This window comes from Sporomusa malonica (assembly GCF_900176355.1).
Lineage (GTDB): Bacteria > Bacillota > Negativicutes > Sporomusales > Sporomusaceae > Sporomusa > Sporomusa malonica.
Window position 1 is genome coordinate 115344 of record NZ_FWXI01000009.1, and the last position, 57671, is coordinate 173014.

At 44.4% G+C, this 57671-nt stretch carries 57 protein-coding genes (2 of these 57 cut by a window edge); 19 read left to right on the forward strand and 38 right to left on the reverse strand.

All coding sequences use genetic code 11. From position 1 onward, the window contains the following. Window positions 1-65 carry the final stretch of a metal-dependent transcriptional regulator gene (locus B9A22_RS12210; protein WP_084576009.1) on the forward strand. It extends 361 nt beyond the left edge of the window, so the window shows 65 of its 426 coding nt (coding positions 362-426); its start codon lies beyond the left edge, outside the window; it ends in the stop codon at window positions 63-65. A 38-nt stretch (window positions 66-103) separates the two neighbouring features. On the opposite strand, the gene B9A22_RS12215 is transcribed toward B9A22_RS12210, so the two are convergent. The 6 genes from B9A22_RS12215 to B9A22_RS12240 all read right to left on the reverse strand — a co-directional run bounded on the left by B9A22_RS12215 (window position 104) and on the right by B9A22_RS12240 (window position 9658). Beyond that, the gene (locus B9A22_RS12215) at window positions 104-1510 is read right to left on the reverse strand and encodes a nucleoside recognition domain-containing protein (protein ID WP_084576010.1); all 1407 of its coding nucleotides are present in this window, start codon (window positions 1508-1510) and stop codon (window positions 104-106) included. Further along, window positions 1507-2283 carry a FeoB small GTPase domain-containing protein gene (locus tag B9A22_RS12220; RefSeq protein WP_245823968.1) on the reverse strand — a complete coding sequence of 259 codons (777 nt, stop codon included), beginning with the start codon at window positions 2281-2283 and terminating at the stop codon, window positions 1507-1509. The genes B9A22_RS12215 and B9A22_RS12220 overlap by 4 nt, the downstream gene beginning before the upstream one ends. Next, on the reverse strand, window positions 2271-2561 hold the full coding sequence (locus tag B9A22_RS12225) for a FeoA family protein (RefSeq protein WP_245823969.1): 291 nt from the start codon (window positions 2559-2561) through the stop codon (window positions 2271-2273). The genes B9A22_RS12220 and B9A22_RS12225 overlap by 13 nt, the downstream gene beginning before the upstream one ends. Before the next feature lie 229 nt (window positions 2562-2790). Next, a complete protein-coding gene (budA, locus tag B9A22_RS12230) occupies window positions 2791-3549 on the reverse strand; it encodes an acetolactate decarboxylase (protein ID WP_084576011.1) in 759 nt (252 codons plus the stop codon). A 43-nt stretch (window positions 3550-3592) separates the two neighbouring features. Then, window positions 3593-5305 (reverse strand): uracil-xanthine permease family protein, encoded by a 1713-nt coding sequence (locus tag B9A22_RS12235; RefSeq protein ID WP_176215497.1) that lies wholly within the window; start codon window positions 5303-5305, stop codon window positions 3593-3595. A 384-nt stretch (window positions 5306-5689) separates the two neighbouring features. Further along, window positions 5690-9658, reverse strand: coding sequence for a Pls/PosA family non-ribosomal peptide synthetase (locus B9A22_RS12240; protein ID WP_176215498.1), 3969 nt, complete (start codon window positions 9656-9658; stop codon window positions 5690-5692). A gap of 384 nt (window positions 9659-10042) precedes the next feature. On the opposite strand from B9A22_RS12240, the gene B9A22_RS12245 reads away from it, so the two are divergent. The 3 genes from B9A22_RS12245 to B9A22_RS12255 are packed head-to-tail and all read left to right on the forward strand — an operon-like array spanning window position 10043 to window position 12776. Next, the gene (locus B9A22_RS12245) at window positions 10043-10738 is read left to right on the forward strand and encodes a response regulator transcription factor (RefSeq protein ID WP_084576014.1); all 696 of its coding nucleotides are present in this window, start codon (window positions 10043-10045) and stop codon (window positions 10736-10738) included. Between the two features lie 28 nt (window positions 10739-10766). Continuing rightward, entirely contained in the window at window positions 10767-11648 is an 882-nt protein-coding gene (locus B9A22_RS12250) for a patatin-like phospholipase family protein (protein ID WP_176215499.1), read from the forward strand. 27 nt (window positions 11649-11675) lie between these two features. Further along, complete coding sequence (locus tag B9A22_RS12255; protein ID WP_084576016.1) at window positions 11676-12776, forward strand: sensor histidine kinase; 1101 nt, start codon at window positions 11676-11678, stop codon at window positions 12774-12776. Between the two features lie 268 nt (window positions 12777-13044). On the opposite strand, the gene mutY is transcribed toward B9A22_RS12255, so the two are convergent. The 3 genes from mutY to B9A22_RS12270 all read right to left on the reverse strand — a co-directional run bounded on the left by mutY (window position 13045) and on the right by B9A22_RS12270 (window position 16170). Further along, window positions 13045-14100 carry an A/G-specific adenine glycosylase gene (gene mutY / locus B9A22_RS12260; protein WP_084576017.1) on the reverse strand — a complete coding sequence of 352 codons (1056 nt, stop codon included), beginning with the start codon at window positions 14098-14100 and terminating at the stop codon, window positions 13045-13047. Window positions 14101-14209: 109 nt separating this feature from the next. Continuing rightward, on the reverse strand, window positions 14210-15430 hold the full coding sequence (locus B9A22_RS12265) for a 6-phosphofructokinase (protein ID WP_084576018.1): 1221 nt from the start codon (window positions 15428-15430) through the stop codon (window positions 14210-14212). Between the two features lie 77 nt (window positions 15431-15507). Beyond that, window positions 15508-16170, reverse strand: a complete 663-nt coding sequence (locus B9A22_RS12270; RefSeq protein ID WP_084576019.1) for a hypothetical protein — start codon at window positions 16168-16170, stop codon at window positions 15508-15510. A gap of 236 nt (window positions 16171-16406) precedes the next feature. Here B9A22_RS12270 and B9A22_RS12275 point away from each other — a divergent pair, with 236 nt between their 5' ends. Then, window positions 16407-17300: an RluA family pseudouridine synthase gene (locus B9A22_RS12275; protein ID WP_084576020.1), complete on the forward strand. Its 894-nt coding sequence runs from the start codon at window positions 16407-16409 to the stop codon at window positions 17298-17300. A gap of 192 nt (window positions 17301-17492) precedes the next feature. Beyond that, window positions 17493-18593: a glycerol dehydrogenase gene (locus tag B9A22_RS12280; RefSeq protein WP_084576021.1), complete on the forward strand. Its 1101-nt coding sequence runs from the start codon at window positions 17493-17495 to the stop codon at window positions 18591-18593. Window positions 18594-18674: 81 nt separating this feature from the next. Here B9A22_RS12280 and B9A22_RS12285 read toward each other — a convergent pair whose 3' ends face one another. Continuing rightward, window positions 18675-19400 (reverse strand): nuclease-related domain-containing protein, encoded by a 726-nt coding sequence (locus B9A22_RS12285; protein ID WP_084576022.1) that lies wholly within the window; start codon window positions 19398-19400, stop codon window positions 18675-18677. 256 nt (window positions 19401-19656) lie between these two features. On the opposite strand from B9A22_RS12285, the gene B9A22_RS12290 reads away from it, so the two are divergent. Next, window positions 19657-20295, forward strand: coding sequence for a YigZ family protein (locus B9A22_RS12290; RefSeq protein ID WP_084576023.1), 639 nt, complete (start codon window positions 19657-19659; stop codon window positions 20293-20295). 49 nt (window positions 20296-20344) lie between these two features. On the opposite strand, the gene uraA is transcribed toward B9A22_RS12290, so the two are convergent. From uraA to bioB, 7 genes are all read right to left on the reverse strand, one after another. Next, window positions 20345-21655 (reverse strand): uracil permease, encoded by a 1311-nt coding sequence (gene uraA / locus B9A22_RS12295; protein WP_084576024.1) that lies wholly within the window; start codon window positions 21653-21655, stop codon window positions 20345-20347. Between the two features lie 199 nt (window positions 21656-21854). Further along, complete coding sequence (gene bioA / locus B9A22_RS12300) at window positions 21855-23237, reverse strand: adenosylmethionine--8-amino-7-oxononanoate transaminase (RefSeq protein ID WP_084576025.1); 1383 nt, start codon at window positions 23235-23237, stop codon at window positions 21855-21857. Beyond that, window positions 23230-23976, reverse strand: a complete 747-nt coding sequence (gene bioD, locus B9A22_RS12305) for a dethiobiotin synthase (protein WP_084576026.1) — start codon at window positions 23974-23976, stop codon at window positions 23230-23232. Before bioD ends, bioA begins: the two co-directional genes overlap by 8 nt. 4 nt (window positions 23977-23980) lie before the next feature. Beyond that, window positions 23981-25153 carry an 8-amino-7-oxononanoate synthase gene (gene bioF, locus B9A22_RS12310; RefSeq protein WP_084576027.1) on the reverse strand — a complete coding sequence of 391 codons (1173 nt, stop codon included), beginning with the start codon at window positions 25151-25153 and terminating at the stop codon, window positions 23981-23983. Further along, window positions 25137-25922, reverse strand: coding sequence for a 6-carboxyhexanoate--CoA ligase (locus B9A22_RS12315; protein WP_084576028.1), 786 nt, complete (start codon window positions 25920-25922; stop codon window positions 25137-25139). Before B9A22_RS12315 ends, bioF begins: the two co-directional genes overlap by 17 nt. 4 nt (window positions 25923-25926) lie before the next feature. Next, window positions 25927-26403, reverse strand: coding sequence for a hypothetical protein (locus B9A22_RS12320; protein ID WP_084576029.1), 477 nt, complete (start codon window positions 26401-26403; stop codon window positions 25927-25929). Between the two features lie 4 nt (window positions 26404-26407). Continuing rightward, entirely contained in the window at window positions 26408-27415 is a 1008-nt protein-coding gene (gene bioB, locus B9A22_RS12325; protein WP_084576030.1) for a biotin synthase BioB, read from the reverse strand. A 310-nt stretch (window positions 27416-27725) separates the two neighbouring features. Between bioB and B9A22_RS12330 the strand changes: the two genes are divergently transcribed. The 6 genes from B9A22_RS12330 to B9A22_RS12355 all read left to right on the forward strand — a co-directional run bounded on the left by B9A22_RS12330 (window position 27726) and on the right by B9A22_RS12355 (window position 32968). Beyond that, the gene (locus B9A22_RS12330; protein ID WP_176215500.1) at window positions 27726-28739 is read left to right on the forward strand and encodes a sensor histidine kinase; all 1014 of its coding nucleotides are present in this window, start codon (window positions 27726-27728) and stop codon (window positions 28737-28739) included. Continuing rightward, complete coding sequence (locus B9A22_RS12335; protein ID WP_084576032.1) at window positions 28733-29926, forward strand: sensor histidine kinase; 1194 nt, start codon at window positions 28733-28735, stop codon at window positions 29924-29926. The genes B9A22_RS12330 and B9A22_RS12335 overlap by 7 nt, the downstream gene beginning before the upstream one ends. Continuing rightward, entirely contained in the window at window positions 29904-31358 is a 1455-nt protein-coding gene (locus B9A22_RS12340; RefSeq protein WP_084576033.1) for a sigma-54-dependent transcriptional regulator, read from the forward strand. Before B9A22_RS12335 ends, B9A22_RS12340 begins: the two co-directional genes overlap by 23 nt. 222 nt (window positions 31359-31580) lie before the next feature. After that, complete coding sequence (locus tag B9A22_RS12345; protein WP_084576034.1) at window positions 31581-31976, forward strand: response regulator; 396 nt, start codon at window positions 31581-31583, stop codon at window positions 31974-31976. 47 nt (window positions 31977-32023) lie between these two features. Continuing rightward, window positions 32024-32206 carry a hypothetical protein gene (locus tag B9A22_RS12350; RefSeq protein ID WP_084576035.1) on the forward strand — a complete coding sequence of 61 codons (183 nt, stop codon included), beginning with the start codon at window positions 32024-32026 and terminating at the stop codon, window positions 32204-32206. A gap of 48 nt (window positions 32207-32254) precedes the next feature. After that, window positions 32255-32968, forward strand: a complete 714-nt coding sequence (locus B9A22_RS12355; protein WP_084576036.1) for an ATP-binding protein — start codon at window positions 32255-32257, stop codon at window positions 32966-32968. On the opposite strand, the gene B9A22_RS12360 is transcribed toward B9A22_RS12355, so the two are convergent. From B9A22_RS12360 to B9A22_RS12375, 4 genes are all read right to left on the reverse strand, one after another. After that, window positions 32965-34113 (reverse strand): HD-GYP domain-containing protein, encoded by a 1149-nt coding sequence (locus B9A22_RS12360; RefSeq protein WP_084576037.1) that lies wholly within the window; start codon window positions 34111-34113, stop codon window positions 32965-32967. The two genes, B9A22_RS12355 and B9A22_RS12360, sit on opposite strands and share 4 nt — an antisense overlap. A gap of 278 nt (window positions 34114-34391) precedes the next feature. Continuing rightward, window positions 34392-35051, reverse strand: coding sequence for a response regulator transcription factor (locus B9A22_RS12365; RefSeq protein WP_084576038.1), 660 nt, complete (start codon window positions 35049-35051; stop codon window positions 34392-34394). Window positions 35052-35055: 4 nt separating this feature from the next. Beyond that, window positions 35056-36507 carry a sensor histidine kinase gene (locus B9A22_RS12370; RefSeq protein ID WP_084576039.1) on the reverse strand — a complete coding sequence of 484 codons (1452 nt, stop codon included), beginning with the start codon at window positions 36505-36507 and terminating at the stop codon, window positions 35056-35058. Further along, window positions 36504-37439, reverse strand: coding sequence for a substrate-binding domain-containing protein (locus tag B9A22_RS12375; RefSeq protein ID WP_084576040.1), 936 nt, complete (start codon window positions 37437-37439; stop codon window positions 36504-36506). The genes B9A22_RS12370 and B9A22_RS12375 overlap by 4 nt, the downstream gene beginning before the upstream one ends. A 175-nt stretch (window positions 37440-37614) precedes the next feature. On the opposite strand from B9A22_RS12375, the gene B9A22_RS12380 reads away from it, so the two are divergent. Continuing rightward, window positions 37615-38196: a YueI family protein gene (locus B9A22_RS12380; protein ID WP_084576041.1), complete on the forward strand. Its 582-nt coding sequence runs from the start codon at window positions 37615-37617 to the stop codon at window positions 38194-38196. An 87-nt stretch (window positions 38197-38283) separates the two neighbouring features. Next, complete coding sequence (locus B9A22_RS12385; protein WP_084576080.1) at window positions 38284-39432, forward strand: glycerate kinase; 1149 nt, start codon at window positions 38284-38286, stop codon at window positions 39430-39432. Window positions 39433-39531: 99 nt separating this feature from the next. Here the strand turns inward: B9A22_RS12385 and B9A22_RS12390 are convergent, their stop codons facing one another. The 11 genes from B9A22_RS12390 to B9A22_RS12425 all read right to left on the reverse strand — a co-directional run bounded on the left by B9A22_RS12390 (window position 39532) and on the right by B9A22_RS12425 (window position 50179). After that, entirely contained in the window at window positions 39532-40122 is a 591-nt protein-coding gene (locus B9A22_RS12390; RefSeq protein WP_084576042.1) for a beta-class carbonic anhydrase, read from the reverse strand. Window positions 40123-40402: 280 nt separating this feature from the next. Further along, window positions 40403-40792 (reverse strand): hypothetical protein, encoded by a 390-nt coding sequence (locus B9A22_RS12395; RefSeq protein WP_084576043.1) that lies wholly within the window; start codon window positions 40790-40792, stop codon window positions 40403-40405. A gap of 74 nt (window positions 40793-40866) precedes the next feature. Next, complete coding sequence (locus B9A22_RS25420) at window positions 40867-41019, reverse strand: hypothetical protein (protein ID WP_176215501.1); 153 nt, start codon at window positions 41017-41019, stop codon at window positions 40867-40869. 1273 nt (window positions 41020-42292) lie between these two features. After that, entirely contained in the window at window positions 42293-42490 is a 198-nt protein-coding gene (locus B9A22_RS12400) for a hypothetical protein (protein ID WP_084576044.1), read from the reverse strand. A 153-nt stretch (window positions 42491-42643) separates the two neighbouring features. Next, the gene (locus B9A22_RS12405) at window positions 42644-44227 is read right to left on the reverse strand and encodes a bifunctional metallophosphatase/5'-nucleotidase (RefSeq protein WP_084576045.1); all 1584 of its coding nucleotides are present in this window, start codon (window positions 44225-44227) and stop codon (window positions 42644-42646) included. 50 nt (window positions 44228-44277) lie between these two features. Continuing rightward, window positions 44278-47259: an ABC transporter substrate binding protein gene (locus B9A22_RS12410; protein WP_084576046.1), complete on the reverse strand. Its 2982-nt coding sequence runs from the start codon at window positions 47257-47259 to the stop codon at window positions 44278-44280. A 166-nt stretch (window positions 47260-47425) separates the two neighbouring features. Then, window positions 47426-47554, reverse strand: coding sequence for a hypothetical protein (locus tag B9A22_RS26330; protein WP_281252393.1), 129 nt, complete (start codon window positions 47552-47554; stop codon window positions 47426-47428). 381 nt (window positions 47555-47935) lie between these two features. Next, window positions 47936-48094 carry a hypothetical protein gene (locus B9A22_RS25425; RefSeq protein ID WP_176215502.1) on the reverse strand — a complete coding sequence of 53 codons (159 nt, stop codon included), beginning with the start codon at window positions 48092-48094 and terminating at the stop codon, window positions 47936-47938. Between the two features lie 90 nt (window positions 48095-48184). After that, window positions 48185-48415, reverse strand: a complete 231-nt coding sequence (locus tag B9A22_RS12415) for a hypothetical protein (RefSeq protein WP_084576047.1) — start codon at window positions 48413-48415, stop codon at window positions 48185-48187. A gap of 11 nt (window positions 48416-48426) precedes the next feature. After that, window positions 48427-49665, reverse strand: coding sequence for a DNA polymerase Y family protein (locus B9A22_RS12420; protein WP_084576048.1), 1239 nt, complete (start codon window positions 49663-49665; stop codon window positions 48427-48429). A gap of 175 nt (window positions 49666-49840) precedes the next feature. Further along, window positions 49841-50179, reverse strand: a complete 339-nt coding sequence (locus B9A22_RS12425) for a hypothetical protein (protein ID WP_084576049.1) — start codon at window positions 50177-50179, stop codon at window positions 49841-49843. A gap of 202 nt (window positions 50180-50381) precedes the next feature. On the opposite strand from B9A22_RS12425, the gene B9A22_RS12430 reads away from it, so the two are divergent. Both B9A22_RS12430 and B9A22_RS12435 read left to right on the forward strand, forming a co-directional pair. Beyond that, on the forward strand, window positions 50382-51317 hold the full coding sequence (locus B9A22_RS12430; RefSeq protein ID WP_084576050.1) for a LysR family transcriptional regulator: 936 nt from the start codon (window positions 50382-50384) through the stop codon (window positions 51315-51317). Between the two features lie 116 nt (window positions 51318-51433). Then, a complete protein-coding gene (locus B9A22_RS12435) occupies window positions 51434-51700 on the forward strand; it encodes a hypothetical protein (RefSeq protein ID WP_084576051.1) in 267 nt (88 codons plus the stop codon). Between the two features lie 126 nt (window positions 51701-51826). On the opposite strand, the gene B9A22_RS12440 is transcribed toward B9A22_RS12435, so the two are convergent. Together B9A22_RS12440 and B9A22_RS12445 are read right to left on the reverse strand one after the other, a co-directional pair. After that, window positions 51827-53041 carry a sensor histidine kinase gene (locus B9A22_RS12440; RefSeq protein ID WP_084576052.1) on the reverse strand — a complete coding sequence of 405 codons (1215 nt, stop codon included), beginning with the start codon at window positions 53039-53041 and terminating at the stop codon, window positions 51827-51829. After that, window positions 53034-53729 (reverse strand): response regulator transcription factor, encoded by a 696-nt coding sequence (locus B9A22_RS12445; protein WP_084576053.1) that lies wholly within the window; start codon window positions 53727-53729, stop codon window positions 53034-53036. Before B9A22_RS12445 ends, B9A22_RS12440 begins: the two co-directional genes overlap by 8 nt. 519 nt (window positions 53730-54248) lie before the next feature. Between B9A22_RS12445 and B9A22_RS12450 the strand changes: the two genes are divergently transcribed. Continuing rightward, window positions 54249-54935: a DUF881 domain-containing protein gene (locus B9A22_RS12450; RefSeq protein ID WP_084576054.1), complete on the forward strand. Its 687-nt coding sequence runs from the start codon at window positions 54249-54251 to the stop codon at window positions 54933-54935. Beyond that, window positions 54935-55264: a small basic family protein gene (locus B9A22_RS12455; protein ID WP_084576055.1), complete on the forward strand. Its 330-nt coding sequence runs from the start codon at window positions 54935-54937 to the stop codon at window positions 55262-55264. Before B9A22_RS12450 ends, B9A22_RS12455 begins: the two co-directional genes overlap by 1 nt. A gap of 79 nt (window positions 55265-55343) precedes the next feature. Here B9A22_RS12455 and B9A22_RS12460 read toward each other — a convergent pair whose 3' ends face one another. The 4 genes from B9A22_RS12460 to B9A22_RS12475 form a co-directional block, all read right to left on the reverse strand. Next, window positions 55344-55970: a class I SAM-dependent methyltransferase gene (locus B9A22_RS12460; RefSeq protein ID WP_245823970.1), complete on the reverse strand. Its 627-nt coding sequence runs from the start codon at window positions 55968-55970 to the stop codon at window positions 55344-55346. 275 nt (window positions 55971-56245) lie between these two features. After that, window positions 56246-56425, reverse strand: a complete 180-nt coding sequence (locus B9A22_RS12465) for a hypothetical protein (RefSeq protein WP_084576056.1) — start codon at window positions 56423-56425, stop codon at window positions 56246-56248. Window positions 56426-56575: 150 nt separating this feature from the next. Next, window positions 56576-57667 (reverse strand): sensor histidine kinase, encoded by a 1092-nt coding sequence (locus B9A22_RS12470; protein ID WP_084576057.1) that lies wholly within the window; start codon window positions 57665-57667, stop codon window positions 56576-56578. Beyond that, window positions 57660-57671: the 3' end of a response regulator transcription factor gene (locus B9A22_RS12475; RefSeq protein WP_084576058.1), read on the reverse strand. 687 nt of this gene lie beyond the right edge of the window; the window shows 12 of its 699 coding nt (coding positions 688-699); its start codon lies beyond the right edge, outside the window; the stop codon is at window positions 57660-57662. The genes B9A22_RS12470 and B9A22_RS12475 overlap by 8 nt, the downstream gene beginning before the upstream one ends.

The following is a 57671-nucleotide window of genomic DNA, read 5'->3' on the forward strand; positions in this document are numbered from 1 at the left end:
AAAATCCTGATGTTTATCAGCAGTTATACACATTTCTTGAAAGCTGCCACATGACAGATTCATAGATATGGCAGGGGCTTTCTACCGCCCCTGCCAAGGAATATTATACTAATCCTAAAAGACGAGCCGACTGAGCAACCACAAAACATACAGCAAAACCAGCTACTGTCGGCAGCAAGAAGGCTAATAACGTCCACTTAGCGCTGCCTGATTCCTTATAAGTTGAAAGTAGCGCCGTTGTACACGGCCAGTGAAGCAGGCAGAATAACATGGTGTTTAGGGCCGTTAACCAAGTCCAGCCATGGCTGACAAAGACCCGATGCAACTCTGTCAATTCGTCAAGTTCAATCATATACCCGGTAGACAAATAACTCATAAGCAAAATCGGTACAACGATCTCATTTGCGGGTAGCCCTAAGATAAATGCCAGCAGGATGTATCCATCAAGGCCGATCGCGTAGGCAACCGGCTGCAGCCATCCTGCTAGGTGCTGCAGAATACTCCCATCGCCTATGTACACATTGGCGAGAATCCATGTTAGAACGCCTGCCGGAGCAGCCATAATAACCGCCCGTTTGAGGACAAAGAGGGTGCGGTCAATCATGGACCGGTAAATCACCGCGCCGATTTGCGGCCTCCGGTAAGGTGGCAGCTCCAATACCATAGAAGAAGCTTCTCCCTTAAGGACGGTGTGTGATAGCAGCCAAGATACCGCAAATGTAAAGGCAATCCCCAGCATTACCAGGCTGGTCATAAAAACTGTGACAGCAGCAGTTTCATACTGTGGTGCCAAAGCCCCGCCCACAAAAATGGTCGCTATCGCTATGAGAGTTGGAAACCGCCCATTACAGGGTACAAAATTATTGGTCAGAATGGCTATTAGCCGTTCCCGGGGCGAGTCAATAATTCGGCAGGAGACTACTCCTGCAGCGTTACAACCAAACCCCATACACATCGTAAGAATCTGCTTGCCACAAGCCTTACACTGTTTAAACATATTATCAAGATTAAAGGCAACCCTCGGCAGATAGCCCAAGTCCTCCAAAAGAGTAAACAATGGGAAAAATATCGCCATGGGCGGCAGCATTACCGAGATAACCCACGCGAGGGCACGATAGAGCCCAAGGACAAGTACGCCGTGCAGCCAGGCTGGTGCACCTGCTGCCTGAAACCATACGGTTAATTGCTCTTGGAAACTAAAAAGCGCCGTTGCAATCATTTCAGACGGGATGTTAGCGCCTTCAATTGTAATCCAAAACACCATTCCAAGCAGCATCAGCATAATGGGATAGCCAAAGATACGTGATGTCAAGATATCGTCTAGCCTGTTATCCCAGCGTGACTTATCTGCTGCCGGCGTTATAACCGCTTTTTGAGCAATCATCTCGGCGTTAGCGTAAATATCCGCAACTATTTTGTCGCCCATAGTGCTTCCCTGGCGGAGACGGATAAAATCAGCCTCCGCACATAACTGTGCCAGTGTATTCATGGGTTTAACATTGTCTTTCATCTGTTAGCTGCCTCCTTGGTCACGCTTATATCAGTCAAGTTTAAGTGCATGCCAATGCTTTCAATAAACGCTCTGTCTCCATCTAAAAGCCTGAGCGCCACCCACCGGGGATTAAGCTTGTTACCAATAAGGCGATCAACACTTGGCAAAAGCAGTTGCACTGCTTCTTCTACCGCAGATGAATACTTTAACTGGTTAGTCTTGGTCTTGCACTCACCTGTGGCTACAAGGTGCAAGGTATATATTAGGTGGGCAAGACCTTCATTTTGGCGTGCTGCTGTTGCGACCACCGGCACGCCAAGTTCTTTTTCCAGCACCTCAATATTAACCTGAATTCCTTTCTTTCTGGCTTCATCGATAAGATTGACACAAACAACGACATTCGGGGTCATTTCAATTACCTGAAGCGCAAGATTCAGGTTTCTTTCAAGGCATGTGGCATCTAATACAACCAAGGTTACATCAGGACGGCCAAAACAGATAAAATCCCGCGCTATCTGCTCTTCTGCCGTATGAGCCAAGATGGAATAAGTCCCTGGTAAATCCACCAGCAAAAATGATTTATCATTGTAAGTAAAGGTTCCCTGCGCATTATTGACTGTTTTGCCCGGCCAGTTGCCGGTATGTTGCCTTAGACCGGTTAACGCGTTAAAAACAGTACTTTTGCCAACGTTAGGATTACCTGCAAGTGCAATCACGAACTGACCCGGACTGGTATTAATCCCGAAATGTTCCCTCAATACTCTCATGGTAGAATCAATCACTTGTGCCACTCTTTATTCCCCCCATATGTGCGTGTGTCGTCTGGTAAATACGCTCGAATAAGGCGGGCATCGTCACTGCGCAGGGCAATGGTACTCCCCCTGACAGCATAAGCAATCGGATCACCGGCAGGACTTTTCCGCACACAGCGAATCGGTGTACCTGGCACCATTCCCAAATCTAATATCCGCCGTCTCAATAAACCCTCAAGCTCAACACTAGCCACAAAGCAGGACGCCCCTACCGCCAATTCTGAAAGAGCAATTGTTGACATCTGATGAGTGCTCACTGTACCAACCTCCCTAACTTAACCTTAGCTAACAGCTGGCTAAAAAATATAAGTTAGCTGTAGCTAACAGATATACCAAAAATTTTAGCCTCAGCTAACTACCAGGCTATCTGTTATATGGTATGAAACGATTTCGCCGCCGGTTACAAATCTGGCGTATTTTTTTCATAGCAATAGCACAAGCCTGCAAGTTTATGAAAACTTGCAGGCTTGTGCTATTGCTATTATATTATAATGCTTTATAGTTATCCGGCTTTTTCAACGGCTTGGTTGGGTAGGGAGAAAACTGGATATGCATCTTCGGTGTTTCATCAAGTCTTATCTCAGCATCTGTTAGCATCAAATCAAGCACATGCCCCCCCTTTTCAATGTCATCTGAAAGAAAGTGCAGATGATACCCGGCGGCGTTCGTGTTCCCCAGATAGTCAGGCAGCCAAAAGCCTACTAGCCTGCCGGATATATCGGAATATACGATCTCGTTCTGCTCTTTTAAAGCATCTGAGAGCAGCGGATACGGCTGTTGATACGGGCCAGTACTGCGCACTTTTATTACCTTGAACGTTCCCTTGATTATTATCGTATAAGGCAGATCATTGCGGACACGCAGTTTATCCAGTTCCAGCTTGAGTGAGTCAAGTTTTATCTCAGTACCTGCGATTTTTTTTGTTATATCGGCATCAAAATAGGTAACAGCATAAAACGGAGTTTGGACAGCATCACCTTCAACGGTAACTTTGCCGTTTTTCGCTACCTTGTAGACTTTCCCATCCACTACAATCATTTCACCGTCAAGACCGGCAAAGGTCCCCAGCCCGGTATCACCTTTGGTCTTAAGATTTTTCACGGTATCCACACCATCATAATTTCCTGCCAGAAGAGCCTCAATGGTAGACCCCTGATAGACAGTCTCTCTATCAAACGCAGGCGTAAATCCCAGCGAAACGAACATCAATATCATACAAGCTACTAAAATACTTTTTTTCATCATTCACACCACTTTCTCTTGCTTTTATTTACAACAGTATTTCTCTTTAATGATCAAAATGGAACCTGATATGACAATTATCGTTATTACTGTCTGCCTTAAGCCAGTCAACATGCTGTTTGATCAGATAACCTGACAGTTTGACAAATGCTGCTTCATCTGCCAAGAGTTCAGCTTCAGTTGGTCTTATGTCCGGAAACTGCATCAACGTTCCTTCATAATAAATGTCCACGTCCAGGTTAAATTCCTCAAAGCTAACATCCACCTTAACCGCCCCTTTGGCCAACCCCAGTTCTGCCGCCGATTCTATAAATTCATTGAGAACTGCCGAAGCGCGATTGATAATTTCTCTTCGCGCCCCCCAGGCTGCACCATTAGCTTCCATAAAATGAGCTATTTCTTCTGAAGAGATCGCCCCGGGGGCCATCTCGGTAACCTGATGCTTGGCAATACCAATACGAAACAGTAAATTGAGCAGAACAGCCGACAGCGCCGTAGCCGAAAGCGATGATTTGAACAAAGGCTGCAAATATACTGGCAAGGATGATTCAAAGCCGGGAAACATCTCTACGGCCAAACCAATAGTAAAAGCCAGACCTAAAACGAAAAATTTGCGCGAATCCAGCATACGCGAGGTACACATCTGCATTCCTGCCGGAATTATAAACACTATTTCCACCATTAAAATAGCTGCCATGACCGGCTCTGGCATAATGGCGAAAATTGTGCTAATCTTGGGCAAAAAGGCAAGTACGATAAACGCAGCGCCAACACAATACCCAATGTAACGGCTAACAGCCCCGGTCGCAATAGCAAGCCCGATGCTGCCCGAACTGGTAGTTTGCCCCATAGAACCCATAAAGCCCCCAAGCATTGTGCCTAGCCCTTCGGCAAACAGGCCGCCGCTGATCGATTTCATGTCCAGCTTTGTCCAATTTTCATCATTAACTTTCTGACAAGCAGAAACATTACCAAGCGTTTTTAGACTGGAGCAAAACGCCAGCAGCAAAAAAGGAACTAGCAAATCCAGATCAAATGACCAGCCAACATGGCTCATGTTGGGGAAAGCAATATTAGGAGCTGCCGCAATTTTTTGTAAATGCTCTTCGGTAAGGACTCTGGTGAAGTAGGAAGCCAGAAACCCGACTATAATCCCGGCTACTATGGAATATTGCCGCATCCATTCTTTTCCCCAGATGAACATAACCATAATAACAGCCAGCGTTACAAACGCGATCAACGCTTCCAGACTATCTGACCCTCTACCATCCCCCACAAAACTGAAAAAGCTGTATCTGATAAAGGAAATAGGCAGCATAGTAATGATCAGTCCCGTAATTTCAACAGGAAACAGCACCCTCAACTTGTGTATCACCTTGCTAAACAAAACCTGCGCCGCCCCCGCCACAACCGTCATCCCCAGCACCAGGTGAAGGCCACCGTTCTTTGCTGCCAACATGGAAACCGGTAAAAGTAAAGCATTAGTCTCATGGGCGCATAAATAACCTGACCCTACCCATCCTTTGTTACATGCTTGCATTATTGTCCCAATTCCCATAGTGATCATCATAAGACTAACAAAACTTCGTGCCAGTTCTGTTGTTCCGCCAATTGCGGCAACAATGAATACTGGAAACATGAGATCAACTGACAGAGTAGCAATTTGTTGCAATACCAATGGCACTAATGCTCCCAGCGGCAGCTTGTCATCAACGCCATAAATGATATTGGTCGGTTTTTTATGTTTCGTATCAGACACAATCATCCTCCTTTAGCAATACAAAGTTAAAGTTCTCTGCAAAGCTGAATCGAATCAATACAGAAAAAATCAACGCACTTCAAATCTTAAAGAAAACACGGCTTGCGTCGATCCTTGGCAAACCAGTCTCCTCACAAGTTACTCGAAAACTTCCATGATGAAAGAGATATTCGTCGCCCTGCTACTATATCCTTCCTTTTACAGCAATATATGGCAAATTATTAGGCTCCGCCCATGACCGTCCGATCAATTAGTTCTTTATCTTAAATAAAAATACACCCTTTGGTCGACTGACCACTGGGCGTATTTTTTCATTTGTTGCTCTACATGTATAAAGCAAACGTTAATCTCCATATCATCTTTAATTGTGAAGCAAAAATAACTTTACCGCATACGCTGACCTGGTACACCTTGCCAGTCTGTATGTGCCGGCATAGTCTCACCCTTCATAATTAGGGTAAGATCAGACACTCCGACGCCCGCTTCTAGTTGTACGTCATAGAGTATAGTGGCGGCTGCGCCCACTGTACACCTATCGCCTATTTGTATTTTCCCCAGCTTCATAATACGGTCTTCAAAAAGATGGGTTTGAAGATTGGCATCATCATTAAGGGCTACGTCATCGCCTATTTCAATAAGATCAAATTCAGTCATCCAACTAGTATCAATATAACAACGGTTGCCTATCTTAACGCCAAACAGGCGCAAAACCCTGGAAACATAAGGCGTACCCAGCAATGAATTATAAAAGAAGTTGACGATAAGACCCTCGTACACGCCAGTAATCAGCTCTGAAACCCATACAAAGGGGCTCCACAAAGGATGGACCCCTGGCTTATATCTTCCCACCAGCAGTCTCTTGAATCCTGCAAATACTAAAATACATACTATTCCTGACAGAATATAAATAAAGGGTGTAAGAGCAATTAAATACCATGTGCTGCTTTCTGCAGAATAGGTAAGGGTAAGATCAATTATAATGCAAGCCAAAATAATAAATATTGTTGTTGGCAATATGATCTTGAAAAAGTCGATGATACACCGCTGCAATACTAATGCCTTTTTCGGTTTAAAGGTTTGCTCCTCACCAAATTGTTCCAGTTTTTGCCGTTTTGGTAGAAAAATTGGCGGAGAGCCTAACCAAGCTGTGCCATCAGGTATTGGACTTTGTGAAGAAACTGTTGAAAGAACTCCGATGAGACAATGACTGCCAATCCTTGTGCCTGCAGGCACTACTGCACTATTACCAATAAAAGTATAATCACCAATACAAGTCTTCTTTAAGTACAAATACCCTCCATCTATTGTCGAGCCATTAATACTAGCATCGTCGGCAATAAAACAACCTTTGCCAACTTCCAACATTTCCGGAATAATATCACGCACATAAGAAACCTCAGTCCCTGGGCCAAGACGTACTCCCAGTGTAAGAAGCCATTGTCTGGTGTATATCGTACCGAAAAGACCACCAAGCACTGTCTCAACATATCGGAAGAGCTGACTAAACAGCCAATATCGGAAATAGAAAAAGCTGTTTAACGGATACCGGCTTTCTTTCATATCAAAACATAAGACTTTTTTGAGCAAGGTGGTGGTCACTAGTAGTAACAGAATAAATATTAGGGCAAGAAACGGCGCATAAATAAACCACCAGCCAAGTCCATCAGATAATATCAGCACTTCCTCTACAAAGATGAGTCCTGGGAAAAACAGTCCTTCTATAAGAGTAGGCAGTAAAACAGCCCCGATTGCAAAAAGTATAACATGATAAAATGACCATGTAATTTCTCGTTTTTCCGCTACGTGGATAAGCGTTGTAAACTGTGCAGGCGAGCCTGACCATAATTCGTTACCCGGAATGTTCACACCTTCAGGTAATAAGGATATATCACCTAAAGCCGCGCCATCCTCCATAATATTATTACCAGCCAATATTGCTCGGCTGCCGATTTTACAGTTTTCACCAATCTGAATGGGTGCCAGATGCAGCATGCCTCCCTCTACCCAAGATCCATTCACGCTGCTGTCTGTGCCGATGCTTGAACCATTTCCTACAGTAAGCAAGTCAAAGGCTGTAAGATCGTACGAACCAAAATACACTCCTTTGCCAATCTTGGCTCCCATCAGACGATAAAATATAGGTAAGACGGGACTTCCCGCCAAAAAATTTATAGGGATAGCCCTGATGAGTTGGCGTATAAACCAGTACCGAAAATAATACCAGCCCCATAGCGGATAACTACCTGGTCTTATCTTCCCAATAATTAGCCATTTCGCCAGAACGACAATCGCAAAAATCACAGGAATGGAACCAGCATAAACAAGCAGCCCAATAAATGCGGCCTGGATGGCGTCCATGCCATGGGCGGAGAAATGGGCAAATAACATAAAAGGCCCAAGCCATTGCCAGAAATTCAACAGAGAATGAATAAGGATAGCTGCACCTTGGGCAATCGCGCAGCAAAAGTAGGCAAAACCAGAAGCTTTGTGAAATTCCTTTTTACCCTTTAGAGGCCGAGGTTGGTCAAGTGCTTGGAGGAACTTTGCCAAACTTTCAATTGTGGGATACTTGTAAATGTCCCTTACTGCAATGCCCTTGAATTTATCTATTTTACGAAGTTTGGAGACTGCACCAGCCGCCAAAAGCGAATGACCACCAAGGTCATAAAAAAAGTCATCATTAGTAGATATTTCGATATTTGGAAAGACATCGCGCCATACAGCGACAATTTGCTCTTCAACCGGGGTACAGGGTCCATTAATTTGCCGCTGCTCATCGACAAACGGATGCTGAGCAGCCGGAAGTTGCTTGCGGTTTATTTTGCCGCTGCTAGATGTAGGCAATGACTCGACCTCATCCAGCCAGGACGGTATCATATAGGGCGGCAGTCTTTTTTTCAAGGTTTCCCTGAGCTCTTTATATTTGATGGTATGGCCTTCCCTAATTACAACATAAGCAGCCAGTTGCTGCCCAGTGTGATGTAAGGCTACAGCTGCCGACAGTATTGCTGGATTTTGCATGAGAATAGATTCAATTTCCGATAGTTCTATGCGAAATCCACGCAGTTTAACTTGATCATCACTACGACCCAGGTATTCAATTTCCCCTTCGCTATTGTAACGGGCAAGGTCACCAGTCCGATAAAGACACAACGGCTCACCTGTCAGCTTATTGGTGAAAATAAATCGCCGAAAATCCAGATCATCCATATTCAAATAACCACGGGAAACACCCGGACCGGCAATAAGCAATTCACCCTCTTCACCAATGGGCACTAGTTCAAGTTTTTCATTAACAATATATGTGCGATAGTTCGGCAAAGCTCTGCCGATGGTCACTGGCTTGTCTGGTCGCAATTCACCAACTGTTGCCACAATGGTCGTCTCAGTCGGTCCATAGGAGTTAAACAAAACGCGATTAGGATTATACCAGCGTTTTACCAAGTCATGGGGACACGCTTCCCCGCCTAAAATGATTATACGGATTGTATCCATTTCACTTTCTACCATTGAAAGAAGCGTAGGTGAACAGGACAACACCGTCACGTTATGACAGGTCATCATCTCTCCAAACTGGGGACCTGATTGCATAATCTCCTTTGTCCCGGCGATCAAAGTACCACCGTTGGCAAAAGCCATCCATATTTCTTCAAGCGAAGCGTCAAAAGCAATTGAGGCGCACTGGAGAATGCGGTCCTCCGGCTTAATTCCGTAGGTTGCCGTTGCACCTCGGACGTAGTTGCAGATGTTTCGGTGATCAATAATACACCCTTTAGGCCTGCCGGTAGTGCCTGACGTATAGATAATATAACAAGGAGAAAATAATGCCTCTCTATTAAGCCCAATTGTTTCGGGCAGCAAACGCTGCTCACTTTCTTTAGCTACAACCGACCAATCTTGATCTACCAAAAGAGTCTGTACCAGAAAACCTGATATTTGATTGCCGACGGCTTCCCAAAGCTTGGCAGTGGTTATACAGATCGGGGCAGCTGAATCTTTCAGGATAAAATCAACACGTTCAACAGGAAATGACAGATCTACCGGGACATATGCCGCACCGGCTTTCATCACACCAATCATTGCAATATATAAATACTCTGTCTTGTCAAGCATTAATACCACATTGTCACCAGTCTGCAGTCCTTGTTTACGCAGATAATAAGCTAATTGATTACTGCGCTTATCCAGTTCCCTATAGGTAAGTTTTACATTCCCACACTCTAAGGCTGTTTTACTAGAATACCGCTCCGCATTGTTTTCAAACAATTCATGCAAGAACTCGTCCCGGCAATAGTCCGGATTAAACGCTGCACCGCTGAACTCCTGCAAAATCTTATGGTGTTGTTCACTCATAGCCCCGACTCCTCTTACCATAGAATCAGCCCAATATAATTTTGCCATTTTTGTGGATTAATCTGGAAAACTCAATATCAGACTTTCGACAATATCAATAGAATACCTCCTACTTTCAGCATCACTATTGAACAAACCAAAAATCTACTACGAATTTCTTGAGATATTTTGAGAAACCATAGTAGATTTTTGGTTTGTTTTTTTTAGTTTAGCATATTAATCCGGCTGCCAAGTTAAAGATTTTCTAAAGAATAGATTGAATCAAGGATTTCAGTATTACTATATCCTCCCATTCGCAGCATAATTTGGAGGAATTTACATATTAACCTCGAATAATAGCAACCAACGCAATAATCCAAATAAATCCTTAGAAGAGGTGGCTTTATGGCAGGTAAACATATCTTAGTCGTGGATGATGAACCGGAAATCAGCGACATAATCAGATTATATCTGACCAAAGAAGGCTTTTTGGTCACGACGGCCACAGCCGGATCGCAAGCCATCGAATTAGCCAGACAACAGGCTTTTGATCTGGCCATTTTGGATATTATCCTACCGGAAATAGATGGGCTTTCGCTTGCCCGTCAGCTTCGCCAAACAACTGACTTGCCGGTTATTTTTTTAAGCTGTAAAAGCGAAGAAGAAGATAAGATTGCTGGTCTGGGTATTGCCGATGATTATGTGACAAAACCGTTTAGCCCTGGTGAATTGGTAGCCCGGGTAAAAGCTCATCTTAGACGCAAAGCAAGGGATAATGGCGGCAAGCATAGCATCAGCTACGAGGGACTTGAGATTGACTTACCTGGTTGCAGCGTGTATGTCCGGGGTGCAGTAGTTTCTTTATCCACTACCGAATTTCAGTTACTAACCCTCCTCGCGTGTAATCCAGACCGGGTATACAGCGCCGCACAATTGTTTGAAATCATTTGGAAGGCTGCCGGCTTGGATGATGCCAGAACTGTGGCAGTGCATATTAGTAACCTACGTAAGAAAATTGAAACTGACCCAGCAAACCCAAAATATATTCTTACTTGTAGGGGCTTTGGTTACAAGTTCAGCAAATATTTAACCAATCTTTAATTAATACAACTGTGTGAGGTGCTATAATTTGGGTGAAACAAATACTTCCGCTTGCCAACAACGCCCAAAAATCGGCGTGGTTTTAGGCGGAGGCGGGGTGAAAACCTTAGCAGCAATCGCCCTATTCGAATTTTTGGATGAGATGGGCCTGGAAATAGATCTGTTGGTCGGTGCCAGCGGCGGCGCAATTATGGCGGCTTTACGGGGTGCTGACGTCCGGACGGACAATATGCCGGCAATAGGACGTTTACTATGGCAGCCAAAGCTATACTCCCGGCTTGATTACCGTACCATGCTGGATATTTTAGAGCTGCCGTTCGGCCGGTTTGATCCGGGAGCAGCGATGCTTAAACCGCAGGCGCTCAGACAGGTGTTGCGCAATATCTTCAAAGACTGGCAGGTAGAAAATTTTCACCCGGTTACTTTGCTCCAGGCCACTGATATAAACACCGGAAAGAATGTAGTATTGGATAATGGATTAGCGGCTGACGCCGTATATGCCGCTTCTGCTCAGTTTCCCTTTATGCCGCCAGCCGCCATTGACGGGAAATTGCTGGTTGATGGCGCATATACAGCCGCCCTGCCGGTCCTGGAAGCGGTAAAGAAAAATATGGACATTATCATTGCTATGACCTTTGAAAATAACCCTATGTCCGAGCCTGATAGTTTTCTGGAATACTATTGGCGGTTTATCAACAAGGTACTGTCCACCGGGGAACGCAGCCAGACAGCATTGGCCATTGTGCTGCATCATCATGAAATTATACTAATTAATGTGTGCTGCGATGAAAAACCCACCCTCATGGAGCCTGATGGTCTGGCCGCCATTGTTGCTGCTGGCAGGGCTGCCGTTAATATGAATAAACAAAATATATTATCAGTAATTGAAACTTTCAGCAATAATCCATAACTTTATATAATTATAGGGGGAATTGGCATGACTACAAAAACAGGTCGTCATAAGCGCCTTATGTTGTTGTTCATAGCCGCAAGTGGCCTGGTAACGGTGGCCTGGAGCATCTATCGTGGAGCATACTGGTTAGCGGCTGTTCTTATGCTGCTGCTGCTATGCTCTATTTTTGCTAGAGCGCTGCTGAAAATATATAGCCGGGTACTGACCTGCATGTTCGAACTCAGCCGGGGATCGTTTGACCGGGAGATATTTGCGTCAGTAGACCCGCGGCCTAGCCATGATGATAACAGCCATTACCAGCCGGCAGACCTCCTGTTAACCAGGCTTAATGAGCAACAAGCATTTAACCAGGAACTGACAGCAATGAACCAGCGCCTGGAAAAATTGGTGAAAGAACGGACGGTGGCTTTGGAGCAAGCGAATATGGCCCGCCGCCAGTTGCTTGCGAACATCTCTCATGACTTAAGAACACCGCTGACGTCTATTCAAGGATATGTGGAAGCTATGCTGGACGGGGTAATCATAGATCCGGAAGAAAAAACTAAATATCTCAATCTTATTTACACGAAAGCACTTGTCTTAAATCGGTTAATCAAAGAATTATTTGACTTGTCTCACCTGGAAGCCAGACAAGTCTCCCTAAAATTACGATCAGTTACGCCGGAAGAACTAATTAGCCAAGTATGCGAAAAATATCAGGAAGACGTAAAAATGGCTGGACTCAATTTGATGGCTACGACCAAACCGGAAGTACAACAGTCAGAGGTAAAGCTGACAGCTGACACTGATTATATTGAGCGGGTCTATGCCAATCTGATCTTTAACTCCATCCGCCATACTCCCCCCGGCGGCACGATACAACTAAGCTTATTGCCTGTAGCCGCAACAGACGACAGTATTACACTGACCGTCCGGGACAGTGGCGAAGGGATACAACAAGAACAAGTTCCCTTTATTTTCGACCGCTACTATCAAGGAACTCAACCGAGTGATAAAACGAAAAATAGTGGACTCGGGCTAAACATCGCCAAAGAAATCATTGCCGCACATGGCGGCCACATCTGGGCTGAAAGTCAGCCGGGAGCAGGCATGGCGATTTATTTTACATTGCCTGTAGCTAACTAGCTCAGAGCCATTGCTACTATCGATTACGGCATCGCTCTCTGACGGCTGTACGCAGTATAAATCGCTGTCTTTTGGGGCATCCTAGCTTTTAAAGATTTAGGAGGTGACGGGTATGGGGGATAAGAAACCCGGCCGCGGCCCTAAAAAGGGTGCAAAAAACAAGAAATCACAGCTAGATATCTCTCAGGAAAATGCTGCCAAAAAATAACATTGGTTAGTATAAAGATACTCCCAAATCGCGATGATTTGGGAGTATCTTTATACTATTTCATTTCACAGCCTTTTGCCCTAACAACAGAGCCACTTTATAGTGAGGCCCAGCCCAAGGTACAGTGCTTAATTCTGATGCACTTAGCCAGCAAGCTTTATCTGTCAGGTCATCACCGGCTAGCCACTCACACTGGTAAAAAGAAATATCCCATTTACGGTGACTAAACGTATGAAGGTAATGAGACATTTTTTCCTTAATACACACAGCTTGTCGTAACTCATTCCAAAGCTCTTCTTTTAACCGCTCGACTGCCACTTCATCCTCAACCACTTCTATCGCGGGAAATTCCCACATCCCGGCTAACAGCCCGGCTTTAGTCCGCTGTCGCACCAAATATTTCCCGTCCCGCAGCACTACCGCAGCGGCCAGCACAATCAGTTGTGGCGCCTTCTTCGTCGCCCGTACCGGCAGCGTATCCTGAACCTCCCGTGCGTAAGCCTCACATAAATTAGTTAATGGGCACAACTGGCAACGCGGGCGCCGGGGAATGCAGATCATGGCACCTAAATCCATCAGCGCCTGGTTAAAGTCACCTGGGCATTGACTAGGTATATGCTGCCGAATCAATCGATCAATTTCGCGTTTGGTCGCCGACTTAGCAATGTCTCCGTCCAAGCAAAATAGCCGGCTGAAGATTCTGAGGACATTGCCATCAACTGCCGGAGCAGCCCGGTTATAGGCAATGCTGGCGATAGCCCCGGCCGTATATTCACCAACCCCGGGTAAACGCTGGATTGTGGCTGGATTATCCGGCACCTTTCCGCCGTATTCCAAACAAACCTCCCTGACACCTGACAACAAATGCCGTGCTCGGCTATAATAGCCCAACCCCTGCCAATAATTGAGCACTTCTTGCTCAGATGCCTGAGCTAAAATCTCCAGTGTTGGAAACCTGTCCATCCACCGCTTGTAATAATCTTTTACCACCTCTACCCGCGTTTGCTGCAACATGATCTCCGAAACCCAGATTTTATAAGCATCTTTATCTTTGCGCCAGGGCAAATCTCTGGCGTTTTTGTAATACCAATCAAGCAACTGCGCCGCCAGTGTCATGCTGTTCTTCCTTCCTCAGTAGTTTCTTTTTATATTACCGTAAAATTATACGAGATGCACTAAAAAATTAAGCACCCAATCCTTTTCGGATGAGTGCCTAAACGGTTAATTATTCAACGGTGAGTAACTTAGGAACTCTGGGTGCCCGTAAATGCGAAGGTATTTGCAGTCCCGCCCCTAGTAGCGGCCTGACATAGTATTTAAAGGCGTCGGTGACATGGTTGCCCTCGTTATTAACAAACTCATCCGGCATTAACCTTGTTTTTGCCGCTATCTCTTCCAGTGCAGCTAAGCGGTAGTCAACCGAATAATAGCCGGTACGGTGAATGGTGAGGGAGCCACTAGCATTATTCCAATAAGCCAACTGAACCGATCTTTCGCCCACTTCTCGAGCCTCATGCTGATCAATATCCGAAACACAACCCACGAATGACCGCTGTAAGTAACCGAATGTGTCACTGCGTACCCGGGAAATTTCCAAACGCTCCTTCACTTTCTGTGTCAACAGATCTCCCAAAGCACCTGTTCCTGAGAGGCATACATTGCCGTGACCATCAACTTCAATATCCTTGCGTAAAGAGGTAATGACCGGTTGACCGCTTGCATCCCTTATTCCTTCAGAAACAGCAACTATACACATGCCATAGCGATCATAAATCCGTTTTACGTCTGTCAAAAACTTTTCGACATGAAATTCTCTCTCTGGGAGATAGATAAGGTGCGGCCCGTCATCAGGATACTTCTGGGCAATAGCGGAAGCGGCTGTCAGAAAACCGGCATTACGTCCCATTACTACACCGATATAAACTCCGCTGAGAGCCCTTACGTCAAGATTGATGCCCATAAACGCTTGAGCAACAAATCTCGCTGCCGAACCGTAACCTGGGGTGTGGTCGCTGATAACCAAGTCATTGTCGATTGTCTTAGGAACGTGGATGGCCCGCAAATCATAGTTACCCATGATAGCCGCTTTATTCACGATATGAACAGTGTCGGCAGAATCATTGCCACCGATATAAAAAAAATACCTCACATCGTGTGCCCTTAATACTTTAAAAATCTCATTACAGTATTTCTGGTCAGGTTTGACCCGGGTAGACCAAAGCGCCGAAGAAGGAGTCATTGCAACCTGTTCCAGGTTATGACTTGTTTCTTGAGTAAGATCTAAGAATTCTTCATTAACTATACCTTCCACGCCATGAATCGCTCCGTAGGTTTTGATCATCTCGCCAAATTTTCGAGATTCAAGAACAATACCTGCCAATGTTTGGTTGATAACGGCAGTGGGGCCTCCCCCTTGGGCAATCAACACTTTTCCTATTAAAGCCATCCAATCACTCCCTTCATGTGCCTATAGGACTTCCATACAGACACCTGAAAAACAATTTCTCATTATACTTATACTAACTAACGAGATACAAATGTATTCACCATCTGCTTTATTTCCTTGACTGCAGTGGGGGCATCGAGAATTTTATCCATGTCGTTTTCACCAAGAATGGGAGCCGAACTAAAATCAACGGCGTATAAGACTTCGTTACCCCCAAAGTTAACAGGCACAAAATCAATGGCCCAAAGCGGATAAAACAGATTGGACTGCAAACCGTGTCCATGCTTTTTGATGCTTGTTTTAACATTGCCAGAGCTCGCTCGCCAATCGTCACTTTGCAGCGAAATCCAAAAGTACTTCATGCCGACTTGCACTAACCGCAAGGCATGGGCGCTATCACTACTCTTTCCGAGAAACTCAGCAGCCAAACAATTGGGATAACTTTTGAGGCCTACGTCGATAGTCGACAGCAGTTTGTTTTCCCCCCGATGGCTGTATTCATCAAGATATATGACTATATACTGATTATCTCTTAGGTGGGGGGCCCATTTGCCAATATCCCGCAGTATTCCGTGCTTGGGAACGGAAAACCCGTTGCGAGCAAGGAACTTTAGTATTTCTCCGCGCCTCATCCCTTTGTCAGTAAAGCGTTCAAATATCAGCGGAGAAATCGAAGACGGGCTATCAAAATAATCATCATAGTAATCGACAAAGTTCGAACGTAATACAACAGGCCGCATAATAACACCTCCTCGTATAATCAAGGTACTTTTGTAGCAGTATATGTACTCGATTAACCGAAGGTATCAACTCCCGAAAATTTAGCCATTTATATCTTTAAATATATGCCTTAGGGTTAAGGAATTTGCCAAATCCTAGTTTTTAATTTATATTAAGTTCATTAGAGATGCGAGTATAATAGACTCCCTACGTGTCTAGAAGCTCCTACTACGCATATTAAGAAAGAAGGCATTCTATGAAATCATATAAACACTACAAAATCTCCCCAGAACATACTGGCCTTACCATCGAAAACTATTTAAAACAAGTCCTCCATTATTCTGGGCGGAAAATTCAAAAACTCACCCGCGCGAAAGGCATTCTTATAAACGGCAGATCAGCCTTTCTGCAGAAACAGCTTAAACCAACAGATAGTTTGCGCGTACTAGTTATCGATGATATTTCTTATGGGGTTCAGCCTGAACCTGGATCTATCGAGATTCTTTATGAAGATGATTTCATGCTAGTCCTGAATAAACCGCCATACCAGTTGGTTCATCCTACAGGACAAACAACAGGCGGCACCTTAGCCAACCATCTAGCTCATCATTTAACAGAGCACGGCATAGTAAGCACTGTTCGCGCTGTCCATCGATTGGACAGAGAAACATCAGGCTGTATCATTTTCGCAAAAAACGCTCGCAGTCAGTTCCTGCTAGAACAGCAACTGAAAGACAGAAGCTTAAAGCGTATCTACTGGGCGCTTGTTCAAGGAATCGTTGCTCCCCCTTCTGGAATCATTAATGCTCCCATCAGTCTCCACCCAAGTTTGCCTAACCATCGAGCAATCAATGCAAAAGGGGAAGAAGCTATTACCCATTACCAGACCATCCGCAATTATTCTAATGAATCACTACTCGAACTCACCCTAGAAACAGGTCGAACCCACCAGATCCGCGTACATTTGGCGCACTTGGGCTACCCGATCATCGGCGATAAGATGTATGGGGTTCGCTCTCCCCTCATATCCAGGCAAGCATTGCATGCTGCCCAAGTTACCTTCAAGCATTTAGGAGGTAAAGGGGCAGTTACTGTTAATGCTCCACTACCGCCTGATTTTGCTCGAATGATTGATTTTTACGGAAAATAATGTACACAAGCACCATGCATCTCTTAGTCTGTATGCGTTTGCTTTATCTGACAATACAGATTGGACGCCTGTCGTTGAATCAGCAAGAATTTACCTTATAATGGCAAAAAACTAGACAGGTAAACCCTACCAAACGGTAAATTCCTTATTATAGAATATACAGCCTAAATAGGCATATAATGGGGGGTTTACATGAGTAAAATTATGATTTCTCCAAGTCGTTATGTCCAGGGGGCAGGTGCCATTGCCGATATCGGCAAACATGTTGCCAGCTTAGGCGCAAAAGCTCTAGTTCTTGGTGGTAAGAGGGGCATTGGTGCCATTGAAAACGAGTTATCTGCTAGTTTTAAAGAACATGATGTCGAGTTTGTCATAGAATACTTTGGGGGAGAATGCTCACGTCCGGAAATTGACAGAGTAGTTACTGTGATAAAACAAAACAACGTAAATGTCATTGTCGGCGTAGGCGGCGGCAAAGCGCTGGATGCTGCAAAAGCAGTAGCCTATTCGGCTAAAATCCCGCTTGCTGTTGTCCCGACAATTGCCGCTACCGACGCGCCCTGTAGTGCTTTGTCAGTCATCTATACCCCGGACGGTATATTCGAATCTTATTTGGTGTTACCTAAAAATCCGGACTTAGTACTTGTTGATACCGCCATAATTGCTAAAGCTCCCGCAAGGCTATTTGTGTCAGGAATGGGCGATGCTCTTGCTACCTGGTTTGAAGCAGACGCCTGCGCTAAATCCTTTGCCGCTAACCTTCCCGGCGGGTTATCTACTTCAGCCGCATTGTGCTTGGCGAAGCTTTGTTATGATATTTTGATTGAATACGGTTTCCGGGCTAAATTAGCCCTGGAGCAAGGTGTTGCTACCGAAGCCGTGGAGAAAGTGGTAGAAGCCAATACGCTGTTAAGCGGTCTCGGCTTTGAAAGCTCTGGCCTTGCTGCAGCACATGCTGTTCATAACGGTTTTACTGTTTTAGAGGAAACGCACCACGCCTACCATGGTGAAAAAGTTTCTTTCGGCACACTTGTCCAATTAATTCTGGAAAACCGCACAACAGCTGAGCTTGAGGAAGTACTCGGCTTCTGCAAATCTGTTGGCCTGCCAATTACGCTTAAAGAAATCGGTGTCATCGAGGTTACACCTGATAAAATTCGCCAAGTAGCCGAAGCCACTTGTGCCCCTGGAGAAACCATTCATAACGAGCCCTTTAGCGTTAGCCCTGATGCTGTCTATGCTGCCATTATGGCAGCTGATGCGCTTGGCAGAACCTACTTAAACCAGAATTAAGTTCCACTATAAAGTTAAATCGAAAAGCACTATTTGTCCTCATCAGACAGATAGTGCTTTTCACTTTACACACCTTATGCATTAACCAACCTGTTTTGATAATATATAGCCTGTTGCCTGTTTTATTACCTGGCTGCCAAGACGTTTCCGGGGATTATTTCTTTTGATTAGATTATTCAATGCAGTAGCAGAAGTTATAATTGGGTAGCCTTGGTTGCGTACCCGTAAGGTTACCTTAGGATGTGAGAAAAAAACAATCCCATCTACCCATACGTCGATCCCTGTAGCTTGAAGACTCTTCGCAAGGCTATGTACTTGTCCTTTGACTTGTTTAACAGGATTACGTATATCCTGTCTGTACTCGCCGCCCTTACGCCCGATTTTATGCTGAATCCAGCGGCTGTCCAAAATGTTTCCAGAGATCGAGCCATTTAAATTTTTGACCTCAACAACAAAGACTCCGTTTGGTCCTAAAACAATGATATCCAACTCGTGAGAATATCCTTGGTGCTCGATCTGCACATTATTAAAAATATGATAGTTATCCGGTAGCTTGGCAAGAGCCTTGAATGTGTTTTCCTCGCCCTCAATGCCACGCTTTTTAATCGTGTATTGATGATACAGATAGGCACTAGGCCACCCGCACAAAACAATGAACACTAAATGCCAAAGGCTGTCAAAACGGAGCGGTACCAGTGCAAACGCCATAAGATAAAGCACAAGTGGAACAAAACACAGTATGCTGTAAATGAGGTTCTGTCTTGCAGATTGCCGCAGTGCACTTTTTCCTTTATGTATTTGAGCCATAAGGTCTCCTTATATAATCCACTCTTATTCCAGAATGGCTTCAATCTCATTTAGTATTTCCTAAGCTAATTTCACTCAGTTGCAGACCGATATCCAAAAACCTGTATTTCAGTTGTGCCATTCTCTCTTAAATTCCATAATTTACTAATAGTATACCATATTATCTACTCTGATAAAAACAGATAGTTGCTAAATTATGTCTTTACCCTTATAGTAAATTTATTGAGTCATCCATATCGAAGTACGAGGTGTTTTCATGTTACCTGTCTATCGCACAGTAAAGCAAGCCAGTGAGGTTAAACTAGAAATTAACAAATCCCTGTTCATCGCCTATGTCAGTCCTGCCGAAACTGAAGAAGAAGCAGTTAACTTTATCCAGGATATAAAAAAACGTCACAGAGAAGCCACGCATAACTGCTCTGCTTATGTCGTCGGACAACACGGTCAACTTCAAAAAGCTGATGATGACGGTGAACCCAGCGGAACGGCCGGCAGACCAATATTAGAGGTCATTCACAAATCGGACGTCAAAAATACTGTTATTGTAGTGACCCGCTACTTTGGCGGCATTAAGTTAGGAGCTGGTGGACTGATTCGCGCCTACACCAAAGCAGCGGCGGATGGCCTGGAAGCTGCCTTAATCATTGAAAAACAGCTCCACACGAAACTGGCAATTGAACTTAGTTATCACCTGCTAGGAACAGTTGAAAACCAATTGCGGCTTAAGAATTATCCAATTGAAAGCAAAGAATTTACTGAGGTAGTTAAGCTGGTTGTCCTGGCCCGTAAGGGAAGCGAAGATAACTTGATTCAACTAATTGATGATTGTACTGCCGCCCAGGCACCAATACAATCCATTGGTGAAATATATCTGGATGTCTTACCGGAAATGTAAAAAGCGCCGCATCGGAGCGGCGCTTTTTACATTCTATTTTACCCTGTTACTATGCTTTTGCTTTTTGAACACCGGGCTCATCAGGAGCTTCATTTTGGTCGGCCAAGATCCCCATTCTGTCAAACACTTCGAAAGTCAGGCTAATCAGCACCGATACGATAGTGCCCAGCGCCATACCTTTTAATTCAACAGCTCCAAGTTTAACGGCAGCGCCGCTTAGGCCCAGAACAAGTACAGTGGAAGTAAGGATAAGATTCTTGGCTTGAGTATAATCAACTTTTTTCTCAACAAGCATGCGAATACCGGCAGCAGCGATTACACCGAACAACAAGATACATACGCCACCCATAACCGGCACAGGGATACTGCGAATAAGGGCTGCCAGCTTGCCTACAAAAGACAAGGCAATCGCAAAGGTGGCCGCTCCACCAATAACCCAGACACTGTATACTTTAGTAATTGCCATTACACCGATGTTTTCACCATATGTGGTATTGGGCGTAGCGCCGACAAAACCTGAGAGGACGTTAGATACACCGTCAGCAAACAGGGATCGGTGAAGGCCAGGCTCTTTTATCAAATCTCTATCAACAATATTGCCGGTAACAACAAGGTGGCTGATGTGTTCGGCCAGTACTACCAACATAGCAGGCAGGATGATAATCATTGCACTTACATTAAATTCAGGAGTATATAGGGTAGGAACTTCAAACCAGGGTGCGTTCATTATGCTGTTTAGATCAACAATTCCGAGTACTAGTGACAAACTATAGCCTGCAAGAACACCTATGAGCACTGGAATGACCGCGAAGAAACCGCGGAACAGTACCGAACCCAGAATTGTTATACCTAGGGTGAAGACCGACACAATAACAGCCTTATCAGCAGGTATGTTTAACTGCTGCATTAGATCTCCGGTCAAACCAGCCATCCCGGCAGCTGTTGGGGCTAGCTCCAATCCGATAGTGGCAACAATTGCCCCCATGGCGGCAGGCGGAAATACTACATCAATCCATTTGACGCCGACTTTTTTAACAAGCAGCGACATAAGGATGAAGAAGAAACCAAACATGATAAAACCACTTTGGGCAGCTGCATACCCGTACTGCGACATGATAAGAAACACTGGCGAGATAAAGGCAAAACTGGAACCAAGATAAGCGGGAATCCGCCCTTTGCACACAAACAGGTAAATCAGTGTGCCGATGCCATTCATCAAGAGTGATGTCGCAGGGTTAATTTTGAACAGGAAGGGAACCAATACAGTCGCACCAAACATGGCAAATAAGTGCTGTAAGCTAAGGGGAATGGACTGGAGCAGGGGAAGCTTGTCTTCAACCTGAATAATACGTCTGGACATTTGTAATTCCTCCTTTTATTACCCTAGTACACAATAATAAAAGCCTCTCGCACAAGCGAGAGGCTACAAAGTCGCACAAAAACAGACTTTCATTGCGTACCTTGCCGGCCTCTCTGGACCGTCTTAAAGGTTCATTTTCTTATAGTATATTAAACCACACTAATTTTGTCAATTAGGTAATCGCAATTTTAGTCTGCTTTTACAAATCAGTCGGCTGAAGACTGCCGTTATCTACCAGGCCTTCTTGGGTGATCTCCCTAATAGAACGTTCAATAATATTGAGCATCTCTTCAATCTCTTCTACAGTACTTGCGAGCGGTGGCATAAAGATAACAACATCACCGATCGGGCGAATGATGAGTCCGTACTTGCGGGCCTGTTGGCACACACTGGCGCCAGCTGCCTGCTCCCATGGATACGGGACCTTCCGACTTTTGTCCTGCATCAATTCAATGCCAATAATTAGGCCCTGCTGTCTAATATCGCCCACATGGTCAAGTTTTGCTATCTGCTCCAACTTAGCCTCTGCTGCAGCAATTTTAGGAATAAGCCCTTCAATTACTTTTTCTTCGCGGAATATCTTCAGATTAGCTAAAGCTGCGGCACATGCCAGCGGATTGCCTGTATAGGAGTGACCATGATAAAAGGTTTTCTTTTCCGTATAATCGCCCATGAAGGCGTTATAAATTTCATCTGTAGTCATTGTGGCTGCCAACGGCATATAGCCGCCGGTTATGCCTTTGGACAGCGTCATCATGTCAGGGGTTACCGATTCATGCTCACAGGCAAACATTTTTCCTGTTCTACCAAAGCCTGTCGCCACTTCATCTACGATAAGCAGTACACCATAGCGGCGGGTGAGTTCCCGTACTCTTGCCAAATAGCCAGGTGGTGACATCAGCATACCGGCTGCCGCCTGCACCAATGGCTCAATGATCAGGCCGGCTATCTCCTCATGATGGCCAGCCAATACCTGTTCTAGCCTGTCAGTGCACTGTCTCCTGCAAGCTGCTGTGTTTAAGGTCAACTGGCAATGGTAACAGGACGGGGCCGGAATATGCACTGACGTAAACAAGAGCGGCTTGAATACCCGGTGAAACAAATCAATACCACCAACACTGACTGTGCCAACAGTATCGCCATGATAGGCGTGTTCGAGCGCGATAAACTTTTGCTTATTCGGCTTACCCTTATGCTGCCAATATTGAAAAGCCATTTTAAGAGCTACTTCCACAGCGGTCGAACCATCATCTGAGTAGAACACCTTGTTTAGCCCCGTAGGAGCGATTGCCACCAGCTGCTCAGCCAGCTCAGCAGCTGGAATGTTAGCTAACCCCAGCATTGTCGTATGCGCCACTTTCCCAAGTTGTTCGATAATAGCCGCATCAATCTCCGCTTTTCGATGGCCGTGAATATTGACCCATAATGAGGATACGCCATCATAAAACTCGTTGCCCTCAGTGTCAATAAGCTTAATGCCGCTGGCAGCGGCAATAACCTTCTGTGGCCTTGACACCCAATCCTGCATCTGGGTAAAAGGATGCCAGACATACTGCTTATCTTTCAGTTCTGCTTCATGCAATTTCTTCCACTCCTGTCATCAGACTGATTATGTCGTCAACGGCCAAATGCTGTTCTGCCAACTCACCCAACCGCTTCATTGAAGCCTGACCTGGTTGAACCATGGAAACCGCTGGGAACTTCCCCAGCACAGGCAAGCCTGTCAATCGCTCAATGTACGCCAAGTTGCTGCGTTCCAGCACGGTAACCTTATCTTCATCCCACCGGTTAATAATTATTCCAGCAAGGTTTATCCCTCGCTGACGAGCATATTCAGTGGTAAGTACAGTATGATTAATTGTCCCCAAATCAGGTCTAGTGACAAGAAGTGCTGGCAATTTTAGTTCTAGCATCATATCGGCAACAAGATAGTCTCGCCAAATAGGCGCGAGAATACCTCCCACCCCCTCAACCAAGGTCAACTCCGATTTAGCTATCATGGCTTGACAAGTACTGATCAGTTGTGCCGTATCAATGGTGACGCCACATTCAGCGGCTGCTACCGCCGGTGTCAAAGCCGGTCTCAAACAAACTGGATTGACTTGCTGCCGCTGCTCTTCACCAATCCCGGCGGCTGACATTAAAAAGGTGGCATCCTCAGATACCAGCTTGCCATTCGCTCCAATTACCCCACCTGACGCCACCGGCTTAACTACCCCAACACGTATCCCGCGCCCTTTGATGGCAGCGGCAATGGCCCCGCAGATAAAGGTCTTGCCTACATCTGTATCGGTTGCCGTTATGAATAAACCTTTTTGCATCTTTCTACCTCACAGTCGTTCGGGGCTGTTTAACTGCCGCGATGATTGTATCAACTGCAGTGCTTAGTTCTTCCCGTTGATGCACGGCAGTCACAGTCAGCCGCAGGCGGCTTGTACCTACAGGCACTGTTGGCGGCCTGATAGCAGTCATGATAATCCCCTGCATCTTAAGTTCAGCAGTCAACTTAACAGCCTCATCCGCCGCCCCTATCATGACCGGGATTATCGGGGTAATCCCATTAAACACCGGTAAATTAGCTGCTTGTAACAGGGTTCTTACATACTGGGCATTTTCACTTAACTTAACCGTCATTTCCGGTCTGGCCGACAACTCTCTAAGCGCGGCCAGCGCTGCAGCAATGGTTGAAGGCGCTAAGGCAGTGGAAAAAATGAAGCTGCGTGCTCTATTTTTTATGTAATCAATCAGTGCTCTTGATCCTGCGACAAACCCTCCTTCAGCGCCAAGGGCTTTACTCAGTGTGCCGATTTGCACCTGTACCTTGTCTTTCACGCCAAAATAGGCAGCTGTCCCTCTGCCGCCTGGGCCAAGCACGCCAGTAGCGTGAGCGTCATCAACAATAACAATAGCATTAACCGTTTCAGCCAATTCAACAATTGTATCGAGCGGTGCTATATCCCCATCCATGCTAAAGACACCATCTGTGATTATCATTCTTTTTCCCTGACAGTCAGTAGCGGTTAACAACCCCTGCAGATGTTCCATATCGTTGTGCCGGTATACAACAACCCGTGCCCTGGACAATCGGCAGCCGTCAATAATACTGGCATGATTGAATTCATCACTGAAAATAACATCATCAGGCCCAGCCAAGGCGCTAATAACACCAATATTGGCCATATAACCTGTATTAAATACTACAGCATCTTCAGTTTCTTTGAATTTGGCTAACTCCTGTTCTAGCTGTTCAAATAGTGGAAATGTCCCAGTTGTCAGCCTCGCCCCGCCAGCCCCTGTTCCGTACATCCGAATCGCATCAATGGCAGCCTGCTGCACGACTGGGTTATGAGTCAATCCTAAGTAATTATTAGAAGCCAGCATTAGGTAAGTCTGTCCGCCCAGCTGTACATGAGCAGGACTGACAGGACTGTAGGTTACCGTCTGGCGATATAAATTCTTTGCTTTTACCTGTTCCACAAAGTCAGTTAGAAACTGCATCAGTGCGAGCCTCCTCTCCCTGGATGCTGATAAGTACAGGCTGATATTTTAAGTATTCTGTGAGCTGGTCCAAATCAATACTGTCCTTTATGAAAAAAATCCGGCCGCCTATGTCGCTGCCATATGGTTTCAGATGAGTAAATCTCGTATACGCGACTGGGGTAGCAACATAGCCTGCCGTATATTCAGGGTCATCTGACCAGCATAACTCAGCAACCACACCTGGTGCCGACATAACCTTAGAGGCGAGTACGACCGCTTCCTGAATATGAATATTGTTGTAACCCTGATGATTGAGCCAGCGCACATAACCCTGTTCATCATTAATATCCATCCGCGACACGCGTATCCCCCGCCCATTACTGGCATCCAGTCTAACTCCGGTGCGAGCATCCACTAACATAGCGCCCGTTAGGCTGTTAGCTAAACCAGCCAAGGTATCTATCCCCGCAGCAGCCGCTTCCGGCGTAACTCCGGCCTGAATCAGTTCAGCTTGCGCAGCCGCCCGGCCAGCGGTTACACTAGTGACATTTATTGATTTAATCGGCAGGCAGACTGCATTTCGCACAACCTCAGCAGGCACAGCCTCGACAGTCAGATTGATAAAGTCCGCCTCGCCCCGGCTATGAGACAACGCTCGTTCCAGCATTGCTGTTGCAGTAGACATCAGTGCGCCATGGCTCACCAGCCGTTCGGCACCTGAAATATGTTTGCCACCTTTATCGTGCGCACCGCCTTGGGCCGCTCTCATTCTAACACTGTACAGCATAGACTTATTCCTTCCCTTTATATCCTTTTACCCGTTTCAGTAAGGCTGTCAGAGGCCAAGCCAACAAAGCAGTATAAACCATGCCCGGAACCGCCGCCAGCAAGAGGGGAATCGCCGCTTTACCGATAATTCCACCCAGGGCAAGCCTAGCCGCTGCCGAACCCGCTGGCCCAGCCAGGACAATGACCGGCCAGGAGCGTCCAAGCAGAGCTACGATAATACCAACAGTAACCCGAAATACCATGGCAATAAACACATTTAGTAAAGACTGAGTGCCAAGTATCAAGCCGGCAGCGCTTGACAACACTCCTGCTGTAATGTATTTCCCAAAACCAAATACCGCACAGATAGCCACTGCCAATGGGGCTGATAACTGAAATTCAGTTCCAGGTATCAGCCCTGGCAGCTTAAAGGTACCCGTTATCGTTATAAATGCAGCCAACAGTCCAACCTCAGTTATCCAACCAACCCTGCTGTTCATGGCATCAGTCCTGCTTGGTATCTTTGGCTGACAAAGGCCGTAATCCTAAGTCTTTTACCATTGCCACATCCATATCACTGCTGCGCCCGCCGGTTGTCAGATAGCCACCAATCATCATACCATTGATGCCGCCCATCAAGCTGATGGACTGTAGATCCCGCAGGTTAACTTCCCGTCCGCCAGCAGTCCGAATACCTCGCTCAGGCATAATAAACCGGAAAAGTGCAAATGTCTTTAAGATTTCACGCGGCGGCACAGAAGGCTGTTCGGCCATTGCAGTACCTTTAATGGGGGTTAATACATTGAGCGGCACAGAATGAACACCAAACTTCTTTAGCTCAAAGGCCATATCTAATCTGTCTTCCATGCTTTCACCTAGACCGATAATACCGCCAGAACATATCTCAAGCCCTGCTTCATGGGCAATACCGATTGTCTCTGCTCTGTCATCATATGTATGAGTTGTGCACACTTCAGCGTAAAAATTGCGACTGCTTTCGACATTATGATGGTAGCGGTTGACCCCAGCTGCCTTTAATGCTTTGGCTCTTTCCAATGTCAATGTACCAAGTGAGGCGCATACCATCAAATTTGTTTCCTTTTTTATCCGCTCAAGTGCACTTACAATCTTGGGAAAGTCCTTGTCGCCATCTACCCCTCTACCACTGGTAACTATACTAAACCGGAGCGCACCGCCAGCTTCGGCCTGCCTGGCTGCTGCAACAAGTTCATCTTCACTAAGCAGCGGATAAATTTGAATGCTAGCCTTATGATGGGCTGACTGGGCACAAAAACGACAGTTCTCTGAACACATGCCAGAGCGGCCATTGACGATAGCACATAAGTCTACATCATCACCCACAAACTGCTGCCTTATCTTATCAGCCATTGCTAATAAGAATGGGACATCCTTATCTTCAACTTCTGCCAATTTTGATGCTTCTTCCCGGGAAATTTCTCCGCCCTCAAGCACCTTATTACCAAGCTTAATAATTAAATCAAAATTAGACATGTTATTCCTCCGCTCATTGTTAACTTCCTCTTTGCTATACGGTTAACTGTTTTTGCATTTGTTAACCACTGCCATCAGCAGCGGTTAACACCAAAATTATACTACGTGTTTGCTAATCTGTAAATCAAAAAATAGTACCGTCTAAACTGCGGGCAACTGCATTAGAGTTGTCCGATACTCGTTTCCGAAGATCTGCGACATTTTCGCATGTTTTGACAATAAAGGAAGGATTTTCTCATGGATTATGTTGAATATTACCAGAATAAAGCGCTCTATCAGTTACCGTATTGCAGGAAGGAGCAAACAGCATATGACATACTTTCGCCATATAAACTGGAATGTTTTCAATATAGTTGCCACATATATTTCGCTCAGCTTCGTCTGGATCCTTGCGTCAGATGAGTTTGTCAGAATGGTTGCTTCCGATCCAGAAGTTTTCCGTAATTTATCAGTAGCGAAGGGATGGTTCTTTGTTATCGTTACCGCTTCCCTTCTATATGTCCAAATCAGCCGTTACACAGTACTCATCGAAAACAAAGAGTCAATGCTAAGAAAACGCAACGAAGAACTTATAGAACTGAGCAACGAACTAAGTCGTCAATTAAAAGCAGTCCAGCAGCATGAAAACCAGCTAAAGCTACGAAATCAAGAACTAGATCAGTTTGCCTATATTGTATCACATGATCTAAAAGCACCACTGCGTGCCATAACAAACTTGTCGTCCTGGATCGAAGAAGATTTACAGGATACCCATTCTGAGGAAATCAGGAACAATTTATCACTTTTACGAAAACGGGTTTATCGTATGGATAACTTAATCCAAGGTATCCTTGAATATTCTAGAGTAGGCCGGACTACTAGCCCTGTCCAACAATGCAATATCGCCTCATTGCTGGATGATATTATTGATGATTTGCATCCGCCCGCAGGGTTCCAGATTGAAATTGGTGCTGATATGCCTACCATTAAAACAAATAGCCTCCGCCTAAGACAGGTACTAGCAAACCTGATTGATAATGCTATTAAGCATCATGATAAACAAAACGGTACTATCCGTATTGCCATACACGATATGGGGGACTTTTACGAATTCTCAGTGGAGGATGACGGCCCGGGAATTGCTTCTGCTTATCATGAAAAAATATTTGAGATTTTTCAAGTATTAAAGCCTAGAGATACTACAGAAAATACCGGCGTCGGTTTAGCCTTAGTTAAAAAGATTGTTGAGAGCCAAGCCGGTAAAATACAAGTTGATTCTGCTGACGGGCAGGGGACAACCTTCCGTTTTACCTGGCTGAAACAAAAGGAGATTACCTCATGGTAGAAAAGCCGCACTTAAAACTGCTTGTGGTCGACGATGACATGGTCGATCGAATGGCTATCATCCGGCAAATGAAGTCATCTGGTATTTCGGCAGAATATTGGGAGGCAGAAACTTACGCTAAAGGGATAGAAGCGGCCAAGAGCAGCTCTTATGACTGCATTCTTGTCGATTATCGATTACCAGATGGCACTGGCATTGACTTTATCGAGCTGCTAAACCTGGAAACTATCCCTACCCCGATCATTGTCCTTACCGGACAAGGCGACGAAACCGTGGCCGTTGAAGCAATGAAAGCTGGTGCCTCCGACTACCTGGTTAAAGGCTGCTTTCAGGCAGAAGCCTTGGTCCAAGCGGTGTTAGGCTGTATCAGACTGCACCATGCACAATTAGCTGCCAAAAAGGCTGAAGAAAAGGCTCTTCAATCCGAGAAAATGGCCCTGCTAGGGACTACCATTGCGGCTATCTCCCATGAAATTAACCAGCCGCTAAATGCTATTAAACTAATATCAGGTTCTATGCTCTACCGGCACCGTAAAGGAGAACAACTGACTCAAGAAACCATGGTAGATACCCTATCTAAAATTCATGCAAGCTGTGAACGAATCGAGGACATTATTCACGATGTGCGTGCATTTATCTATCGCGAATATAACTCCCCGAACGTTGCCTGCAACATCAATACGGCGATAACTAACGTAGTAGACGCACTCCAAGACACCTGCTCTGTAAGCGGCATCACAATAGAGCTACGGCTTTCTCCTGACCTGCCTGCCATCCGTGCGGACTTACAACGCATTGAGGAGGCAATATCCAATATTGTCACAAACGCCATCCATGCACTCGAAGATATGGACAAATCAGACAAACTAATTTGCATTGAAACTTATTATGATGGAGATGTCATCCTTACAATCCGCGATAACGGCCCCGGAATAGAAGAAAGTATCCAGGAGAAAGTCTTTGACCCTTTCTTCTCAACAAAAAGTTCAGGCAAGGGCATGGGGCTTGGGCTACCCATTTCGCTGTTGACAATCCAAGCTGCAGGCGGAAATATTCAATATCGAACTAATGCTGATAAAGGAGCCTCCTTTTATATCTCATTTCCTGCATTCGGCGAGGCATCTTCAGATGATTCTCCCAAGCATGGCACAGGGGTGATAGGACTTGAACGTTCTGCTAACAGATGATGATAATTTAAGCAGAGAAATAATCGCCGAAATACTACGCGATTTGGGGCATTGTGTTACAGAAGCCACAAACGGTAAACAGGCCTTTGAGCACTTTGCAACTGGTAGTTTCCCTATGGTCATTTCTGATTTAAAGATGCCAAAAATGTCAGGTCTTGATCTACTAGACGCCATCAAATCCGCCTCAGCCGGCCAGCATACTGACGTAGTACTCATTACCGGTTTCGCAGACATAAAGTCGGCTGTCTCTGCCTTACGGGCTGGAGCGTATGACTATCTGCTAAAACCGATTAATGTTGAAGAACTTATCGCTGTTACTGAGCGGGTTGCTGAGCACCAGGCTCTACGGCAAGAAAATCAGATATTGACTACCAACTTTGCTGAGAAGGTACAGGAAGCCACTGCCGAAACGCAGGAACAGTTATACCAGTTAAAAAAGCTGGTAGCCGGTTCATTGAAAGTCGGCGAAGTAGCTGTTTTTTCCGAAAAAATGAGAGAAGTTATGAATTTAGCACAAAAACACTCGTTAGACCGGTCGCTGCCTGTGCTAATCCAAGGCGAAACAGGAACCGGTAAAGAAGTTATTGCGCGAATGATCCATTATGGAAAGCTAAATGAAATCACCCCGTTTGTTGATGTTAATTGTGCAGCCATAACCCCAAACCTATTTGAAAGCGAAATCTTTGGTTATGAATCTGGAGCTTTTACCGGTGCATTAAGTAAGGGCCAAAAAGGCAAATTCGATTTAGCAGCAGGCGGCACACTTTTTCTGGATGAGGTTGGAGAAATTCCGCTAGAGCTTCAAGGAAAACTCCTAAGGGTTATCCAGGAAAAAGAGTATTACCGGGTTGGCGGGCTAAAAAAACTAAAAACAGATGTGCGCCTGGTTTGCGCCACAAATGTAGAGCTTGAAAAAAAGGTAGAGCAGGGTCATTTTCGCCGTGATCTCTATCATCGCTTGCGTGTGGGATTTATAAATATTCCTGCTCTTCGCAGTCGCAAAGAAGAGATTATTCCCCTTGCTGTCATGTTCTTACGGGAATACGCCAAGCAAAAAGGAAAAAACTTCAAAGCAATCAGCCATTCCGCCACGCAAATATTACTTGGCTACTCCTGGCCAGGCAATGTCAGGGAGCTAAAAAATGCTATGGAATGGGTCACCTTTATGCACGACGGAACAGAAGTACTGCCTGAACATCTTGGAATCATTAATCAGACAGAAACCGCCCATCCTAGTGCTACTATAGTAAATCCCGACACCTTCGTACTACCGCCTGAAGGCCTGAATATAGATGCATTTATGTTAAGCCTGGTTGAAAAGGCCCTAGTGTTAAACGGTGGTAATAAGAGCGCAACTGCGTCATATCTTGGTATTTCAAGAAAATCTCTTTACCGTCGACTACAACATACAGACTTGAGTATCAAATATTGAGCCAATTGGCTCAGCGGGACAATAAATGTGCGCCAATTGGACCACACAACAACTCGAACAGGCGAAGCACAACCACTCCCCCTTGATGTCCAAGCTCGCACTATCCTGGGTTTACGCAACCGCAACACTGCTTATAAATAAAAAATGGGCATGCCAAAATGTTGGCATGCTTTTTGCTTTATATACAAGTAATTGACAAGCCAGGCAGTAGTGTCCTGGACTATGCGGGAGAGATGCTTGTTTATGCGCATACTCATTGCCGACGATGATGCAGAGCATGTTGCTGTCCTATCCAGCTTACTTCAGTTATTAGGTCATGAATGCGAATGTTTCACTGTTCCCCGGTTAGCCGTCACTGCGAATGATAAAAATCCTTACGATATTGTGCTAACCGACCTATGCATGCCTGATATGAACGGTAAAGAAGTACTCCAGCATGTTGTGAGCAAAAAAACAAAAACAATTGTAATTATCATCACAGGCTTATATGATCCCCAAATGGCAGCTGAATTGCTGGCACAAGGTGCCTATGCACTTTTTACCAAGCCATTGGACGTTAACCAGCTTATCCGATCAATTGAATTACTAGGAGTCAAGCAGGATAATTTGTCTACATAATGTGAAATCTCATGAAAAAAACCAATAATTTAGGGAGGCAATATACAATGAAAAAACAGGGTTTTACAATGGTAAAAACAGAGGACCTGTCCCTAGCTGTAATAGCTCATCTTAAAGCTGATTTTATGCCTTATCAAGAACCTGCAGTTATGTGTACATTAGATCACAGGAAGTATCCGCTAGTTTGTGAGGGCGTGTGTTGGCATTGTACGCATAATGCTGATTATTAGGTGCTATCATGTATCTGATTTATAAGTTTAAGATATAATGAGGCGACAATGAATAATATAATTATTAATTCTAACGTGGCAGCTGCCCAGCTTGACAGACTCAACTTTGCAAGTGATATGGCTGCAAACCTGACTCACGAGATACGAAATCCCTTAACTACCGTCCATGGTTTTCTGCAATACTTTAAACGAAAAGAAGAGCAGCAACAGCGTATCGAACTATATGAACTAATGATTAGTGAGCTTGATAAAATCAATCATATTATTACAGAATTTCTTGCGCTTGACAAAAACAAAGCCCTTCGTTTGGACAAACTTAATCTTAATATATTATTACAAAAATTGCTGCCTTCGATTTTATCGAAAGCAGCAGCAAAAGATATCCACATTACGTTAGCCATGCCTGAAATACCAGAGCTCCTCCTTGATAAAGAAGAAATCGGAAAAGCCATTCTCCACTTAGTATATAATGCTATAGAAGCTTCACCACCGCAAGGAACTGTTGTCATTGAAACCAGAGTAACCTCTGAACACATCGCCTTATTAGTAAAGGATTATGGTTCAGGAATTGAAACCAGCGTTCTCGAAAAATTGGGTACCCCTTTTATTACTGATAAAACAAACCGGCTTGGTCTTGGATTACCTCTTTGCCTGCGAATTGCTGAACTCCACAATGCAAGCTTGCATATTGACACCAAAGAAAGTGGTACCACAGTGGGACTATTGTTTAATAAGCCCGAAAGCGTTTGTTCAATACCCTAACAAACCAGCTTGGTTATCTTTAGCTGCTTCTGATTGTTAATATCAAGTACCTGTCCATCTGAAAATCGGATGATACAGTTGCCTTTACCGCTACGGTTCCAGAATACAAGCTGGCCAGTACGCCCATCATTGAGCGCCACATACCGGCCAATCAGTGTCTGACATAGTTCTTGGAGAAAAGGCGTGCTGAACTTTGGTGAAAACTTTCCGGAAAAAGTATCTCCTTGGATAGTATCGATAGCGGCAAATGGGGACACCTCTTCCCCATATACCTTTTTGGAAGTCATCGCGTCATAGGTATCCGCTATCCCCAGTACTTTTGCTATCGGGTGATTCTTAGAAGCATTTGTACGTAGAGGATACCCTGAACCATCATCCCGTTCATGATGTTGCAAAACACCAAAGCGGACAATCTCTGGAATTTCTATATAATTGCGAAAAAACTTAAAGGCAATCGCCGGATGCTGCCGTACCATATTTAATTCCTCATCGGTTAATTTACCGTTTTTATACAGAACCTGCACTGGAATCTCTAATTTACCGATATCATGAAGAATACCTGCTAAAACCAAGTACCTCTGTTGAGCTAAATCAAAGGCTCCACTTGCAGCGCCAATAATATTAGCCAAAATGCCAACATTGATCGAATGGTGAAATAAGTAGTCTTCAGAGCGCGTGGTGGTATGCAGTAATGCAGTCGCGCCAATTCCCCTGGAAGAAAGCCACCTGACTGAGTCAACTATTGAATATAGCAGTTTACAATCTAAATGTTTTTCTAACCGGACAAGCGCAAAACATCTTTTCAAATCCTTTACTGTATTACTATATGCACGTAAAAATTCATTTTCATCTTCAAAGACAACAGCCGGCATGTCGGGCTCACACCGCTCAACACTTACAGCACTTTCCACCTGAGGCACTAACGCTTCATCCACGGCTTCTATTGGCAGGCTTGGATGAGCAAACTCCCGAATTCGGACAGATCCAATACCATAATTAACAAGCTTCTCAATGTGTTTCTCTGTCAGTATGCTGCCCTCATGAAGCAGCACCCCACCATCGGGCGAAAATACTGTTTCTCCAAGCTCCAACCCTGGCCCGAGCTTATTCACCGGATATCTAGTAATACTATAAATCTCAGACATGTGTTTCTCCCCTCTCGAATGCTGCACCTATATAAACTCACTCAATTTTTCTGAACTCGCTATGTAAAGCTATCTTGTTTCAATTATTAGCTATTTTGCAGAAATATACAATATATCTATTGAAATTTGCCAATCTTTATTTATTTTATCATAGATTTTCTGAAAAAAAATAGGCTATGACGTCAAATCCAGCGTCACAGCCTATTACTTTATCTATGAATAGTTATATTCATAGATAAAGTAACCAACCAGTGCTTTTTACACCATCCATAATTCTATTATGCCTTGGTCAGCAACATTCCGTATTTTATAGCATATTCTACCAGTTGGCTTTTTTCTGTACAGCCAAGCTTCTCCATTGTCCTGGTTTTATAGGTGTCTACTGTTTTAACACTAATACAGAGGATTTGGGCAATCCGGCTCATAGAATAGCCCCTGACCATATATTTCAATACCTCACGTTCACGATGTGTCAATATAACATAAGGATCATTAGACTGTGTCACGGGAATTTCCGTAAGCAGCGTATTTAACAGTAACTGCGCATTCCCGTGGCTCAAATATCGCTGACCTTTCGCCACCGTGCGAACAGCCTCAAAAAGCTCAGTATCTACCGCCTGTTTCTCCACATATCCCAGTGCTCCGGCCTGCATAGCCGTTTTTAAGTACTGCTCATCTTCATACATAGTAAGCACAAGGATTTTTATTGAGAACCCTCTGCTTTTGATTTCTTTAATGCACTCCAGGCCACCCATGTTCGGCATTGCCAGATCAGTAATTAACACATCAGCGGTTACTCTTTCCAATAACTGCAGCAGTTGTTCCCCGTCAGAGGCCTCACCTGCCACTACCAAATCCGGCTCATTATTAAGCAAAAGCTTTAACCCTGTCCTCAGCACTGAATGATCGTCGGCAAGAATAATTTTAATTTTAGACATCTATTCACCCCAAAAATTTCGGTAAGATTACAACAACAGTGGTGCCGCCTTCTTTCCCAGATTCGATACTGAGACTACCACCAAGCATTTCTGCCCGCTCTCGCATACCATAAATGCCTACACGGTTTTTATAGTACGCTGACTGTACTGTCCTGGTACCAATACCAAGTCCATCATCTTTTATTACCATAGTTACCTGGTTTTCACTGACATCCAAAGTAACATACACCTGAGATGCCTGGGCATGTTTGGCAATATTAGTAAGGCTTTCTTGCAAAATACGATACAAGGCCAAAGAAACCTCGCTCCCTATCACCACATTATCCTCAAGCACAGAAAAATGTACAGCCAAGCCCTGCTGTTCGCTAAAAGTCTGTATATATCTCTTCATAGCAGCCGGCAGGCCCAAATCATCTAACACCGGTGGCCTAAGCTCTACTGCTATTTTCCTCAATCCGCCCAATGCGTCCATTGCCACATTGCGGGCAGCGAATAAGACCTGCTTTTGTTCCTCTTCAACAAGTTTGGACAGCAACAATTTCATGTAGGCTAACAACGATGCCAAAAGCTGTCCGGTTTCATCGTGCAATTCCCGCGACAAACGTTTGCGTTCTTCTTCCTGTACAGAGAATAATTTCTTTATAAGCTCGGCTCTCAGAACTTCCTTCGTCCTAAGATCTTCCAATAACCGGTTATTTTCCAACTGTTTCTCGCGGAGACTCTGGGCCATATCATTAAACACTTTTGATAATTGCCCCACTTCATCTTGATGCGGTATGTCGGCATATACCTGGAAATTCCCTCGCCGAATCTGTTCAGCCGCTTGGGTAAGACTGCGTAACGGTGAAATAATAACAAAAGCCAAATAGGTAGCACCAGCGGCAGCAAAGACACCAACTAAAAAAATAAGAACAATAAAATCCTTCATTCTCTTATTCATTATTTGTTCAGTACCTTTTTCAGACATACCCACTCGCACATAACCGATAGCACCATTTTCAATTGGCATTACTATTTCACGAATCAATCCCTCATTGCTATTGTATTTTGTAACTTGATAACTGCTAATAGCACTATTCGTATCACTGGATAATAAAACGGGCGGCTGCATCGTCACACCAGCTGGCAACCCTTTGGGTAAACTGTTCTCAAAAGTATGGGCTAAAACCCGACCGGCAGAATCGCTGATGATAATATAACGTACATCATCGGTGTTCTGTTTTGTTTTGTTCACGCGATCAAAAAGAGCATAGTGGTCATCTAATAAGATGTCATTACTGCTCAATACACCAAGATACGAGGCTAGTTCAGCACCCCTTTTCTCCATCTGATCTTCAATTAGATGCGTGGCTGTTTTAGTCATAATAAACCCCATAAACAGGCTTATCAGTAGCAGCATGACAAGAATAATTCCATTGATTTTAAAGTAGATACTTAAACGTCTAAGCCATTTCATAAGGTAAGGCTTGTCCGATCATAAAGTTTTTTCAGCGGCTCAAAGAGTTGAGGTGTAGGCATGACAAAACGGTCAATAATTAACTTTCTCATAGCGGTATCTGTTTCAGGATCGTTGTGCATCGCTAGGAAGATACTCCGCAGTTGCTCTTTTTGCTCAGCGCTCATACTCTTCCTCACAGCTATTGGTCCTGTGGGCGCTGGGCCGATGGTAGTAATTACCCGCACTTTATCAACCAGTTCAGGGGTTTTCAGCTTAGCATACTCGAAAATTTGGCTGTCAAAACTGGCCCCGTCAGCTAGTTTATTTGCAACCGCCCATAACGATTTATCATGACTATACGTATAAAAAAACCGCCTGAAAAAAGTCTCAGGTACAGCATTCCTTTTACGAAGGTAGTCTTCGATAACCATATGCCCGGAATAACTTAGCGGATCAGTAAAAGCAAATACTTTCCCCTGTAAATCAGCAATACTTTGAATATTGCTGTCCTTGGGAACAATGACTTCTGCATTATATAAGATACTGCCACCATATTCGGCCATTACCAGCAGCTCAATTTCATTCATACCCCGGTATGAGCTGTATGCACCTGTTGACATAAATGCAATATCTACATCGCCGTTGGCTAACAGCATATTCACTTCCGCATAGGTTTTACGCTGGACGAGCACTGCCGGACGACCAGTTTTGCGTGAAACATTCATGGCAATCTCCCGATAGTATGTTATCGTCTCATGTGGAGACAGCACTGAGGCCAGCGCTATTAAAATCGGTCGTTGGGCTGATTCATTCTTGTTATATAAGGATGGCATTTCGCCAGACTGCGTAAAGTCGATATAGGGTGTTGTCCCGCCAAAACGACAACCAACGCTTAAAACTATCACACTAAATAACAGCAACACAGCTGCTAATCCTTGCTTTGTCTTCATATACCACCTAGGTTTATCTATACTAAAATGTATTTTTTATCTACCTTAATATTATAATTGTCCACCCGAGTTGTCTACTTAAATATTTTTCATACAATAAGCAGCAAAAGCTTCTTTGCGCGGGTTATACTAGGATCTATATACTAAGTAACAAAGATAATGAGGTGCATGGCTGATGGATAAAACAAGTGAAATTGCTCAAGTCTGGAACCATAAAGACCAGTTGGAACAAATTATCACAGCAGGATTACACGGTGTACCTGAGATAAAAAGAGATGAAAAACGTGCCTATTTAGGGGTCTTCAGAGAGCAGGTAATTACTTACCTCACTCAAGGACAAGTGAAAGAGACAGCCATATACCCGGAAATCAAACAGGCGTTAGGGCATGAGAAGTTTCATAAGATGATCATCAACGGCAGCATTGATCACCACTCAACCAGCAAATATCAGCTACTTGCAAAAAAACTACAAAAATCTTATACAATAATCGTTGATTCTGACCCAGATGAAGCAGCCGGCCTCGTTGTGGCAAGCGACGAGGCTGTCGATATTGAGTCTGCAGCTGTTAAAAACCGCTATACCCGTCTGCAAGAACGTGACGTCCCAGAAAAACTAATTACCGCAGCTGGTAAAAAAATATGCAGCGACTGCTTAAATATTATCCTCAAAACTGATCCACGGGAAGAAATAAACTACTCCCCGCTCTCCTGGTTAGATAGACTTACCGGCGACCGCTGCCCCGCCCACGATGATTAGCTATTGATACCCATTGAAAAAGCCAGTTAGAGTCAGTAAAATTAGAGCAGGACTTTAACTCAAATAAAGGACGTGATCTTAGTCATGATGCGTATTATCGTAGCACCAGACTCCTATAAAGGCAGCCTGTCAGCTGTCGCTGTGGCGACGGCTATGGAGCAGGGAATCCTTTCAGTGTTCCCCAATGCCGAAGTACATAAAGTTCCTATCGCGGACGGTGGCGAAGGAACAGTAGAAGCTTTGGTAACAGCCACAAATGGCCGTATCCTCTGTCAAGAGGTACTCGGCCCCTTAGGTCAGCCTGTAGAAGCTTTTTGGGGGATACTGGGTGATGGCGAAACAGCCGTCATAGAAATGGCAGCCGCTTCAGGGCTTACCCTTGTACCCAAAGAACAACGCGACCCGCGAGTCACCACCACTTTTGGCACAGGCCAACTCATTAAAACAGCCCTTGACCAAGGCATACAAAAGATCATTATCGGTATTGGCGGCAGTGCAACCAATGATGGCGGGGCCGGTATGGCGCAAGCATTGGGAGCAAAATTCCTTGATGCTGCTGGCAAAGAACTCACTTACGGCGGGGCTGCTCTAGCAAGTCTGGCAGCCATTGACCTATCCGGACTAGATACTCGCTTGAGCCAGACCGCGATCATGGTAGCTTGTGATGTTGACAACCCCTTATGCGGACCAAGAGGAGCCGCTGCGGTATATGGGCCGCAAAAGGGAGCTACTCCAGCAATGGTAGCCGAACTGGATGACGCGCTTAAGCAATTTGCTGCTATTGCCAAAGCAGCAACAGGCAAGGACGTAGCTGAACTGCCGGGAGCTGGTGCGGCTGGCGGCTTAGGCGCCGGTCTACTGTTCTTTACCAATGCTCAACTTAGACCAGGAGTAGAGATAGTGCTCGATACCACCGGGTTTGAGAGCATTGTTAAGGAGGCCTCGCTAGTTATTACAGGTGAAGGCAACACCGATTTCCAGACAGCTTTTGGCAAAGCACCTGTCGGCGTAGCCAAGATCGCCAGCCAATATAACGTTCCTACTGTCTGCCTGTCCGGGGGGCTCGGAACAGACCACGAACATGTTCTGGAATGCGGCATAGACGGACTTATGAGCATTGTTCCTCATCCCATGTCGCTTGACGAATGTGTCACCTCTGCCGATTCGCTTGTTAAGGCAGCTGCAATCAGGTTGTGCAGATTGCTTAATGTCGGAATGAGTATTTCGCAGAAATAAATGAACTATTATGCCAAAAGTGGCAGCCTACTCAACTAGGCTGCCACTTTTTTCGTTCTCAACACTTGCAATGCTCGCCTTACTATTTATTTGTTGTATCTAACAAGTACATGTCTCTCCACTAATATCCTCATACCCTGAGATAATTACCTCAATCTCGCCAGTTTGGGGATCAAGCATAAGTCCATGGATAGGAACATCCTTAGGGATGAGCGGGTTAGTTCTTATTTGTTGAACAACATGCTTGACATTTTCGACAGGATGATGAAAACTGTCCAACCAGGTTTCCAGGTCTTTTTCAATCATCTTAATAGCTCCAGGACAAATTCCTCTTGCCAGCATTTTAGAGATCAATCTGTCTGCCGTAGCGTGGGCAATCCCACAGTCATAATGGCCAATCACCATGATTTCTTTTACATCAAGCTCGAATATTGACACAAGCAGGCTGCGAATTGAAGAATTAAACAGGCCGGTAATAGTGTTACCTGCATTTTTAATGACCTTAGCTGCCCCCCGTTCAATCCCCAATGCCGGTTCGAGGAAGTCAACCAACCGAGTATCCATACAGGTGAATATTGCTAAATTCTTGCTAGGAATTTTGCTTACCGGCATTTCCGATTCGCGTTCTTTCTGCGCTCTTTTTTCTAGAAAGTCTTGATTAGCCTGCAACACCTGTCCTAACATACTCATAAAACCCAACCCTTTCAATGATACCCTTATCAAGCATTATCCTAAATAACACAAGAATGTACTACCAGCTCTTTGTTACCATTATAGCAAAATTCCAAAACTAAACATATTTCGTTAAGACTATTTTTTTAGTATTTTTAATGACTGCATTAAAAATATTCTTTGTTTATATTCAGCAAAAATTCGTCGCCCCAGTGGATGCACATGAAAAAGCACTCTCTGCATTCACCGGGGCGGCAGACAGTGCTTGGGGCAAATATATCATTAGGTAACTAGTGTGTTAACGCAAGAATTTAATTGTAACACCAGGCAGATATTTAACAATAGTACCAAATAACTCACTGGTAAACCCTTCATCTTCAAGCATTTGTTCGATTGTACTTCTTTCAAGTACGCCATATGGCTTAACCAATCCAAGAAAAGGATGATGTATTCCCGAATCAAGTTTGCCACATTCTACACTTTGTATATGGATTCCATCAAGGTGAAATGTGTATTCACCAATAACCTGGCCCTCCTGGGTAACCTGAAGCCCGGCCTTGTTTTTCCGGCCAGCGAGAACGCTATTAGCTACTGAATACATATAAGGATGTTTTTCTTTGATTATCCCTATCATCTTTTCGCGAAAAGGCAGAACCTTTTCTTTAATTAATTGATCTGTATCAGTCATAATACACCTCCGTCTCTTATATCCTAACATAGTATGATACTATGTTACCTTACTCATTAGGACAGGCTATAAGCCTACCGATACAATAAATAGTAGCTGGACATTGCACTACTAAGCAGTTCTTTTTCTTCCAGTTCTTGCGAAGCTACAGACTTCCCATTTGGAATTTCCAAGTCATCCGGACAAGCATTACCCCCGCAGATATTGTCATTTTTATTGTGCTTCAATTACCTCACTCCTTCTACCTCTATTATGCTTCGAATTTACTGTTTTAATTTCAAATCGCTTAAATGGTTGCATAATAAAGAAAACACGGCTTGCGCCGAGCCTTAGCGAAAGCGGAAGCCGATGTTGCCCTTATCCAGACGGAAAGTTATGCTTTCTAACAGGACAAAAATGCCGCCCACCTAAAAGGTAGACGGCCTATGCGCAACCACACAACTATGCGGGCGGTACTTAGATTAGTTGTGTTTTTATCCATGCGACTAATTTGTATTAGATTGAGCTGCAATCATTATCAAACGAGCATAACAGCAGGATAATTATAATAATAATTATCACCCAACTGCTGCCGCGACCACCACACCCGCCGCCAAAACCGAATCCCATGGGTATACCTCCTTTACTATGTAGTGGGGGTAAGATAATACATAGTATGATATATAGGGGTGTTTTGCTACTGAATGCTGATTAATAAAGAAAACACGGCTTACGCTGATCCTTGGGTAAAAGCAAACCGCCCACCCGAAGGTGGACGGCTTATGACACAACCGAATAACTAAGCGGGCGGTACTCATAGATTAGTTGTGTTTAATGTGGGCGAAACAATTGTCAGCAGGTTGGACTGCAATCATCGTCAAAGCAGCAGAATAATAAGATGATTATAATGATAATTATAATCCAACTGCCACCACGGCCACCACAACCTCCAAATCCAAATCCCATAGGTAAAGACCTCCTTTACAATATATAGGGGGAGATATTGTATAGTATGAAGTATAGAGGAATTTTGCGACCGCCTGCCGATGCTATATAAAAAAGAAAGAGCCCCCTAAAGGAGCTCTTTCTTTTTGCATCTACCACCATCTATCGGGTTTGAACAAATTATTGAATAGCACCATAAATATACCACTAAAGCATAAACCTAAAACGCCAAAGGCAAATAGAGAAAATATATAATCTAGCATTTGACATAACCCCCTCATGCTTTAGCTTCTACTTAAAGCATAACGTAGTATGACAAATAATTCCATGGACAAAAGTCCTAATTTGTTAGTACTTACTTCCCGTTTATTGTCAATATCTATCAATTAATGATTTTTACCTGTTTAATTTTATCTAAACCTGGAAATAGTACTAACGTAACATCTACTTTCCTCTCTCCTTTGTAACTCCTCGGCATACATGTATGCTGGGGAGTTTTCTTTATGTACTGGGCCATATAATTCTTCATAGGTTATATGGCAACATGCATAACCTATGAGGCTCTCAATCCAAACCTTATTGAAAGTCAGGGAAGTCTTCAAATCTCCCTAAAACCTTTAATGTTTCCTTAGCTTCTTCGATCGTAGCGCCCAGTCTTTCCACTTTTCTTGTATTAGCATTCAATAATAGAAATTCACCACTTGAAACGACTACCTGCTCTTCCATATCGTCACTAAACCAGAAACTTGTAAATCCTGAATTAATTACTGGCATGTGAACCATCTCCTTTTGGTGACTTTTTTAGAATATTCGGCAAAATAACAATAATTCCTGCAGGATTTTCATATATAATATGCAATTATGTTTCTCTGTCCGGTTGCCGCTCATACGTATAATGAACCCAGCAGTCTTTATTATGGCTGCTGGTTAAGCTGCGTCTTTCTGCTGCTCTCTTGATAGCTGATCCCAACGGTCATCTCCCGTAAAATCAATGACCTTCTGATTCCGAATGGCGTCAGCTACTATATCTCTTACAGGTATACAGGTATCGTGGAGGTTTTGGCCATTCTGGAACATGGTAAACCCATCACCACCTGCCGCCATAAAGTCGTTAGTAACTACTTTATACGTCTTTTCTAGGTCAAGCTGAGTGCCGTCAGCTAGAGTCACAGCAATAACCCGTCCCTTGGCAGCATCATATGATACTTTTATTCCTGAATACTGTATCATACCAACTTTATCGTTCATTAGCCCATATTCCAAGACTTTCAGAATTTCCTTACCAGTCATAGCTACCGTGCACAGCGTATTGTCAAATGGTAGTACTTCATAAAGATTTCCCATAGTAACAGTTCCGGCAGAAATACCAGTGCGAAGTCCACCTGTATTTTGAAAAGCTATGTCAGCCTCTGTTGCTTGCCGCATATTATCTGTAATGAATTGCCCTAGCAGCGTTTCGGAAAGTTCGTATCTATCATGGCTAAGTGCATGCGCAGCATGACCAACAATAACATTTTTAACCGTCTCTAGCTCTCGCTGGGATTCTTCAAGCATCACTTGAGTATCCCGATCTGCCAGCAGACCGGAAACTGGCAGCTTATCCACGCTAACGTTAGTACTCTCAACTTTGTGACTCACTTTATTATAAAAGAGCTCAATCTTGCCTACAGCCCTCCCGTTATAGCCTGCCTGAACAACCGGTACACTCCCCACTTTGCCACTAACCAGTTGATGAGAGTGTCCAGAAACTATAGCATCAACACCTACAGCTTGTATTGCAAGAGTAGCAGCTTCGCCACTTATATTCCCGCGCTCATCCATAAAGCTAGCAAGATGAGTTAATACCACAATGACATCTGCCCCTTGCTGCTTGAGTTTAGGTACAAGGGAGTTAACTGTTTTAGCCGGATCTGCAAAAGTATAGTTAGCTATTATTTTCGGATTGGTCTTAAAGGCTGTTTCAGGAGTAGCAATCCCAATCACCCCGATATTTACGCCGTTGCGCTTTAGAATAGTATAAGGCTTTACATACTCAATGGGCTTACCCGAACTCTTGTCCAGTATATTCGCGCAAACATAAGGAAACTTCGACTGGGCGATACGCTGCTTCAGAATGTCGATACCCCAGTCAAACTCATGATTACCAAGGGTCATGGCATCAAAACCAGCATAGTTCATAACATCAACCACACTTTTACCGCGTAGAAGGTTAGAATCCAGACTTCCTTGAAACATGTCGCCAGCGCTAAACAGTAACGTCCCATCCGGGTTTTGGGCTTTAGCCTCTTTTAGAAACTGCGCCAATTTAGCGGCACCCAGGTTTTTACCACTCTCAACCAGCGCACCATGAAAATCATTAACGCTCAGTATTTGTAAATGTATAATGTCATTGCTGCCAGCGCTTTCAGCAGCAACATGTTCAACCATTAACGTCATGCTTAGCATAAAAGAGATGAGCAATAGGCAGTGTTTAAATTTAGATACTACTATTTTCCTATGTACCTTCCCCATAAGCTTCCCCCCTAGTTTGTTTCGTCTTTATTTTTCTATTATATCCGAAACTAGTTTAGTTCCGACGCTACCATCTCAATAAACTCCTCAACCAGTTCCGGGTCGAATTGAGACCCGGCGCATCTTCTGATTTCTTCGATCGCCTCTTTGTAGCTCATGGCTTTTCGGTAAGGCCGGTCGCTGGTCATGGCATCATAGGCGTCGACGATCGCCATGATCCTGCATTCGACTGGAATATCTTTGCCAGCAAGCCCCAAGGGGTAGCCATTGCCGTTCCAGTGTTCCTGGTGCTTCAAAATCCAATCGGCGATAGGCTCCAGATCGGGGGAGGATCGGGCGATGCGGTGACCGATCTCGCAGTGGCGGCGCATAATGACCATCTCCTCTTCAGTCAACTTGCCAGGCTTGTTTAAAATGCCATCGGGAATTCCAACCTTGCCGATATCGTGGAACTTGGCGAAAAGGCGAAGGTCGGCGACAGCGCCTTGGGGAAACTGCAGCCGCTGCCCCATTCTTTCTATTAGTTCTCCAAGCCGGTCGGCATGGCCTTCGGTGATATGGTCACGGGCTTCGAGCGCCTTCATCATGGTTTGGACGAGAGCGCTGCGAGAGCTCTGCTGCTGGTGCATCTTCTGGCGGTACATGTTGTTGTCTGCCTCTTTGAAGACCATGTCAATATGGGCGCCTTCCAAGTCGGTCGCCCAGCCGAGCGACAGGCTCAACGGCAGGTTGGGGTTTTCTTTGTTGTAGTCAGCCACAGCCTTTTTATACTGCTTTTCGAGTGCTTCCATCAGATGCTTTGTAGTATCGAACAGTACGACTGCGAACTCGTCACCGCCGATCCGGGCGGTGAAGCCGGGTTGCGTTATGTTCGCATCCAAGATGGCTGCCACTTTTTTTAACAATTCGTCGCCATAGCGATGGCCTAGTGTATCATTAATAAGCTTGAGACCATCGACATCGCAGACGAATATGCCAATGCTTTTGTGTCCTTCGGTTTGCAAGCGCAGCGCCTCTTCCTCAAAGTGGGCTCTGTTATAAACGCCAGTGAGGGCATCGCGCAGGCTAAGAAATCTCAGGCGTTCTTCCATCTGCTTGCGTTGAGTGATTTCCCTCATGATGGCCAGGCATCTGGTCTCACCATGGATGACGGCCCGGGAAGCGTGGATTTCCAGGACGAGGCGGCGACCGGCCCGATCCGCCGTTTCCCGTTCGTAAAGCAGCGAACCCTCCTCGATCGACTTACGTATTCGGCCCAGCTCCTCCTCCACATTGGCAGGAGAGACGATCGCCACTAGTCCGAGTTGCCTGAATTCCTGTTCGGAATAGCCGAACAGTTCAGTAGCCTGGCGATTGACTGCCAGAATATCGCCATTTTCAGGGTCCTTAACGATAATCACATCACTTGCGGCATTAAAGATTTCTTCTATCGTCTGGTAACTCTCTTCGAGCTTCGTATTTGCTGCGATGACTGCTGTATACAAACGGCGTAGTTCATCTTCGTTCGCCGTTAATTCTTCATAAGAGGCGGTCAGTTCTTCATGAGTGGCGGTCAATTCTTCATAAGTGGTAGTCAGTTCTTGGTGGCTCCTCTGGAGGCGCTCCTCGCTTTTTTCAAGTGCCGCCTGTGCCCTTTTTCGGATAACGCGGTTGATCAAGAGTACGGCAATAAGAACCCCCTGTAAGACTAACAGGCAAATCCCGCCAATGATCTGCCACTTATACAATTCCCAAATGCTTGTTTCCTTAAATTCAATTTTGCTGTCAAACGGCAGCTTATTCTCATCTGTCCCCCAGCGTTTCAGCTGCCGCCAATCAAACCGATAAGCTCCTATCGGTTCATTAGTCACCGGAATCTCGGCCGCGTCCCCCCCCAATAATATGGCTGTACCAATTTCCGCCGCCCTTCGGCCCAATGCCTCATGATTAATGAGAAAACCTCCCGTAATCCCGCTGCCCATGTAAGTATCCAGCATGCCGTATACCGGCACATGTGCGATGCGTGCGATTTCTTTTACAGCTTCGGCAGGCACTAGAACCTTGCCATTCACATCGATCTGCATGGAAAGATACATGATAGCAGCGTCATCCCCGGTTGTATTTAGCTTTTCCAGCATCATTTCAAAGGGCAACTCGTTCAGAGGAATGAATTTAATCCTTTCTTTATACAATTCCCCCTGTTGCAGTGTGCTGGCTACCATATCACGCTCTGACGAACTCACACCAGCCACAATATATATCTTTCGGGTGGCAGGATGATTCTGGAGAATCAAATCAATGTTCCTTTTTGCATTAAACGATGCTGTTACTCCTGTAAAGTTGGCAGGCAAATTTATTGTGCTATAATTTTCGATCTCCAACCCTGCAAAGACGACCGGCACGTCGCCGAATATCTGTTTTCCATACTGATTCATAAACTGTAATGCCTGTTTATATTGCACAATAATTAAGTCAGGCTTCTCTTTCGAATATTTGATTTTTAAGGATTCAGCCATTGTTTTGAAGTAATTTTCATTTGATGGACGTGCCGCCAACTGCAAGTTTTCATGATAATAGATAATATTAAGCGGAGAATGCTCTTTAAATTCCGCAAATACGCCTTGCAGGAACCACTGGCTTCCAAGGTAATTAATGTTGTATGAAGGCAGAACCAATACCCTCCTGGTTTGGGTCTGAACCGGCTCGGCCGCCAAGCAGAAAGAGCCAGAGATACCAAAGAGCAACGCAATGAAACAGGCGATTGTAACTGTCCTAATGTTTCTTGGGCGCACCAAATATACAATCTTGCAGATAATCCTTAAACGCGCTTCCCAAGTACGCTCAACCATTAGATCCCCCCCTTTAACAGATGGATTCATTGTTATCCAGTAATTTAGTGCACCACTGATTTCACAGATGTCAACATGAGAGGATATTTTATCCAGATAGAAGTATTGAAAATGTTCGCTGTATTTTTGTATAATCCTGTAAGAAAATATCAAAACCAATCGATTATTACAATTTTTCAAATTATTTACCAATATTTTTTTCAATCACATTATACTTTTCTTCCAAACCCGTTCTTCATATAACATAAAGAAACACGGCTTGCGCCGATCCTCTGGCGAAAGCGGAAGTCGACGTTGCCCTTATCCAGACGGAAAATTCTACTTTCTAACAGGATAAAAAAAGCCGCCCACCCAAAGGTAGACGACTAAACTATTGATCATTGGTGTAGCATCTTTGTAGTAAACCATTTATAAAATACTTCTCCACACCTGCTACAAATACACTTGTTCCATCCGGCCACAACAACACCGCAGGAATGAGCGTTGCCACCGCACTCATGTTTAAACATCATAATAAACCTCCGTACTACTGCTACCCTAATATATTCAACGTCCAATCAAACCTATCCTCTATTTTATGTAAATAAATAGCGCCGCCCATCTCCGAAGACCAGGCGGCGCTACATCAGTCTAAATTGTCGAATTACAACTATCCTCAAAACAACGAAATAACAAAACAACGACAATGACAACCACGATCCACCAACGATTAGCGCGGTGGAAATCGCATCCAAAATTGGATTTACAACCGTCGAAGAAATCCATATATATCCCCCCTTGCTATTAATGGGGTCCATATATAGTATGAGTTAAAACCAACTTTTGACTCTAATCCGCATTATCTCGTGCAAATCTCCCTGGCTTTCCGAGGGCTAAAAAATCATTCTGTGTTCTGCTTTCTCTCCAAGGCAATTGCAATTCGTTGCAACGCTTTATTTATGCCGGTTAACTGCATCAGAGCATAGATAACTACAGCACCATATAAAATCATGAATATCATCCCGAATGGAAAAAAACCGCCACCACCATACCCCATCAATACTCATCACTCCGCTTCGCTTACTATTACTGAAGGTTTTGTTGATCCAATTGGAGTATACCCTCATTTGCAAAAGAATACACTACCGTGTTATTTCTCAATAAACCATCTACCTTCATCACAAAAAAGATATACTTGCTTACCGGCAATATGACAGGTGTATCGCATTCCCTGTCCGCCAGATTTCAATGATGCCGCCTGGCGCACATCAAGAATTTTATCGACAGTAAACACTCTGCCATTTTCCCAATTTAGTAATATAGGTTTAATTACCCCATTAACGTCGTGTTCCGCTGTTATGTTAACGAACAATTTGCCCATTTGTGTATCACCTACCTAAAATACGAAGTTGGTTGAATAACATGCTCATCCTTAGGGTTAAACCCTGTCAGTTGTCGGTCTAAAAGCATGGCACAACGCTGGACGCTATAGTGGCCAAAACGCTTACGCAGGCTGTCAATTGTTCGTTCAAGTTCTTCCCCCTCTGGCTTAATATCATGGAACAGGTCTAATTGAATGTTGCCGCCGGCAGTCACTAGGTCGGCCCCGCGGACACCAAGGCTGCGGATAGGCTTACTCCAGCAGTAATTCGCAGTAAAAAGCTCCATGGCCTTCTTGGCGATATCGGCGGACACGAACGAGGGAGAGGTAAGTTTCCCTTGGCGTTCGAACAAATATAACTCCTTATCACGCACGCAAATGGATACTGTCTTGCATTTTAACCCATGGTTTCGCAGATGAGCAGCAACACTCTCAGCTAGTACATAGATAATTAGTTTTACATCCTGGTCATTCGCTAAATCCCGCACAGCGGTTGTACTATTGCCAACCGACTTTATTAAGCTTTCTTCTCCCGTTAACCGCACTGGTGCTGAATCAAAACCATTGGCAAAACTCCATAGTGTTTCACCCCACACTCCGAGTATCAAACGCAGCTTTTTTAGATCGGCTTTTGCCAAGTCTCCAATGGTTCGTACCATGCGGTTTTCAAGCTTTTGTCGCGTTGAACGGCCAACATAGAGTAGTTCACCTACTGGCAACGGCCAGATCTTATCCTGGTAATTACCTTCCGTAATAACTGTTGTAGCATCTGGTTTTTTCATGTCACTTCCGAGCTTCGCAAATATTTTATTGTAAGATACGCCGATAGAACAGGTAAGCCCGAGTTCCTCTTTAAACCGTTGCCGGATAGTGTCTGCAATAATGGGGCCAGACCCGAAAAGCTTCAATGAACCAGTCATGTCCAGCCAGCACTCGTCTATGCCGAAGGACTCAATCTGATCGGTATAGTCTGCGTATATCGCCCGGGCCATCTGGGAGAACCTGAGATATTTGCGAAAATCTGCCGTCACAGTTATAAGGTTTGGACACTTTAGCTTAGCTTCCCATATTGCTTCACCTGTTTTAATTCCGAGCTGCTTGGCAGGCTGATTTTTGGCCAGCACGATTCCGTGCCTAGCTTCAGCATCTCCACAGACGGCTATTGGTTTATCTCTTAGCTCTGGCAGGTAAAGACACTCAACTGAAGCGTAAAAGTTATTTAAATCAACGTGTAGGATGGTGCGAGACATTTTATTGCCCCCAATACAGAACATTTGTTTGTATTTATTCTAGAACGAATGTTCGTATTTGTAAAGCGGGAATAACTGCCAAAAGGGTAAATAATCCCTATAAACAGATATAAGAAAAAGCACCTCGGAGGTGCTTTAATTAGAGTTTTTTTATTACAAAGGGAGCTTAGGATTACTATTTTACAAGATACTGGGCGGCATCAGCAAATGCGATTGCCTCATCCAGTCTACCTGTGAATAGGCGCATGGTTCTTTCATGATCTCCGTCTTTAACAATAACAGAGAAGGTTTTTCCTCCCCGCAATAACTGTGAAACTTCCAAAACTACGTTGCCTTTCGCGGCCATGAGGTTTTGAGCGGCTTCATATTTTGCCGGATGCTCGTCACAAGTAACCGTAAAGCCGGAGTTCTCAAGGACGCTTCGGTAGTCATTACATTCACTATTGATGGTTTCAAGGATGCTGGTAAGCTTTTTTTCATATAGGGAAGCCAGACTATTTTTTACGTTAGACACACAAATCACTCCTATCTATTTAGCTGTCAGGTCATTCCTGGCAGACATTACTCTTTGGTTATAGTATAGGCTGATTTTTACTATTAGTAAAATAGATACTAGAGATGTTTACTATACATCAAACAGATAGTATAATGTATCTATTCAACTCTCGCTTCACTTCACCTTAGAAATAGTGGCGCGACAAAGGGAGGTTGCCCCTATGGAAATGGTTCATCTTCAATATTTTATTGCCGTTGCCCGCCATAAGAGCTTTAGCAAGGCAGCCGAAGTATCCCACGTTTCCCAGTCAGTCGTAAGTAAACTGGTCAAAGACTTAGAACAAGAAGTCGGCTTTGTTTTGTTTGATCGCAGTTCCAAAAAGGTAACCTTAACCGATGCCGGTGCAATCTTTTTGACTGAGGCGGATAAAGTAGTCACTCTGTTCAATAACCTTACCGCCGACTTTGACAATAAGTGTAAACTACCCAGAGGAAAAGTCAGCATTGGTCTGCCGCTTATGGCGGATGCCGTTTCCTTTGCGCAGTTGCTCGGCCAATTCCGGAACCACTACCCGGAAATTGAAACAGAGCTATACGAATACGGGTCTAAGAAAATTGAGCTGGCTATCCAGGATGGAATGTTAGATGTCGGCATCATCTGTCGTCTGCCGGGAAATCCTGAGGTTTTTAATTCGTTTACATTTTCTCACGATCCACTGCAAGTGGTAGTTCACCCATTGCATCGCTTCGCCCAATTAAGCGAGGTTAATCTTTCCGATTTAACCCACGAACCCTTGATTCTCTCCAGCAGCGACTTTAGTCTGCATGATGAAATTATTAAAAAATGCAGCCAAGCCGGCTTTCAGCCGAAGATCGCCCTGGAGACCTCACAGCGGGAACTTATGGTGCAGACGGTGGCAATCAATTTAGGCATCGCTATAATTCCGAAAAACGTCTGCGACAGTCTAAACCACAATCTTGTTCGCGCCGTACCCCTGGTCAATCCTGAAATTGTCCATAGTATGTCCGTAATTTGGAAAAAAGGCCGTCCCCTCTCCTATCCAGCCAAACTCTATTTAGATTTCGTTCAGGAATACCTTTTTGATTGGCCCCAAAAACGAGGAAGAATCTCAAAAGCAACCAGGCTTGATCCTTAGTATATAAGGATTAAGCCTGGTTGTACCATTTAGAACCGCTTGGTGAAGCAGTCTCTCTTTAGCTACAGGAATTTCTCAAATTCAGGTGGCATAGAATTATTCTGAGGTGAAACCAAATGTCAATCATTGATACCGATCCCAACCAACTCGCCCTGTTAATGACCCTGATTGCCATTTCTTTTTCTGAGGATAGAGATCCTAACGAAGTAAACATTGTTGGCAACGTAATTATAACAATTGGTAGTATTATGGTTACAATTGCGGCCCAAAAACTGGCTCAGGAATCAGACCAAAAAACCAATCGACAGAATCATCAATCGCCACAGAATATTCAGCAACAAATTGATCAACTACAAGCCCAAATCGATCAACTTAGGCAATAGATAACCATATACACGCTTCCTGCCAGCGACATCTACGAGTTGCTGCTAACAAAGCAACGAACCCTAGCCTTAGCTAGGGTTCTATAAAAAACAGAATCCACATCATCTGCCAGCACTCCGCTATATTTAGTTCGCTTTGTCTTGATATGTATATAATACACGATCATTATGAAGAACCGATGAAGATATTATGGCTTTTTCGTGAACGTTTGCAGGCAACATAGCATAAAAAGAGCTACCCTTGCCTACTGTACTCTCTACTTGCACTTTGCCACCGTGGATTTCGGTCAATTGTCTGACGATCGCCAGGCCAAGGCCAGTACCCCCACTTTTTCTATCCCTAGACTTATCGCCTCGGTAAAAATGGTCAAAAATATACGGCAAATCGGCAGCGTCAATGCCTGGACCATTGTCGGCAACAGTGACCTTTACCCAATCTTGCTCTTCTAGCTTTGTTAACTCGGTAGAAACGGTTACCTGCCCACCAGTTGCGGTGTAACGAATGGCGTTCGTAATCAGATTATAGAAGATCTGGCATATTCTATCGGCATCAGCAGTAATTAGTGGCAGTCCTTGTGTCAAGTTCTGCTCAATAGTAATCTTTTTTTCATCAGCAAGGGGTTTTAGCATATACAAGGCCTGCTCAATCATCTGATTGACGGCAACCGCTTTGAACTCTAGAGACAGTTGGCGAACTTCCGCAAGCGACAAGTCTTTCAAGTCTTTGATTAGCCGTGATAAGCGGACAGCTTCCTCGTGGAGGGAAGTCAGCTGTTTTTGGTTAGGCTCAATGATGCCATCGATCATTCCCTCCAGGTGGCCTTGGATAACAGCGAGCGGGGTTCTGAGTTCATGGGCGATATTGGCCAGAAATTGCCGCCTTAGCTTGCTGTTATTATCAAGCGTTTCTGCCATGCTGTTAAATATCACAGCAAGACTTCCCACTTCATCTTTAGAGGTTACGGGTACTTTCTGAGCAAAGTTACCCCGCTCAATCTCCAGAGCAGCGGCACTTACCGTGCGCAAAGGTATGGTTATACTGCGGGCCAAGGCATAGCTTGCCATTAACCCAGCTACTAATAGGGCTACGCCAACCCAGATGAGTGACTGATGTACTGATGTTAAGAAGTTTTGCTCCGATGTTCCCATCATGACCGCCTGGCCATGACCACCTGGACCCATGTGTGTTATCATGCTGCGGTGCATTTCCATTTGCTGAACGGTAACATACTCTTGGAATAAATCGGTCATTTGCGAGTTAGCCAAATAGATAAGCAAAAATACGGTTATGGCTACTGCCAGGAACATAAGTCCTGTAATCCGATAAATAATGCTATTCATTTTGGCTACCTGCCATACGGTAGCCTACACCATAGACGGTTTGAATGTATACCGGCTCTTTCGGGTTATCCTCAACTTTTCGCCGCAGATTCTTGACATGGGCGTCAATGGTGCGTTCATAACCCTCGAAGGAATAGCCCTGGCTTTGCTCAACGATTTGCAGTCGGCTGAATACTCTGCCCGGATTAGCCGCCAACAGTTCCAGTATCTTAAACTCGGTTGGCGTCAGCTCAACAGGTTGTCCGCCTTTTGTTATCTGATACTGTTCCAGATCAATGGTTACATCACCCATTCGAAATTGTACAGGCTTTGCAGTTGTTCCCTTGGTCCGGCGCAAGATAGCCTTAACGCGGGCCACAACTTCCTTGGGGCTAAAGGGCTTGGTCACATAATCATCGGCGCCAATTTCTAAGCCAATTAACCTATCGCTCTCTTCATCCCGGGCAGTCAGCATTAAGATGGGTACCTCGCTATCCCGCCGTAGTGTCCTACAAATATCCCAGCCATCCATCCCTGGCAGCATTAAGTCAAGCACCAGAATATCGGGTTGTTTGTCCCGGGCTGTTTTTAATGCAGTTAGACCATCATTCGCAGTATATACTATAAACCCATCCTTTTGAAAATACAATTGTAGCAACTCTACTAATTTTACATCATCATCAACAATTAAAACTGACCGTTGTGTCATGTTCTTTCCCCCCATTAATATCCTTCGGTAAAAATTACTGGCGTCAATATACGACGCCAGTCTTAATTTAGACTTTAAACTTTGGGACCGCTTCTTTCCAGTTTCGTTACATTATGTTCCTTATCCTCTTCCGTTGGTCACTCTATAGGAAATTTTACTGTCCATCCCGCTCCATTCCGTATTCAGTACTAATTGCCTATATTATACAAATTAAATATGAATAACTTATGAATATGGTATGAAGATATTATGCGTTTTGCAGACAACTGACATGCCACAGTACTAAGGGTATCGCCAGAAGCCAATAACAATAGATTTCTTGGTTATCATAATAAATACCCCTTTCTTGACCTATGAGATACGGGTTTCATGTTTTAGATATTCTTATAGCAAGTTTATCTTATGTGATTTACTGTTCATGTATTTTCTATTAATAAATGGCCTATATGCATAGCGCAACAATGTCTGATATACTCTTACTATCCAGGCTGGACCGTATACTATTTTAGAGGTGGTTTTATGTTAGTAAAAAAAGGCCAAGCTGCCATTAGCTTGGTATGTGTTGTATTAGGTATCATGCTGGCAGTGCAATTTAGGAGCAATCAAGATTTTCGGTATTCTCTACAAAATCAACGAGCAGAAGATTTAACACTACGGTTAAGCTCTGCCGAAAAAGAAAGGGACAGCCTGCAATCTCAAGTACGGGAATTACAGACCTCTGGCGGCAATGCGTCTTATAAAGAACTTCAACGCACTGCCATGGGAGCGGGTACAATAGCACTGGCAGGTCCCGGTATTGTTGTTACTGTAGAGGAAGACCGTAAGCCAACGGCAGAAAATAGAAGCTCTGACCTATATTTCATCAGGGCAGAGGACATGCTCAAAATCCTAAACGAGCTGAGGGCAGGAGGCGCCGAAGCCATTGCCATCAATAATCAGCGACTGATTACGGGTTCGGGAATTCGTCAAAATGGACAATCCATGTCAGTCAATGGCACACCCTTTGCTGCCCCCTTTGAGATAAGAGCAATCGGCGACCCGGCAACGCTGGAGAATTCGCTAAAGATGCGAGGCGGGGTTATCGAAACTTTGTCCTTCTGGGGAATTAAGATTACTGTTTCCCAGAAACCTGATGTACAAATTCCGGCCTACACTGGCGGCTTTCAGTTTCAACATGCACACCCCATGAAGGAGGCTGGTAAGTGATGTGGCTGCCACTAATAGGACTACTTATTGGCCTTGGTATCGGTATGGCTTTTCCCATAACGGTTCCTGCACAATACGCCAAATTCATGTCGATTGCACTCTTGGCCTCGCTGGATTCCGTGTTTGGCGGACTGCGAGCCGTACTGAGCAGTCATTTTGATAATGTAGTTTTTATCACTGGATTCTTTACTAATGCTCTTATGGCAGCTTTTTTAGTCTATGTTGGCGAGCGCATCGGCATTGACCTCTATTATGTGGCTCTGCTAACGTTTGGTCTGCGTATTTTTCAAAACCTGGCCATTATCCGCCGCCAAAGGCTTAAAAGATAAAAGCAGCAATAAAATTGTAAAGAGGCTTCCCTTCTGCGGGCAGCCTCTTTATTTTGCCATCAGGATCGATTCGGTTATGCTAACTTGCGGTCTCTGGTGAAGCAACAATAAGCTTAATTATTTTCCCTGAATACTCCTCAATGGAATACGTATGTATGCCTGCCTCATTTACATTCTTTACTGTTTCTCTGTTAATATTTGAACCGATGACATGCAAAGCTACCGGATTAAGAACATCCATCACCCACCCCAAGAATGGATTATCACTGCGTACATGCTCAAGAAGAATAATCCACCCACCTGGCTTACACACTCGCTTGACCTCTTGTAAGCCTTGGATCGGGTCAGGTACTGAACAAAAAACACAGGTAGCAATCACAGTATCGAAAGAATTATCGGGAAAGGCCATGTTTTGAGCATCCATCTCCAGCAGAGTAACGGGCACCTTGGCTTTGGTCAATTTTTGCTTAGCTTTTTGTAACATGCCTGGACTAAAATCTATCGCTGTCACTTGGCATCCAGGCAGATAAAATTCCAGATTGGCGCCTGTGCCTACCCCTACCTCTAATACCTTGCCATTCGCTTGCTCAACGGCCTTACGGCGAAGCTTAATTGGAATCATTTTGTCCATCCAGTCGTAAAATAAAGCTGTCCGGTTATACCTTCTACGGACAATATCGGTTTCACGATTAAATGGCTCAGACAACGTAATACCTCCTATGAATGCCTGTGATCAAACCACATACTACCATGCAGTTGTAGTTTTCTCCCATCTTACCACATCGTAAACTCCCCGTATAGAAAAACAGTCAACCCGGATGCGGCTGACTATTTTTCTATACTCTATTTGTTAACAAATCAATATGAATATCTAATGAAGATTCTCTTAGAATGAATATACAAAAACGAAACCCATTATTTTGTGGTAATAAAGGTTCCGTCTTTTGTTCAATGTGTTCTCATTCTATAAATAACTAGGATTTAGTGGTGCCCGCTATGCTCGTTTGACTGATTATTGCTATCGGCAGGCGGCGGTACTTGCTGCTCATTTTGCTGGGTATTGGTTTGCTCTGCGAACACAATCGGTGAAACCAACCCAGATGTCGCTACAAATGCTCCCAGCATTAAACCCATTACCAGCTTAGATACCGTCTTATTCATACTATCAAGCTCCTTTTAATTGAAATAATATAGGGCTTAGGTAAGCCTCCACCATTTACTTAGATAAATATTACCACAACAATGTGAATAAGTTATGAATTAGCTATGAATATCTTGTGATTTTGCTGCCCGGGTTATTACCGCAAAATACTAATAAGGTAGATATACAAAAAACGTGGTTCCCGTGCCCTGTCCACTATCGACCATAACTTTACCACCGTGGAATTCCACCAATTGCTTCACAATCGCCAGTCCCAGACCAGAGCCGCCACTTTTACGGTCCCGGGATTTTTCTCCCCGGTAAAAATGGTCAAAAATGTGGGAAATATCATCAGGAGCAATGCCTGGCCCGTTATCACTGACACCGATCTTTACCCATTGCTGTCCTTGATTTTTCTCTAGCTGTGTTGTTATCAACACCTTGCCTCTATCCGGGGTATACCGGAGTGCGTTGACAAAGATATTGCTAAATACTTGGCTAATGCGGTCAGGATCCACATTAATCTCAGACAACTTTTCATTTAAATTACACTCGACAGCCATTTTCTTTTCGTCTATCGTTGTTTTCATGAGTTGAATTGTCCGGCGTATCAGATGGTTAATGTTGGTTGGCTGCTTATCTAGGGAAAGTTGCCCAACTTCAGCCAAGGACAAGTCTTTAAGGTCAGTAATGAGGCGATTGAGCCGAATGCTTTCCTCATGTAACGATGCCACTTCTTCTTTATTCATGTCAATCACATCGTCCAACATGCCTTCCAGATGTCCTTTAATAATAGCAATAGGAGTGCGTAATTCATGGGCAATATTAGCCAATAGCTGTTGTCTTAATTTCATGTTGTTTTCGAGAGTTGTGGCCATCCGGTTAAAAATTTTGGCCAGATGCCCCACCTCATCTTTCGAGGAAACGGGTACCCGTTGCTCAAACTTCCCCTGTTCAATAGCCTCGGCAGCAATACTAAGTCTACGTAGTGGTACGGTGATACTGCGTGCTAAAGAATAGCTTGCCAACAGCCCTAGCACAATGAGTATGGCCCCGACCCAGTTTAGCGACCTATGGACCGAGGCCAAAAATGTCAATTCAGCTTGTCCCATATGGTGCATCATGCCGCCGCGGCCCATAATCAGCAAATACTCCCGAAAGAGCTGATTCATCTGATAGTCAGCAAGATAGATGAGTAATACCACTGTAAAGGCCACAAACAAAAACATGAGGCCGGTAATCCGGTAGACAATACTATTCATCTTT

Bases quoted from the DNA above. Each gene is read 5' to 3' on its own strand.
- B9A22_RS12375 (WP_084576040.1), bottom strand. From the start codon at position 37,439: ATGAAGACAAAGCAAGGATTAGCAGCTGTGTTGCTGTTATTTAGTGTG.
- B9A22_RS12390 (WP_084576042.1), bottom strand. From the start codon at position 40,122: ATGAGTATGTTAGGACAGGTGTTGCAGGCTAATCAAGACTTTCTAGAA.
- B9A22_RS12240 (WP_176215498.1), bottom strand. From the start codon at position 9,658: ATGAGTGAACAACACCATAAGATTTTGCAGGAGTTCAGCGGTGCAGCG.
- B9A22_RS12385 (WP_084576080.1), top strand. From the start codon at position 38,284: ATGCGTATTATCGTAGCACCAGACTCCTATAAAGGCAGCCTGTCAGCT.
- B9A22_RS12315 (WP_084576028.1), bottom strand. From the start codon at position 25,922: ATGCTGTACAGTGTTAGAATGAGAGCGGCCCAAGGCGGTGCGCACGAT.
- B9A22_RS12265 (WP_084576018.1), bottom strand. From the start codon at position 15,430: ATGGCTTTAATAGGAAAAGTGTTGATTGCCCAAGGGGGAGGCCCCACT.
- B9A22_RS12415 (WP_084576047.1), bottom strand. From the start codon at position 48,415: ATGGGCAAATTGTTCGTTAACATAACAGCGGAACACGACGTTAATGGG.
- B9A22_RS12395 (WP_084576043.1), bottom strand. From the start codon at position 40,792: ATGACTGATACAGATCAATTAATTAAAGAAAAGGTTCTGCCTTTTCGC.
- B9A22_RS12440 (WP_084576052.1), bottom strand. From the start codon at position 53,041: ATGAATAGCATTATTTATCGGATTACAGGACTTATGTTCCTGGCAGTA.
- bioD (WP_084576026.1), bottom strand. From the start codon at position 23,976: ATGCAAAAAGGTTTATTCATAACGGCAACCGATACAGATGTAGGCAAG.
- B9A22_RS12450 (WP_084576054.1), top strand. From the start codon at position 54,249: ATGTTAGTAAAAAAAGGCCAAGCTGCCATTAGCTTGGTATGTGTTGTA.
- B9A22_RS12470 (WP_084576057.1), bottom strand. From the start codon at position 57,667: ATGAATAGTATTGTCTACCGGATTACCGGCCTCATGTTTTTGTTTGTG.
- B9A22_RS12280 (WP_084576021.1), top strand. From the start codon at position 17,493: ATGAGTAAAATTATGATTTCTCCAAGTCGTTATGTCCAGGGGGCAGGT.
- B9A22_RS12320 (WP_084576029.1), bottom strand. From the start codon at position 26,403: ATGAACAGCAGGGTTGGTTGGATAACTGAGGTTGGACTGTTGGCTGCA.
- B9A22_RS12355 (WP_084576036.1), top strand. From the start codon at position 32,255: ATGAATAATATAATTATTAATTCTAACGTGGCAGCTGCCCAGCTTGAC.
- B9A22_RS12285 (WP_084576022.1), bottom strand. From the start codon at position 19,400: ATGGCTCAAATACATAAAGGAAAAAGTGCACTGCGGCAATCTGCAAGA.
- B9A22_RS12335 (WP_084576032.1), top strand. From the start codon at position 28,733: ATGGTAGAAAAGCCGCACTTAAAACTGCTTGTGGTCGACGATGACATG.
- B9A22_RS12275 (WP_084576020.1), top strand. From the start codon at position 16,407: ATGAAATCATATAAACACTACAAAATCTCCCCAGAACATACTGGCCTT.
- B9A22_RS12215 (WP_084576010.1), bottom strand. From the start codon at position 1,510: ATGAAAGACAATGTTAAACCCATGAATACACTGGCACAGTTATGTGCG.
- B9A22_RS12255 (WP_084576016.1), top strand. From the start codon at position 11,676: ATGACTACAAAAACAGGTCGTCATAAGCGCCTTATGTTGTTGTTCATA.
- B9A22_RS12365 (WP_084576038.1), bottom strand. From the start codon at position 35,051: ATGTCTAAAATTAAAATTATTCTTGCCGACGATCATTCAGTGCTGAGG.
- mutY (WP_084576017.1), bottom strand. From the start codon at position 14,100: ATGACACTGGCGGCGCAGTTGCTTGATTGGTATTACAAAAACGCCAGA.
- B9A22_RS12465 (WP_084576056.1), bottom strand. From the start codon at position 56,425: ATGAATAAGACGGTATCTAAGCTGGTAATGGGTTTAATGCTGGGAGCA.
- B9A22_RS12370 (WP_084576039.1), bottom strand. From the start codon at position 36,507: ATGAAATGGCTTAGACGTTTAAGTATCTACTTTAAAATCAATGGAATT.
- B9A22_RS12350 (WP_084576035.1), top strand. From the start codon at position 32,024: ATGAAAAAACAGGGTTTTACAATGGTAAAAACAGAGGACCTGTCCCTA.
- B9A22_RS26330 (WP_281252393.1), bottom strand. From the start codon at position 47,554: ATGAGTGCGGTGGCAACGCTCATTCCTGCGGTGTTGTTGTGGCCGGAT.
- B9A22_RS12455 (WP_084576055.1), top strand. From the start codon at position 54,935: ATGTGGCTGCCACTAATAGGACTACTTATTGGCCTTGGTATCGGTATG.
- B9A22_RS12245 (WP_084576014.1), top strand. From the start codon at position 10,043: ATGGCAGGTAAACATATCTTAGTCGTGGATGATGAACCGGAAATCAGC.
- B9A22_RS12345 (WP_084576034.1), top strand. From the start codon at position 31,581: ATGCGGGAGAGATGCTTGTTTATGCGCATACTCATTGCCGACGATGAT.
- B9A22_RS12330 (WP_176215500.1), top strand. From the start codon at position 27,726: ATGACATACTTTCGCCATATAAACTGGAATGTTTTCAATATAGTTGCC.
- B9A22_RS12445 (WP_084576053.1), bottom strand. From the start codon at position 53,729: ATGACACAACGGTCAGTTTTAATTGTTGATGATGATGTAAAATTAGTA.
- B9A22_RS12270 (WP_084576019.1), bottom strand. From the start codon at position 16,170: ATGCGGCCTGTTGTATTACGTTCGAACTTTGTCGATTACTATGATGAT.
- uraA (WP_084576024.1), bottom strand. From the start codon at position 21,655: ATGTCCAGACGTATTATTCAGGTTGAAGACAAGCTTCCCCTGCTCCAG.
- B9A22_RS12380 (WP_084576041.1), top strand. From the start codon at position 37,615: ATGGATAAAACAAGTGAAATTGCTCAAGTCTGGAACCATAAAGACCAG.
- B9A22_RS12430 (WP_084576050.1), top strand. From the start codon at position 50,382: ATGGAAATGGTTCATCTTCAATATTTTATTGCCGTTGCCCGCCATAAG.
- B9A22_RS12420 (WP_084576048.1), bottom strand. From the start codon at position 49,665: ATGTCTCGCACCATCCTACACGTTGATTTAAATAACTTTTACGCTTCA.
- B9A22_RS12400 (WP_084576044.1), bottom strand. From the start codon at position 42,490: ATGCCAGTAATTAATTCAGGATTTACAAGTTTCTGGTTTAGTGACGAT.
- B9A22_RS12405 (WP_084576045.1), bottom strand. From the start codon at position 44,227: ATGGGGAAGGTACATAGGAAAATAGTAGTATCTAAATTTAAACACTGC.
- B9A22_RS12290 (WP_084576023.1), top strand. From the start codon at position 19,657: ATGTTACCTGTCTATCGCACAGTAAAGCAAGCCAGTGAGGTTAAACTA.
- budA (WP_084576011.1), bottom strand. From the start codon at position 3,549: ATGATGAAAAAAAGTATTTTAGTAGCTTGTATGATATTGATGTTCGTT.
- bioB (WP_084576030.1), bottom strand. From the start codon at position 27,415: ATGTCTAATTTTGATTTAATTATTAAGCTTGGTAATAAGGTGCTTGAG.
- bioF (WP_084576027.1), bottom strand. From the start codon at position 25,153: ATGCAGTTTCTAACTGACTTTGTGGAACAGGTAAAAGCAAAGAATTTA.
- B9A22_RS12435 (WP_084576051.1), top strand. From the start codon at position 51,434: ATGTCAATCATTGATACCGATCCCAACCAACTCGCCCTGTTAATGACC.
- B9A22_RS12360 (WP_084576037.1), bottom strand. From the start codon at position 34,113: ATGTCTGAGATTTATAGTATTACTAGATATCCGGTGAATAAGCTCGGG.